The sequence below is a fragment of the Massilia luteola genome (genome assembly GCF_034420155.1).
In the GTDB taxonomy this organism is placed as follows: domain Bacteria; phylum Pseudomonadota; class Gammaproteobacteria; order Burkholderiales; family Burkholderiaceae_D; genus Telluria; species Telluria luteola.
In genome coordinates, this window is the sequence record NZ_JAXOFN010000003.1 from 173,014 (window position 1) to 230,684 (window position 57,671).

The window sequence follows — 57,671 nt, forward strand, 5'->3', positions numbered from 1 at the left end:
GGCGTCGGCTCAGGGGTAACGACCGGTGTCGGTGTCGGCGTAACGACCGGCGTCGGCGTGACAACTGGCGTAGGCTCGGGCGTGACAACCGGCGTCGGCTCAGGCGTCACCACCGGCGTCGGCGTGACAACCGGCGTCGGCTCGGGCGTAACGACCGGCGTCGGCGTGACAACCGGCGTCGGCTCGGGCGTAACGACCGGCGTCGGTGTCGGCGTAACGACCGGCGTCGGCTCAGGCGTGACCACCGGCGCCGGCGCCGGCGTCTCCGCGGCAACGATGGTGCCCGTGGTCGCCGTCCTGCCCGTGAACGCATAGTTGCCGGCGTCGGCGCCGGCCAGCGCCAGCCCGTCCACGTCGACGGCGATGCCACTGCCCGCCGCCGCCTGGGCGAATCGGGCGTGCGCCGCCGCGCCGTCGACGGCCACGGTGTCGCCGGCGATGGCGCCGGCGACCGTGCCGGGCGCCGTCAGCGTCGCCGTGGTCGAGCCGTCGGCCGTCTTGTCAGCGACGGTCGCGCCGGTCACGGTCACGGTCTTTTGCGCGATGCTCGCCGTGGCCGCGGCCTGGCCCGTGATCGCGTAATTGCCGGCGTCCACACCGCCGAACGTGTTCGCCAGCGCCACCGTCTTGGCGCTGCCCGCGTTCTTGTCGGCGAAGCTGCCGGTGGCGTCCAGGCGCACGTCGTCGCCCGCCACGAGGCCGGCCAGCCGCGCCTGCGCCGTCGAGATGGTGGCCGCGGTCGTGCCGTCGTAGACCTTGTCGGCGGCCGTGATGCCGGACACCGTCAACGCCTTCGGGGTGATGGTCGCGGCCAGGCCCGCCGGCATCGCGATCGCATAGTTCGACGCGAGACCCGTGCCGTCCGTGATGGCGCCGGACACCGCCACCGCCTTGTTCGTGCCCGCGTTCTTGTCCGCGAATGCGCCGGTCAGGCCGCCGAGATTCAGCGTCTCGCCGCCCACCATGCCGGACAGCGTACCACCCGTCAGCGCCGCCGCCGTCGTGCCGTCGTAGACCTTGTCGGCCGCCGCCAGGCCGGTCAGGATCAGTGCCTTCGGCGTGATCGCGGCCGTGGCCGTCGCCTGGTCCGTGATCGCGTAATTGCCCGCATCGGTGCCGCCGTGGGTGCTCGCCAGGGCCACGGTCTTGCCGGGCCCCGCGTTGGCGTCGGCGAACGCGCCGCTCGCGGCCACGATGACCGTATCGCCCGCCACGAGGCCCGCCAGCTGGGCGTGCGCCGTCGACACGGTGGCGGCGGTCGTGCCGTCATACGACTTGTCGGCGGCCGTGATGCCGGACACCGTCAGGGCCTTCGGCGTGATGCTGGCCGACGCCGCGGTCTGGCCGGCAAGCGTGTAGTTGCCCGCGTCCCGGCCGCTCAAGCCCGTGCTGAGCGCCACGGTCTTGCCGCTGCCCGCGTTCTTGTCGGCGAAGGCGCCGCTCGCGCTCAGGCCGACGTCGTCGCCCGCGACCGCACCGGTCAGCGTGGCGCCGCTGCCCGACACCGTCGCCGCCGTCGTGCCGTCGTAGACCTTGTCCGCCGCCGTGATGCCGGCGACGATCAACGCCTTCTGCGTGATCGTCCCGACGGCGCCGGCCGGCACGGTCAGGCTGTAGTTGGCCGCGCGGCCCGTGCCGTCGGCAAGAACGCCGCCGGAGATGGCGATCGTCTTGTTGCTGCCGGCGTCCTTGTCCGCGAAGACCCCCGTCAGGCCGGACAGGTTCAGCGTCTCGCCGCCCACGAGGCCGGACAGCGTGCCGCCCGCCAGCGTGGCCGCCGTCGTGCCGTCGTAGGTCTTGCCCGTGGCGGTGAGGCCCGCGATGGTCAAGGCCTTCGGCGTGATGGATGCGGTGGCCGTCGCCTGGTCCACGAACGCGTAGTTGCCCGCGTCCGCGCCGCCGTGCGTGCTCGCCAGGTTCACGGTCTTGCCCGTGCCCGCGTCGGCATCCGCGAACGTGCCGGTTGCGCCCACGGTCACCGTGTCGCCGGCGACGAGGCCCTGCAACACGGCGCCGCCGGCCGCTACCGTCGCCGCCGTCGTGCCGTCGTACGTCTTGCCCGACGCCGTGATGCCGGAGACGGTCAGCGATTTCTGCGTGATGGCCGCGGTCAGGCCGGCGGGCGCCGCCAGCGTGTAGTTCGACGCGAAGCCCGTGCCGTCCACGAGCAGCCCGCCGGACAGTGCGACGGCCTTGCCGGTGCCGGCCGCCTTGTCGGCGAACGCGCCGCTCAAGCCCGACACGGTCAACGTCTCGCTGCCAACGAGGCCGGTCAAGGTGCCGCCCGACAGCGCGGCGGCCGTCGTGCCGTCGTAGACCTTGTCGGCTGCCGCGAGGCCAGTGAGGGTCAGGGCCTTCGGCGCGATCGCCGCCGTGTTGGCGGGACCGGCCGCGGCAAGGCTCGGCAGGCGATAGTTGCCGGCCTGGCCCGTCGCGCCGTCGGCCAGCGTGACGGCGCCGACATAGCGCGCGTCCGCGACGTTGGCGCTGTTGGCCGCCACGCCGCCCGCGACGAGGTCTTCGCCCGCGACGAGGTTGCCGAGGCTGACGCCAGAAAAATTCGCCGAACCGTCATAGGTCTTGCTCGCGGCGAGCGTCACGGTGCGCGGCGTGATGCTGGCCGTGGCGCTGGCCGAATTGCCCGACAGCGTGTAGTTGCCGGCATCGAGCCCGCCCAGCACGATATTGCCGATGCTGACCGAATACGTGCCCACGTCCTTCGACGCGAAGCTGCCGTTGCCGCTCGCCGTCAGGTTGTCGCCCGCGATGACGCCGGCCATCGACACGGCCGCCGTCGTATTGCCGTCATAGACCTTGTCGGCCGCGCTGGGCGTCAGCGATTTCGGCGTGATCGCGTAGTTCCCGTTGTAGAAATAGCCGACGGCGTAGGTCGTGCCGCCCGCCGTGACGTCGCGCGGATTGGCGGCGCCCGGGGTCAGCGTGCCGTAGATGCCGACGTTCTTGCTGCTGGTGTTGAACACGGGCGCCGGCGCCAGGCTGCCCGCCGTGAAGCCGGCGGGTCCGCCGACCGCCGAATAGGTCATGCCCGTCGCGAGCGTGGTGCCGTCGTAGACCTTGGTGCCGCCGCTGGCGCCGAGCACGTAGATCGGCTGCGTCGACATGTCCACCGCCTGGTAGCTCGCGTACAGATAACTGTTGTTGGTGCCGCTGACGACGAGGTAGCCGCAGTTCGGATACGGATTCAGGCAACCGGACAGCTGCGGCGCCTGCGTGTACGCGGACGGCTTCGGCGCGCCATTGATGTAGACGAGCCAGGCCGCGACCGACGGTCCCTGGAACGTGATCTGCGCGCGGCTGCCGTAGTTGACCATGCCCATCGCGCCGGCGTCGCGGTCGTCGCTCGTGATGTTGTTGCCGGTGCTCGTGTTGACGGCGTTGATCAGCACCGTGCCGGCGCCGGCCGAGCTGCCGACGGTCGTCAGCGTATTCGAGTTGGCCTCGAAGCCGATGCCGAACTCCTTGACGCCGCCGTCGCTCTGGCCGGTCATCATGAGATTGCCGCTGCCGGCCAGGATCGTCGCGCCCGACTTGATGTAGATGCCGCCCTTGGTGCCGTCCACGCTGCCGCTGTTTGAACCGAGGTTCGAGCGGCCGTTGATCGTGACGTTGCCGCCCGCGGACAGGATCGACACGTTGCCCTCGACCGTGACGGCCGCGGTGGTACGCGCGGTGTTCGCGTTGCGCGCGAAGCCGATGCCGCCGGCGGCGCTGCCGCCGTTGCCGCCGATGAGGATGGTGCCGCCGTTCGATTTCAGGTTCGCGTTGACGTCCACGCCGCCCACCGTCGCGCCGGCGGCATTCGCGGCCGACAGCGTGAGGTCCAGGTTGCCGCTCGTCGACGTGATGTCGGCGTTGACGATGATGTTGCGGTCCGCGCGCAGCGTCAGGCCGGCGTTGGCGCCGCCCGTCTTGGCGATCGCGCTGGCCACCGTGATGTCGCCGCTGCCCGTCGCCGCGCCCACCGTGCCGTATGCAGTATTACTCGATTGCGTCGTCACGGTCACGCTCGTGCCCTGGTTCAGGGCATTCGAAATCGTCGTCGCGCCGGCCGCGTTGATCGTGTAGTCGTAGGGGTCGACGAGCCACTCGCCGCCCTTGCCGCCGGCCGCGCCGGCATTCACCGCCAGGCCGGGCAGCGTCGTCACGTGCGCGGCGGACGTCTCGATGGCGCCGCCGTTGCCGCCGGCCGGCGCGCTCGCGTCGAGCGTGCCGCCCACGTTGGCGCTGCCCGACTGCATGTCGCCCAGCAGCAGGATCCGGCCCTGCGCGCCCGTCGCCAGCGTGCGCGCCTGGACAATGCCGCTGTTGTTGATGACGGACCCGGAGAGTTCGCCGGCCGATTTCGCCGTCATCAGCACCGTGCCGCCGTCCGCGCGGATGGCGCCGCCATTGTCCACGAGCGCGTCCAGCGCGCCCTTGTGCACCTGCAGCTTGACGGGGCCGCCGAAGTCGACGACGACGTCGCTGCCCGCGCCGAGCAGCGCGTTGCCGCGGTCGGCCGCGATGTCGCCCGTGTTGACGACGCGCGCCGCCACCAGCGCGACGTTGCCGCCGGCCGCCGCGCGGATGGCGCCCTGGTTCTCGACCGCCTGCGCGCTCGCGCCGGACAAGCGATAGCGGCCCGCCAGGAAGTCCTCGTTGCGCATCGCCAGCGTCGACGCCAGCAGGCCGCCCACGTCGACCTGTGCCGTCGGGCTGAACAGCACACCGTTCGGATTCAGCAGGAATACGTGGCCGTTCGCGTTCAGCGCGCCCTGGATCAGCGACGGATCGGCGCCGAGCACCCGGTTCAGCGCGACGGCACCGGCCGAAGGCTGGACGAAGGTGACGGTCGCGCCCTGCCCGATCGAAAACCCGGTCCAGTCGAGGGCCGCCTTGCTGCTGCCCTGGTTGATCGTCAGCGTCTTGCCCGCATAGTTCAGCGTCGCCTGCCCGGCCGTGACCCGGCCGCCCGTCGGCAACGGCTCCGCGGCATGCGCCCACGCGCCCGCCGCGGCCAGGACCAGCAGGGCAAGCTGCCGGCGCCGGCGCGCGCGCCCGGTGGATGACCTGGTCCGCTTGGAACCCAGTTCCGATACGGCTTGCCAAATATTCTTCGACGAATTCCAGACAATGCGATAAATACGGTTCACGTGGATTCCAGGGGGCTTGATATAAGATCCTCGCAGTGTAGGATCTTTCCCACAAGAAATCCAATCGCCTCTGTAATTCGTTCGCTATTAGTCGCGCGCCCGCAACGATTCAATCCGAAGCCACCCGCTTATAAAAATGCCGGCACCGAATATAACGCTGCCCATCCAATCTGAAAAATAATATTCCCTTTATATTCAACATGTTACATTCATGCCGAAACGATTCCATATGACGATGATAATCTATGTATATACAGACAAAAACATTCCGCCAAATACATTAGAAAATATAACTAATCGCTACTCAGCCTTCAGGAACGGGAGATACAACTTGAAAAAGGTTTATCTATATTTGACCTGATACAAATAAACGAATTCGCGCGATATGTGCCGGCGGAGCACACTCGACGACGCGCGCGGCGCCATGCGCGACGTGCCGGAACGACCTGGCTCGCGCATTGCGGTACGGAATCCGCTGCGTTTGAGGTAAATCAAATAACAAACTGCGCGCGCCAAAGACACTGCTCGTCATCATCCACAAGATTGAGGCAGATCATGCACTTCCACCAACACGAAGCCGAACAAGTCGCCGCGCGCGACAGCCGCCAACGGCTACGCGCCCGTATCGCCGTCCTGCAGGCGCAACCGGACACCGTTTTCGTTCAGGATTTTCCCGCCGTCGTGGCGGCGGTCGAAGCGGCGTTCCGGCGCGAGGAAGCGCTGTGCGAGCGGCGCGGCGACGCCGCCCTGCATTCGCGCCGCGCCGACCATGCCGTGGTGCTGCGCGCGCTGCACCGCACGCTGGCGGAGATCGAGAGCGGCGACGTCATGCTGGGCCGCCGGGTCGCCGACGCGCTGGACGCCGTGCTGTCGCTGCCGTGCGACGCCGGCACGGACACCGTCGCGGCCACGCCGCGCCGCCGTCGACAAGGCGGTCGGCCACGATGCTCATGGGAAATTACGTGAATTTGGCGGCGGTAAACGGCACATTTCACGAAGTTGCCGCAAAAACTCTTTATTGATGTCGAGAATATTTACACCGGACATTATTATTGCACAAAGGTAATTTGAATTTCCTTTAAATAACATATAGTTATAATTATTGGCACAATCCTTGCGTTGACAGCCTGAGCAAAATCAAAAAGTAAAACAACAATTTGTTCTCATCGCTGTTCAACGAAAGGAAATACCATGCTGAAGAAATCCGTGCACAAGGCCGTGCTGGCCACCCTGGGCGCAATCGCCGTCATGCCGATACTGGCGCACGCGGCGCTCGTCACGACGACCTCGACGACGAGCTTTAATGTGAGCAACTCTGTCTCCGACACGCTCGGCGGCAAAACGGGGACGTCGGACGGCAGCCACAGCGGCACGCCGAACACGAACATGGATACCCAGGGCAAAGCCACGATCGCCCAGTTCGACAAAAACCTCGGCGTGCTGACAGGCGCCACCGTCAACGTGGCGTCCACCTACAAGCAGACGACCAGCGTCACCGTCGCCGCGGGCGGCACCGGCGCGAATACCGATGGCACGTTCACGGCCGCGGGTACCGGCAGCAGCTCGGTCAACCTCGTCATCCCGACGGGTGTCAGCGGTGCGAGCATGGCACTCAGCAATGTCCAGGACAGCTGCACCGTCACGGCGGGCAAGATCAAGGCGAGCTGCGACAACGGCAGCAATTCCGCGCAAATCATCAAGAGCGCGAGCGCCGACGGCAATTCGCTGAACACCTACGCCGGCAGCGGCAGCTTCCTCGTCGACCTGGTTGCCGCGTCGAACACGGCCGAGACGACGTCCAACCAGTTCGGCGGCACCGCGACGACCACGTCCACCATCGACTGGACCGGCGACCTGAGCGCGACCTACAACTACCTGCTGCACGCGGCGCAGTCGTTCGACGCGAATTCGTCGACGACGACGCTGACGCTGGACTTCGGCGACATCCACCTGGGCGACGCGGTGGCCGCGAAAAACTTCTCGATCGCCAACCTGCTCGACACCAACCGCGTCGGACTGAAGCTGACCGGCATCGCGGAAACGGGTGACATCAACAACGTGTTCTCGACGAGCCTGTCCCTGTTCAGCAACCTGGCACAGGGCGCCTCCAACGGCTACACGGCCGCGTTCCTCGCGACCACGCTCGGCAGCCAGGCGGCGTCGTATCAACTGACGCTGGCCGACGCGAACCCGGACGTCGCGTTCGCGTCCGACACCCTTGGCGCGGGCTACAACCTGACGCTGAAACTGAAGGCGAACGTGTTGGAGCGCGTGGCCGACGCCGTCGGCGGCGCCGTGCCGGAACCGGCATCGCTGATGCTGCTGGGCCTGGGCGCCGCCGCCCTGTGCTCGACGCGCAAACGCCGCCAGTCCTGATCGCGGTTCAGGCGCAGCCCGCACGGCGCGGGCTGCGCCGCCGGTCCTGCCCGGTCAGCGCAGGTTGCCCGTGTGCCCGAGCGAATAGCGGCCCGGCTGCGGCCACACGGTCAGGCCGTGCGGCTCGCCGCCGACCTTCACCTTCTGCATGTCGCCCGTCTTCGTGTCGATGCGATAGACGACGTCGTCGAAGCGACCCGACAGCCACAGCCACTTGCCGTCCGCGCTGACGTTGCCCATGTCCGGGCTGCCGCCGCCCGGCACGGGCCAGTTGGCGACGATCTTCCCGGTCGCGAAGTCGAGCACGGCCACGCTGCCCGGTCCCTTGCGCTTGCCGTGGATGCGGTGCGTGCCGCGGCTCGAGATGTACAGGTATTTGCCGTCGCGGCTAGGATACAGGCCGTGCGTGCCGATGCCGACGGGGACGAAGCCGATCTGCTTCAGGTTGTCGCCGTCGACGACGTGCACGCCGTCCGCATCCATGTCGGCCACGTAAAAGCGCTTGCCGTCGGGGGAGATGCGCACGTCCTGCGGCATGCCCTTCTTGGCCGTGCAGATCTCGCTGGCGCCGGGCGCGGTCGGGTCGACGCCTTCGCGGAAGCGCGTCGACGGCATCGACAGTTTCAGGTAGCCGAGCACCTTGCGGTTGACCAGGTCGATCTTCGCGAGGCTGCCGTCGAATTCGCACGTGAACAGCGCGTAGCGGCCGTCGATCGAGAATTCGGCGTGGTTGATGCCGCCGCACTGCGGCACCTCGATCGCGTACTGCATCGCCATCGTGTGCGGATCGCGGAAGTCGAGGCGGTGGCGCGCCTCGGCCACGACGATCGCCGACTTGCCGTCCGGCGTGAAATACATATTGTACGGGTCGTCGACGGTGACGTTCGGCCCCGGCTTGCCGGTGCGCGGATCGATCGGCGTGAGGCTGCCGTCGCCGCGCCGCTCGGCATTGTTCGCCACCCACAGCGTGCGCAGGTCCCACGACGGGATCACGTGCTGCGGGCTGCGGCCGACCTTGAACGTGTCGACGACCTTCATCGTCGCGGGATCGATGACGCTGACGTCGTTCGAACGCAGGTTCGGCACGTACACGCGTTCCAGATCGCCTTTCACGACGGGGCTCAGGTGCGTGGGGCCGATCTCGCTGTACACATTGCGCGGATCGACGACGGGCGGCATGCCCGGCACGGTCGCGACGGCGGCGGATGCCGCTGCCGGGACAGCGATCGGGGCCGGGGCGGACGCATCGACGACACGCGACGCGACGACGCCGCCGGCCAGGACGGACAGGGCCAGGACGGCACCAACGGTAGTTTTGGATGACACGATGGCTTCTTTACTTTCGATGGGAAGGATTCGGATTCTGGTCTGGCGCGCCCTGGCGGGCGGCGCGGATCGCGGCCACGGACGCGTCGACGATGCGCTCGACGCCGATGCGGCCCAGTTCCGCGGTCGCGCGGGTCGGGTCGCCGTGCACGCCCGCGCGCACGCCGCCACGGGCGCCCGCCGCCACCTGGGCCGGACGCACGAGCGCGGGGTCGACGGCCAGCGACAGCGCCGTGTCGGCCAGGCCCGCGTGCGTGCCGATCTCGGCGTCGGCAAAGCCCCGCTGCTTCAGGTCGGCGTCGAACGTCGTCGTGGCGGCCTCGTAATACGCGCCCAGGGCGTGGGCGCGGCAGCCGCCGGCCCGGTTCACGCGCGCGGCGGCCTTGCCTTCGTTGTGCTGATAGCCGCCGTGGTCGCCCAGGAAGAACACGTCGCGGATGCCGTGCCGGCACAGGCTCAGCGCGGTGGATTCGAGCAGGGATTCGAACGCGGCGTCGGGAATCGACAGCGTGCCCGCGAACCGCATGTGCGCGGCCGGGGGCGTGATCGACCCTTCCGGCACATAGGCGACGACGGGCGCGACCACGGCGTCGCCCAGCCGCGCGGCGATCCGGCCCGCCAGCACGCGGGCGCGGACATTGTGCTTGCCGAGGACGATGTGCGGGCCGCTCTGCTCGGTGCCGCCGATGGGGACGAGGGCCGTCGTGGCGCCGGCCGCGATGCGGTCGCGCAGTTCCGGCGACGTCATCTCTTCGATATACACGCCGGGGCCGGCGCGGTCGGTCGCGGCAGGTGCCGCCGACGCATGGCCCGCCGCGGCCAGGGCCACGCAGGCGACCACCAGCGCCTTGCGGCGCCACGAGTTGTGCAGGTGAAGCATTGATCCGTGTTCCTGATGCTTGCGCGCGCGTGGCACGAACGCCATTCGCCGCGCGACCGAATACCTATTGTAGAGCATAGCGGCGCGGCGGGCGGGAGGCCGGGCCGGATTTTTTTGCGTCCGGCCCCATAGTGTCGCGCCGTGGCGGCAGACGCTTGCCAGTCCGGCAAATATGCGTGCGCGGCAGGCAGGCATTCCATTTCAAATGTTCAACGTTACGTGAACGCCATGGAAGCACGGCGAGGGCCGTCGGCAGTACAATACTGACCGTCCCGGTCGCGCGTCGGTACATGAATCGCGTGCGGCACCGCGGACGGGTGAATCAGGCAATTCCTGATCCGGCAAGACGACACGGAGACGATATGGCGCGCAGCGGACTCACGAAATCACAGGTCAGGGAAGCCCGCGACCGCCTGCTGGCGGCGGGACGCCATCCGTCCGTCGACGCGCTGCGCCACGCGCTGGGCGACAGCGGCTCCAAGTCGACCATCCACAAATACCTCAAGGAGCTGCGCAGCGAAGACGGGACCGCGCAAGCCGCCCCCGGCATCGGACGCGAAGACACGGGCCGCGCCCTGCACGCCCTCGTCGAGCAGCTGGCCGACCGCCTGCACGCCGACTTCGACGAGCGCGTGCGCCTGCTGCGCGCCGCCCACGACGAGGCGCTGCGCGAGCGCGAGCGCGAACTGGCCGAGCTGCGCAGCACCGTCGCGATGCTGACGGCCCGCGTGCGGCAGCTGGAAACGGAAGCGCGGTCCGGCGGCGACGACACGCCCCTGCGCCACTGGCACGACCGGCAGCGCGCCGCGGGCGGGTTCGGCCACTTCGACAGCAGCCTGCTGAATTCGCGCTCGTCCCTGCCCGACGCCTCCCCGTTCGACATGATCCGGGCCGCCGCGCGCTCGTGACCGCCGCCGCCGCCCGCACCGCCGCGCCCGTGCGCCTGGCCGCGCGCGGCCTGCGTTCGCCGTTCGGCGGACCGTTCACGTTCGACGTGCGCGCGGGCGAATGCATCGCCATCCAGGGCCCGTCCGGCGCCGGCAAGAGCGTCCTGCTGCGCATGCTGGCCGACCTCGACCCGCACGACGGCGACGCCCTGCTCGACGGCTGCTGCGCCGCGTCGATGCCGGCCCCGGACTGGCGCGCCGCCGTCGTCTACCAGGCGGCCGAGCCGGCGTGGTGGGAGGCGACGGCCAGAGCGCATTTCACGGCCGCCGACCAGGAGGCCGTCGCCGCCGCGCTCGCGGCGCTGGCGCTGCCGGCCCGGCTGCTGGACACGGAGATCGACCGCCTGTCGACGGGCGAACGCCAGCGCCTCGCCCTCGTCCGCTCGCTGGCCCGGCGCCCGCGCGTGCTGCTGCTCGACGAACCGACCGCCGCCCTCGATCCGGACGCCGTCGCGCGCGTGGAGGCGCTGCTGCGCGACTGCCTCGCGCGCGGCATGGCCATGCTGGTCGTGACGCATGCCGACGGGCAGGCGCGCCGCCTCGCGCACCGCATCTTCCGCCTCGATCAGGGGCAGCTGGCCACGTCATGAACGCCATCCACCTCGGCGCCTGGGACCTGCTCGCGGCCGCGGCCCTGATCGTGCTGGACGCTGCGCTGTCGCTGGCGCTGCGCCTCGGCCTGCACCGCCAGATCCTCGTCGCGGCCGTGCGCATGACCGCGCAGCTGACCATCGTCGGCCTCGTGCTGCGCCACGTGTTCGCGACGGCGTCGGCGGCGGCGACCTTGGCCGTCGTCGTGTTCATGATCGCCGCCGCCGCGCGCGAGGTGGCGACGCGGCCGAGGCAACGCCTCGCGCGCCACATGAATTACCAGATCAGCGCCGCCGTCGTGTCGTGCGCCGGCTTCGCGACGGTGCTGCTGGCCCTGACGACGGCCGTGCGCCCGACGCCGTGGTATGAACCGCGCTACGCGATTCCGCTGATGGGCATCGTGCTCGGCAGCGTGCTGAACGCCGCCAGCCTCGCACTGGACGGCATCCTCGACGGCGTCGTGCGCGAGCGCGCCCGCATCGAAGCGCGACTGGTCCTCGGCACGCCGTTCCGCGACGCCATCGCACCGCTGGTCCGCAGCGCGACGCGGCGCGGCATGATCCCCGTCGCCAACCAGATGTCGGCCGCCGGGATCATCACCCTGCCCGGCATCATGACCGGCCAGCTGCTGGCCGGCATGGACCCGATGGACGCCGTCAAGTACCAGATCCTGCTGATGTTCCTGCTGGCCGGCGCGAGCGGCCTGGCGGCGAGCGGCGCCGCCCTGCTGGCCGTGCGCGCGTTGAGCGACGGCCGCCAGCGGCTGCGCGTTGACCGGCTGAACGCCTAGACCGGGCGCGCGACGATCAGGGCCGAGTCGATCGTGAAGCTGCCGTCGTCCTCGAGCGCGAAATACTCTTTCACCTCGGCCGACGCGCGCCGCTGCAGCGACCGGATCGCGGCGACGTGGACGTCGGGCGTCTGCATCCGTTCGATCCACGCGCCGAATTCGAGCCGCAGCTTGTACGTCGCCACCTCTCCGACCGCGAAGCCGAGCGACGCCAGCGCCGCCTTCCACTCGGCCAGCGTGCCGTTCCGCACGTGCGACGGATCGCGCAGCAATTCCAGCGACTGCAGCCAGGTGTCGAGCAACGGCACGCCGGGCGCGACGACGTCCATGAACAGCGCCAGGCCATCCGGCTTCAACACGCGCCGCATCTGCGCCAGGCCGTCCATGAACGCGCCCCAGTGATGCGCGCTGTAGCGGGTGGCGACGACGTCGAACGACCCGGACGGACAAGGCAGCGCCTCGGCCGCGCCGCGCTTCGTGACGATATTCCCGAGGCCCCGCTTGCGGGCCTCGGCGGCGACCGTCTCCAGCATCGCGGCCGACAGGTCGTAGGCGACGACCTTCTCGACGAGACCGGCCATGCGGAACGCGACGTGCCCGCCGCCGCAGCCCATGTCGAGCGCGACGGCGTGCGGACGGCTGCCGATCACGGCGGCCATCCGCTCCAGGTCGGCGCCGCTCGCATGCACGGCGCTCGCCAGATAGGCCTGGGCGCGGGAGTCGTATTGTTCGAGAACGGTTGCATCGTGGTTGGCGGTATCCATTTGGGCTCCTTTGAACGTGAAAAACCCATTGTGGGCCACAGCTTTTCCTGTTACAAGGAGTCTGTTTATACTGGTATTACAAACACCATGACCGATACCCACCAGCGCCGGATGCTCGGCGCCTTCATCCGGGCCCATCGCGCACGCCTGACGCCCGCCAGGCCCGGCAGCCGGCGCCGCACGCCCGGCCTGCGGCGCGAAGAGCTGGCCGACGCGGCCGGCCTGGGCGTCACGTGGATCACGTGGCTGGAACAGGGCCGCGACGTCCAGCCATCGGTGGCCGCGCTGGCGCGCCTGGCCGACGCGCTGCAGTTGTCCGCGGCCGAGCGCGCCTCGCTGTTCGACCTCGCCGGCAAGAAGGATCCCCAGGCCGGCGCCGAGCACGTCGACGCCCTGCCGCCGGCCTTGCTGGCGCTGCCGGGGCTGATGTCCGCGCCGGCCTACCTGCTCGATCACACGTGGACGGCGCGCGCCTGGAACGACGCCGCGGCCGCCTTGTTCGTCGGCTGGCTGGACCCGGGCGCCGCCGACCGCAACCTGCTCCGCTACGTCTTCCTGCATCCCGCCGCGCGCGCGCTCATCGTCGACTGGGACACGCGCGCAAGGCGGCTGGCAGCCGAGTTCCGGGCCGACTTCCACCGCCGGCCGGCGGATGCGGACATGCAGGCGCTCGTCGAACAATTGCGCCGGGACAGCGAACTCTTCGCGCAGTGCTGGGACAAGCAGGACGTGCTGCATCGCGAGGGCGGCGAACGGCAGTTCAGGCATCCCGTCAGGGGCGAACTCAGGTTCGTTCAGACCACGTTGCTGGTGGCGCTGCAGATGGAGATCAAGATGGTTTGCCTCGCCGACGGATGAGGTGACTGCCAGCGTCGTGCGTGGCCATTACCCCTGGTCGCGAATCGCATCCAGCACGACGGCCAGGGCTTCGAGCGGTTTGCCGGCGGCTTGTGTGCCACAGGCTTCGACGGTCATCGGTGCGATCCTGTCGTGACGTTGGTCGTTGCATCGGTGGTCGACGATGGTAACGGCAAACGCCGGGCGGATAACCCGGTCGGGATTGCTTGGCCTTATGAAAGCCGTTCATGAATCCAGCGCGGAATCACGTCCTCGGCATCATGAACGGGTCAGCGGCGGCGTGGTGGCGCCGGCAGCAGGGCCAGCATGGCCTTGAGCGCGTACAGGACGAGCAGCGCGCCGATCATGTCGCCGACGGCCATGACCGTGAAGCCCTGCGCCAGGTTGACGGGGTCGCCGTGGAGCCAGAACCACAGGTGGTGCATCAGCGGACTGGCCACGCCGAACAGCGGCACGAGCAGCAGCAGCCGGCGCGACGTCAGGTTCGCGAGCGACGCCTGCATGCCCAGCACGTGCAGCGCGAACAGGTAGACGAGGTAAGGGGCCAGGGCCGAGCTGATGCCGCCGGCCAGCGAGCGCACGGGGTCGTCCGGATACAGGTGGAAGAAGCACTCGCACCACGAGCCGACCAGCACGCCGATGGCGCCGGGCAGGCCCAGCAACAGCGGACACAGCAGCCGCGCGCCCGCCGGCAGATAGATCCAGCCGACGCCGCGGACGAATTCGACGTGCGGGAACACCCAGTCCTGCAGGCGCGCCAGCGCCAGGTAGAACACGGCCGAGCCGATCACGCCGGCGCACGCGATGCCGGCCCGTCCGGCCACGCCCTGCACGACATCGTTGCGTGGAGCAGTTGGGATAGGCATGGCGGGATCGTCGATGATGGATGGAGTTCGGTGGGCACTCGCATTATAATCTGCGCATGAGCAAATCTACCCGGCCCGCCGACATCTATCTGCGCTTTCTGCAACTTGCCGACGCCGTCCGCGGGCTGCCGTCCCTGCCTTCCCTCGATCCGCTGGAAGAACGCATCCTCGGCACCGTCGCGCGCGCCATGCAGGACGGTCAGCGCCTGTGCGTCCGCGACATGATGGCCAAGAAGGAGCTCGGCGCACCCGCGACCGTGCACAGCCGCCTGACGTCGATGCGCGAAAAGGGCTGGATCATGTTGACCGACACCGAAGACACGCGGCGCAAGCAGGTCACGCTCACGCAGGCCGCGCTGACCCACTTCGACAAGCTGTCGAAGTGCATGGTCAAGGCCGTGGAAAAGACGGGCTGAGGGCAAGAATACCGCCCGGCCTGGCCTTATGCAGCGGCTTCATCAATCCCCGGCCGTATAGGTGTACACGCGCTTGCGCCTGGACGCGATCGCCGGCCGGATGCGCTGCGGCGAGATCGCCACGCTGGCCCCGGAGGAACCGTTGCTGCCCTTCTGCACGGCGCCCAGCACGACCGACACCGCCTTGCCGCCGATCGGCACGCTGCTGGCCTTGACCGGCGACGGCGGCAGTCCACCCCCGACGAAGATCGACGAGCGCGTCCCGCCGCACAGGCCCGGCACGTTGATCGCGCCCGAGCCGTTCAGCAGGTTGACCCAGTAGCCGCGCGCCTCACCGAGCGACGTCGAGCAGCTCGCGCCGTCGGGCGGGATCGGACGGTTGGTGCTGAACGTGATCATGCCGCTGGCGATCAGCGCGGACGTGACCACCTGCTCGCCCTGGCCGTACTGGTTCAGGTCCATGTACCAGCCCTTCACGCCCGCGTTGGGCAGGATCTTCGCGGTCGCGCAATCGGTGGCCGTGCTGTAGTCGGTCATCGCATCGAGATTCGTGGCCGGCGTGCCGGTGGCCGCGGCCAGGTCGTCCAGGTAGACATAGAAACGGTTCGTCACGTTGCTGTAGGGGTATTGCGCCTGCAGCGGATGTTCGCGGTCGCCGCTGCCGAGCGCCACATAGACCTTGCCCTGGGCCGCCAGCAGCGCCGGCGCGAACAGGAACTTGCGGCCGCCGCCCGTCGTGTACGCGACCTTGCGCGAGGTCCAGGCGTCGGGCGCGGCGGGCACGCGTCCCGCGTAGCTGCCCACGAAGTCGATCCGGTAGATGCCGCCGCCCGTGTCGGCCGCGTAGGCGTAGTCGGGATAGCCGTCGTTGTCGACGTCGACGAGGGCCACGTCGGCCGCCACCGCGCGGTCGGTCGGGAAGGCGCGCAGGACCGTGCCCGTGTTCGCATCCAGCACGTACACGAAGCCGCCCTTGCCGCTGCCGCACGCGGGCGCCGCCGTGTCGGCGTCCTCGCAGGCGTCGTAGCCGCCGCCCACGACCAGCACCGGCGTCGTGGTCGAATAGCCCTTGACGAAGGCGACGTTCGGCGTCGACCAGGTCTGGCCGATGCCGGACATGCCGGCCGTGCAGCCGGTGTCGTCGCCCAGGTCCGGGCAGCCCGCCTTCCACTTGAACACGGGGCTGTCCGGATTGCTCACGTCCAGGCCGTACAGCATGCGTCCGCCGCGGCGCATGGCCGGGAAGATCCAGACCTTGGAGTCGTCGGCGTTCTGGTACAGGCCGATCGAGCCGTCGAAGAAATAATCCTTGGGCGCCGGCGCCGGCGTGATCGATGCGCTCAGGTTCGGATAGCTCACGAGCGGCGTATTGTCCATCAGGCGCTGCAGGCGGCCGAAGAACTCGGGCGCGACGAACGACCAGCTCTCGGTGCCGTTGCTGGCGTTCACGGCATGCAGTGCGCCGTCGTTGGCGCCGTAGAACACGCGCACGCCCGTCGTGCCGCCGAAATTCACGGGCAGCGGGCGCGAATGGATCACGTCGCCGTGGATGGACGGCCGTGTCGTCGTCGTGCTGCCGGTGCCCTTTTCGTTGTCGACGTCCGCGCCCTGGATGAAGTTCACGACGTTCGCGGCGAGGCCCGTGCTGGCCGTATTGAAGGCCGTCAGCGCCGTGCCGGACAAGGTCAGCATGGTGCGGTTGACGGCCTGGCCGCCGCTCCACGCGCCGGCGACGTTACCCTGGCGCAGGATCTCGGCGGCGCCGCCCTTCTCGACCTGCGGACCGTCCGGCAAGTCCGAATACGGGCTCGCGCCGTCCGGGGCGCAGGCGCCGGCCGGATCGGGATTGATACCGAGGCCGTTCCAGTAACTGCCCGAGTCCGACGTCCAGTAGCTTGCCGCGCACGGCGTCACGAAGCCGGTGAGCGGGTTGACGGCGACGTGGCCGTTCACGTCGCCCAGTTCGATGTCGGCGCCGCTGTTGATCAGCTGGTAGCGCTTGAGGTTGCCGAACCAGCGCGGATGGGCGTCCGGATCGGGACGGAACATCCCGATGAACACCTGGTTCTCGTTCTGCGACCGGTTCGTCGCATTGACCGGCAGGCTGGTCGACGCGAACGTCGTGTTCACGGCCTGGATCTCGATGATGATCTGGCGCAGGGCGTCGAGGATCGCCTGCTCGTTCTTGGCCGCGAAATACTTGCCGCCGCCGGCCTTCGCCATGCTCATCAAGAGTGCCGTCTGCGTGGCGTTCGGCTGGGCGTTGTAGACGTCGATCGTGTACGTCGTCACCGGCGAGCGCACGGTCGTGCCGGTGACGGGCACGCCGCGGTCGTGCAGCAGGCGCGCCCACTCGTCGGCGTTGCGCGGGCCGGTGTCGGGCGACGTGGTGCCGGTCGGGGTGTCGGTCAGCACGATGTTCGTGCCGACGATATTGTAGGCGCTCGAACCGGCCGGGCACGATGCCAGCGTGGTGCTGGTCGGCGCATTGTTGTACGTGCAGCTGATGTTGGCGCCGGTGCACGACGACGCGTAATCGGACGTCGACGCCGGCGCGCCGGCATAGCACTGCGACGTCATGCCCAGGTTCGTCGTCGTCGTATAGGGCGGCGTCGTCGCATTGCTGACCGACGTCGGCGTCACGGTCTGCGTGATCGTGTACTGGCGCTTGGCCGTGGCGGCCTGCGTCACGGTCACCTGGCGGTAGCCCGAGCCGGTGCAGCCGCTGGCATTGCCGCCCAGGGCGCCCGAATACGTGCAGCTGCTGTTGGCCGGGCAGGACAGGCCGCCGAAGTCGCTCGTCGTCGCCGGATTCCAGTTGCCCGTGGCCGTGCCGACGCCCGTGTAGCAGCCGGCGCCCTTCCCGTTCGGATCCTGGCTGGCGGTGGCGCTGTCCGTCGAGGTGCCGGCCGTGCCGACCGCGGCGCCGACCGTATAGGTGCAGCTGTAGCTCGTTGCCGTCGTCGTGGTGCCGCTGCTGGTGGTGGTCGACGACGGGCACGTGAGGTTGCCGTGGTCGCTCGCCGCCACGTCGCCGGCCGTCGCGTAATAGCCGGTCGTCGTGCCGGTCGCCGTCGTGACGGTGCCCTGCACGGGCTGCCCCGGACTCGTCGTGGCCGGGTGGTAGACGGATTGCGTCACGGTGTACGACAGGCTGCCCGCCGGGCATGCGACGGGTTGCACGTTGGCCGTCGCGGCGCCGATCGAGCAGCCTTCCGTGAAGTTGGCGCACTGCGCGGCGTACGCGCCGATCTCCGGCGCGGCGGCCGTCGGGCTGGCGTAGCAGGCGCCGGTGACGCCCAGGTTGCTGGTGGTCGTCGCGTTCTGGCTGGTAAAGTCCGGCAATCCCAGTTGCGTCGCCGGCGTGCCGTTGAGCGCGTTGAGGGCGGCCGTGTTCGCGGCGCTGTCGCTGGACGGGCCGCTGGCGTTCGGGTTGCCGATGAAGATGACGAAGCTCTTGCCGCAGGTGTTCGCGGCCGTCAGCGGCGAGCGGAACGTCGAGTACGGCGTCGTGTACCCGCCGCTGTCCGCGATGCTGGCGATGACGCCGCCCGGCGAATACGCGTCGGCGCCCGCGAAGTAGTTGTACACGTCGTACATCAGGTCGCCGTACGGCGTGTTCGAGTTGCGCTTCTCGTCCGGCGACGTGACGTTGCCGTAGATCGTCCCCAGCTGGCCCGTGAAGCTGGCCTTGGCCGTGTTGTCCAGCGGGCGGATGGCGGAGCGGATGAAGCCGCCGTCCATGTTGGCGTTGCCGCCGGTGACGAACTCCATCAGGCCCATGCTGACGGTGCTGGCCAGCGTGGGCAGCAGGTTGCTGATCGCGCGCGACTCCGACTGGCCCTGCTGCAGGCCGCCCGGCCATTGCTGGCTCTGGCGCGACCAGTTCGACGTGTTGTCGAGCACGATCAGGATGCGCGGATTGACGGCGCTGCCGCCGGACGCGCCGGTGAAGATGTCGATGTCGTCGGCGGCCGCGCGGATCGGCATGCCGGCAAGGCTCGCGGACAGCGCCAGCGCGACGGCGGCGGCGGGACGGGAACGGGTCATGGGCTTGCTCCGGGTTGCGGACAGTTGGTGGCGACGTCGTCCTTGGCGATGCGCACGGCGACGCCCTGGACGACCTTGACGGAGGCCTGCGTCGCGGTGTCGGTGGCGACGGCGCTGACGTCCCAGACACTGTTGTCGCAATCGGAATTGCCGTCGGACGCGCCGGCGACGCCGAAGTTCTGGCCGGCGCCGACGGCGCAGCCGGCGTCCTCGCTGTTGTTCAGGTCCAGGTCGGAATTCTTGATCGCCTGGACCTTCACGCAGCTGGGCGGCGGGCTGAGCGTGACCTTGACGTCGGTCTTGCCGTCGCCGTCCGTGTCGACGCAGCGCTGGTTCGGCCCGTCGCACGGATTGGACAGCGCGCTGCCGGGCGTCGTCGTGAACCGGGGCGAACTGATCGTCTCCTCCAGCACGGCGTGGGCCGCGGCGAGCGTCTGGTCGCGGCGCTGCATGTTGCCGACCACCTGCAGGTTCGAGTTGCCCAGGTTGACGCTGGCCAGCGCCAGCATCGTGAGCAGCAGCAGCATGACCAGGGCGGTCACCAGCGTGATGCCCCGCTGGCGGCGTGGGAGCGTCATGGCTGTTTCCTTCCGACTGGATTCGCCAGCGTCACGAGCGTCTGGAACACGTGGCGCTTGTAGCCGTTGTTGAACGGGCCGGCGGTGCGCGCGCTGCCGTCGGCGGCCGTGCCGAGGCTGTACGTCTTCGTATCGACATAGCCGGGCGTCGCGCTCGGGCTGCGCGCCAGCACGTGCAGGCGCACGGCCACGACGTTGCGCCAGTTGGCGGCCGCGCAGGCCGGCGCGGCGCAGCCGTTCGCTGTTGCCGGGGCGCTCGTGTACAGGCCGATCGTGCCGTCGCCATGGGTGTCGATGCCGTATTCGAACTGCAGGTTCTCGACGCCCTCGACCAGCGGCACGATCGTCCCGACGTCGAGCTGGCCGTCCGTGTAGCGCAGCTCGGCGCGTTTCAGCGTCGGGATGCCGTCGCCCGCCACGTCGTTGTTGGCGACAAAATAGATGTGGGTCTGGAAGCGGCGCGTCACCGCCAGCGTGCCGCTGCCGGCCGCGGTCGTGCAGTCGCGCTGGTGGCGCGTGAGTTGCGCCGGGTCGACGTCCAATGCATACCAGTCGGCCGGATTGGCCGACCCCAGCTCGCTCGCGTTGTCGCACAGCGAGGCCTGGAACAGCGGGCCCGCGGGATCGTTGGCGCTGCAGTTCGGGTCGCCGCTGACGCAGGCGCGCGTGTGGCGCACGACGATCAGCGCGGTGCCCGGACGCACGTCGGACACGCAGGACGGCCGCGCATCGTCGTCGTCGAACCCCTGCACGTGCAGCGGCAGCATGGCCTTGAGGGCGGCCAGTGTCGCGGCGCACGGGTCGGGCACGGCGGCCGGATCGGGCAGCAGGGTCGGATCGAATTCGCCGTAGAAGCCGGCGTTGCGCAGGTCGTTGGACAGCAGGTCGACGGCGTAGCGGCCGCTCTCGATCTGGCGGTTGGCGCGCTCGATCTCGGCCTGGGCGCGGCTGTTGTGGAAGAACAGCGTGACCATGGAAATCACGATCAACAGGCCCATCGTGACGGACACGAGCAGTTCGGGCAGGGAAAAGCCGGCGGCGCGGCGGCGAAACGGGGGTTGGGCGGCCATCATGGATCCTAACTGCAGTCGGGCAGGCCGATCGCGACCTGCACGGCGATTGCGCGCCGGTTGGCGTCCGGGCCATACAGGTTGGCGCCGCACGCCAGCGACGATGCCCGCGTCGCATGCAGTCCCTGCCATGCGACGCTGAGGCGGTAGATGCCGGGCCGGCACACGCCGGCCGTCGGGTCGGGCGCCTGCAACTCCTCGACGCAGCCGCGCGCGCCGACCATCGCGCCATTGGCCGCGCCGGCGGCGGTCTGCTCGGCGGCGCCGTTGAGTTCCTGGCTCCATTCGCACAGGTCGCGCGCGCTGCCGATGGCAAGCGTGGAGCAGTCGGCCGGCTGGCCGTCGGCGGGGCCGAGCGGCGTGGCCGTCACGTAGTCGGCCGCGTGGGCGGCGTTGCCGAGCATGCGCGCACGCAGGTCGTCCAGCAGCACGACGGCCTGGGCGCGCTGGTACGATTCGATCGAACCGACCTGCACCTTGGCCTGCAGCGCGGCGATGCCCAGCAGCCCGAAGGCGAGCACGATGACGGTGACGAGCACCTCGACGAGGCTCAGGCCCGCGCTGGCACGGCGTCGCGGCATGCGCTTCATGTCAGCACCCCGCGGCCGGCATGCGCGGACGCCCGCTGAGGTCGACCTGCAGGCAGCGGTGGCTGGACGCGCCGTCGACGGCGATGTCGAACGACGGCGCCGTATCGCTGGCGACCCGGCCGTTGGGCAGGTACACGACCGAGTCCGGTCCGGTGATGGTCGCGTCCGTCACCGGACCGTGGTTCGCGACCGGATGGCCCGTGTCGGACGGATTCGGAATGCTCCAGCCGGCCTGCCAGCCGCCGGTGGCCGGCTGCAGCGTGACCTGGGTGTCGCGCTTGATCGCTTCGCTGCGCGCGAGCACGAGGGCCGCGTACAACTCCGTGCCGGTGACGCGCGCGCGCTGCCCCGCCACCATGCTCTTGAACGCGGGCGCGGCCGTGGCCGCGAGGATTGCGGTGATGGCCACGACGGTCAGCAGCTCGATCAGCGTGAACCCGCGGCCGCGGCGCCGGCTTACCATACGGTGGACGGCGTGCGGGCGCCGCTGTTGTCGATGGTGAGCACGCTGTCGCCGGCCTGGCGCGTCCCCGTCGGCCTGGCCGTGATCGTGAACGTCGGCGGCGCGACGTCGGGCGCATCGATGGTGATGGTGTAGTTGGCCGCGACCTGGGCCGGCACCGGCAGGCTCAGCGCGTCCGGCGTGGCGGCATAGCTGTGCGCGTCGGCGAAATACTGCGCCTGCGCTTGTGCCAGGGTCAGCAGGTAACCCTGCGCGGCCGAGCGATTGCCGCGCACCAGGTAGGCTCCATAGGCGGGATAGGCGATCGCCGACAGGATGCCGACGATGGCGACGACGGCCAGCAGTTCGACCAGGGTAAAGCCGCGCGGGCGGGACTTGAGAATACGGTAAGACATGATGGACCTCGTGGCGCACATCGCCGCGGGCGGCGCATGGGCCAACACTACATGTTTCTGTACGGAAATTCTATCACAATGTATCAGACTGTAGCGTATGCACGACATTCAGCCGGGCATGACAGTGCATCCATTGTCTTTCCAGATTTTCCGCACGCCCGTCGAAGGGCGATCAGGCCATCAGGCCGGCGGCGCATCCGGCGGCGCCGTCGACGCCGGCGGCACGAGCGGCAGCCGGATCGTGAAGACGGTGCCGACGCCCGGCTTCGAGGCGACGTCGATGCGGCCGCCGTGCTTGTTGACGATGCTGTACGACAGCGACAGGCCGAGGCCGGTGCCGCTGCCGACCGGCTTGGTCGTGAAGAACGGCTCGAACACGCGCTTCAGGTTGTCCTGCGGAATGCCGCAGCCATTGTCACTGATCTTCACCCACACCCAGCCGTCCTGGGCGCCGGTGGCGATCGTGATCACGCCGCGGCTCTGGATGGCCTGGGCGGCGTTCACGAGCAGGTTCATGAACACCTGGTTCAGCTGCGATGCGAGGCACTTGATTTCCGGAAGCTTGCCGTAGTGCTTCTCGACCGTGGCCTTGTACTTGATTTCGTTGGCGACGATGTTCAGCGTCGTGTCGAGCCCCGCGTGCACGTCCGCGTACTGCCAGTCGTTCTGGCCGACGTGGGAAAAGTCCTTCAGCGCCTGGACGATATCCTTCACCCGCTTGAGCCCGTCCATCGACTCGCTCACCAGGTCGGCGATGTCGTCCTTCAGGTAGCCGAGGTCGGCCTTGCGGCTGATCGCCTCGATCTCCGCCGCCAGCGCCGAGCCGGGCGCCGCCTTCTGCACCGCCGCGCCGTAGGCGTCGACCACCGACAGCAAGGTGCCCACGTAGTGCCGCAGCGTCCCCATGTTCGAATTGACGAAGCCGATCGGATTGTTGATCTCGTGCGCCACGCCCGCCGCCAGCTGGCCGATCGACGCCATCTTTTCCGATTGCAGCAACTGGTCGTGGGCCTCGCTGAGGCGCGCGATCAGCTGCTCCTGCTTCTGTTCCATGCGCTTGCGCTGGGTGATGTCGGTCAGCGACCCGATCACCTCGACCGGCGTGCCGCGGTCGTCGCAGATCAGGCGCAGGCGGTCGTGCATCCACAGGAATTCGCCGCCCGCCGTGCGGAACCGGTATTCATAGGTTTTCTCGCCTTCCACGAACAGCTGGGCCAGGCTCGAAAAGATGCTCGGGGCGTCGTCCGGATGGATATGGTCGAACCAGAAGTTCGGATCCGCCAGCATCTCTTCCGGGCGATAGCCGAGGACGTTGTAGGCGTTGTTGCTCACGAACGTCATCTTGAAGTCGCCGCTCGGCACGGTCGCGTAGATGATGGCCGGCGTGTTGTCGATCAGGTATTGGAGCCGGACCAGCGGCGAAGTGGCGTCGCCCGGGGCGGGGCTCGACGTCAACGATTCGAAAACTTCAAATTCCATGGCGGTGGCTCGACGTATGGCGGGAGATTCCATTATCCTGAGGAAACGCCAAGAGATGGTGCTTTGTTGAAACTCTTATACGCAAGAGTGTCGGTCGCTATCGCCGGATTACAACACTTGCACCGGATCGGCGGCGGCAACCGGGCTTGTCGCCGCCCAGGCGGTCCGCGTGGCGGTCACGAACGCGTCGGACGCCTGGATGCGCCGGCGTATGAAGGCGTCGAATTCATCGTGCCGATCGTGCTGTCGTGGCATGGCTTCCTCCTCGCGATGGAAGAAGATTGTAGCCAAACCCGTGCGCGGACGCCGCATGAATGGGCGTCCGCGCACGCGCCTGCTGTTATTACGGCTGGCTGTCCAGCGTCACCTGCACCGGTGCCATGCCGTCGGCGCTGGCCGTCAGGGTCAGCTTGCCGCCCTCCCCGGCGCGCGTCTTCACGATGGCCAGCGCCAGGCCGTTGAACGCATTGCGCTCATGCGACTGGAAGGGCTCCAGGTTCGTCGCGTCGCCGTTGTCCGTCGCCACGATCTCGCCCGGCCCGGACAATTTGAAGGTGATGCGGTCGTGCGAGCGCGGCACCAGGCGGCCGTCCTTGTCGGCGACGGTGACCGTCACGAACGCCAGGTCCTTGCCGTCGGCCGCGAGCTTGGCGCGGTCGGCCGCCAGCAGCAGCCTGGCCGGCTTGCCGGTCGTCGCGACGGTGTCCTCGGCCCAGCGCTTGCCGTGATTGTAGACGACGGCTTTCAGCGTCCCCGGCTGGTACACGACGTCGTCCCAGCGCAGGCGGTAGTCGCGCGGGCCGCGCTTCTTGCGGCCGAGCGATTTACCGTTCAGGAACAGCTCCGCCTCGTCGCCGGACGTGTACAGGTGCACCGGCGTCACCTGGCCCACGCGCTCCGGCCAGTTCCAGTGCGGCAGCAGGTGCGCCATCGGCAGGTCGGGGCGCCAGCGGGCCTGGTACAGGTAGAAGCGGTCCTTCTTGAAGCCGGCCAGGTCGATGATGCCGAAGTACGAGCTGCGCGACGGCATCGCGATCTTCTTCATCGTCGCCAGTTCCTGCGCGGCCCGCGCCTGCTGGGCGGGGTCGGTGAAGTTCAGCAGGTTCGACGCGTCGTCGTTGTACGGCGTCGGCTCGCCCAGGTAGTCGAAGCCGGTCCACACGAATTCGCCGGCCACGAACGGGTTGTCGTCCTGGCCCTTGAATTCGGCGTCGGGCGTCGTGGCCCACGGCGGCGCCGTCAGGTCGTAGCTGCTGACCTGGAAGTTCGCGGCGCCTTTCGATTTGTCGTCGCTGACGGGGAAGAAGTATTCGCCGCGCGAGCTGATGGTCGATGCCGTCTCGCTGCCGAACAGCGGCAGGTAAGGGGCGGCCGCATGCACCTTGCCGTACAGGCCCGGCTTGTAGTTGTAGCCGAACAGGTCGACGACGTTCTGGAAGCCGTTATATGCCGAATCGACGTGGTTGTCCGCCATCGTGACGGGGCGCGTGCGGTCTTCGCCGCGCGCGATCTCGGCCAGCCGCGCGGCCAGCTTCCAGCCTTCCGGCTTGCCCTGCTCCGGGATCTCGTTGCCGATGCTCCAGGCGATCACGCTCGGGTGGCTGCGGTCGCGCCGGATCTGCGCGCGCAGGTCCTTCTCGTGCCAGGCGTCGAACAGCAGGTGGTAGTCGTTCGGCTTCTTGGGGATCTGCCACATGTCGAACGCTTCGTCCAGCACCACGAAGCCCATGCGGTCGGCCAGGTCGAGCAGCTCGGGCGCCGGCGGGTTGTGGCTGGTGCGGATCGCGTTGGTGCCCATCTCGCGCAGCAGTTCCAGCTGGCGTTCCAGCGCGCGCACGTTGATCGCCGTGCCCAGCGCGCCCATGTCGTGGTGCATGCACACGCCCTGCAGCGGCACGCGCTTGCCGTTCAGGATGAAGCCGCGCGCCGGATCGAACACGGCGGTGCGGATGCCGAACGGGGTCTCGACGACGTCCGTCACCTTGCCGTTGTCGGTGACGGTCGTGACGGCCACGTAGCGCTGCGGCGTCGCGATGCTCCACAGGCGCGGCTGCGGCACCGTCAAGGTCTGCGTGAGCTGGGCCTCGCGGTCCGCCACGACCTTGGCCGGCGCCGACGCCGTCTGGCGCGCGACTGGTGCGGCGCCGCGCTTGCCGGCCGCGTCGAGCAGGTAGATCTCGGTCGCGACCTGCACCTGCGCGGCCTGGCCGTCGCTCTCCACCGTCGTCTGCACGGAGACGGTGGCCGCGTCCTTCGTCACCTGCGGCGTCGTCACGAACGTGCCGTACTGCGCCACGTGCACCGGCGCCGTCTTGACGAGCCAGACGTTGCGGTAGATGCCGCCGCCCGGATACCAGCGCGACGAATCGGGCGGGTTGTCGAGCCGGATCGCCACGACGTTGTCGCTGCCGGGCTTCGCATACGGCGTCAGGTCCACGCGCCACGACGCGTAGCCGTACGGCCAGCCGCCGACGTAATGCCCGTTGACCCAGACGGCGGCGTGCGACATGGCGCCGTCGATGTCCAGGTAGACGCGGCGGCCGGCGTCGCCCGCCGGCAGGGTGAAGTGCTTGCGGTACCAGCCCACGCCCCACCACGGCAGCTTGCCCGTCTCGCCCGGGTATTCCTGCTTGAACGGTCCTTCGATGCCCCAGTCGTGCGGCAGGTCGAGCTTGCGCCAGGCGGCGTCGTCGAAGCCCGGCTGCGCGGCGGGGATGGCCGCCGCCGGGTCCTTGAGCCTGGCGTCGTCGATCTGGCCGCTGCCGGCCGGATCGCCTTTCGCGAAGCGCCAGCCGGCGTCGAACGAGAGGCGTTCGCGCACGGGCATGTCGGCCGCCTGTGCGGCGCCGCACAGCAGCGCCACGCCGCACGCGATGATGGAGAGGGAACGGGGAATGAGCGTCATGGTCACGAGATCGGTCGTTGTCGAGGATGTCGAAAGGGAAACCCCTAGTATGGGCCAGCCCTCCCGCACCCAGCTATATGAATTGGCCGGGCCGGTATCCAAAAGCGCGATAGCACGGCCCGCCGCCGTCACGAATGGGCCGGCGCCGTCCCCCGTTTCGCTTCGAATTCGGCGAAGGCCTCGCGCACCGCCTCGTCCAGCTCCTCGTCGATCCAGGGCTTGGTCAGGAACTTGAAGATCGCGCCCCGGTTCACCGCATCCGTGACCGACTGCAGGTCCGTGTACCCGGACAGCACCATGCGCACCGCGTGCGGATACATCTGCTTCACGCGCGCGAGGAATTCGGTGCCGCTCATGCCGCGCATGCGCTGGTCGCACACGATCACCCCGACCTCGGTGGTGGCGAGCAGCTCGAACGCCTCGCGCGCGCTGGCCGCCACCAGCACGCGGTAGCCGCTGTGGCGCATGGCGCGCCGGATCGCGGCCAGCAGGTTGACCTCGTCGTCCACGTACAGGAGTGTCCGCTGGTAGGGCTGCGGCTGCAGCGCATCCAGCGCGAGCGCCTTGTCCTCGCGCAGCATGCGCGCGCACTCGTCCGCGGGCGCGGGGCGTCCGAACAGGTAACCCTGGATCTCGTCGCAGCCGTTCTGCGCCAGCAGCGCCAGCTGCCCTTCCGTCTCCACCCCTTCCGCGATCACGTCGAGCCGCAGGCCGTGCCCCATGGCGACCACGGCGCGCGCGATCGCCAGGTCGTCCGGATCGGACGTCAGGTCGCGCACGAACGACTGGTCGAGCTTGAGCCGGTCGACCGGGAAGCGCTTGAGGTAATTCAGGTTCGAGTAGCCGGTGCCGAAATCGTCGATGGCCAGGCGCACGCCCATCTCCTTCAGCTTGCACAGGATGTCGACGGTCTTCTGCGGATCCTCCATCGAGGCGCTTTCGGTCAGCTCCAGTTCGAGCAGCCTGGGCTCCAGCCCCGTCTCCGCGAGGATGCGGCCGACCGTGTCCACGATCCGTTCCGAGAACTGGCGCGCCGACAGGTTGACCGAGACCGGCACCGCGCGCAGCCCGTCGCGCTGCCACGTGCGGCATTGTTCGCAGGCCTGGTGCAGCACGCGCTCGCCGATGGCCAGGATCAGGCCCGACTCTTCCGCCAGCGCGATGAAGCGGCCCGGCGGGATCAGGCCCTGTTCCGGGTGCTGCCAGCGCAGCAGCGCCTCGAAGCCGACGATCCGGCCCGTGGCGAGGCTCGCCTGCGGCTGGTAGTACACGGTCAGCTCGCCGCGCTCGAGCGCGCGGCGCAAGGCGTTTTCGAAGCGGAAGCGCTCGTACACGCCGTCGTTCAGTTCCGGACGATAGAAGGCGTAGCGCTCGTCCTTGCTGGCCAGCGCGCGCTGCAGCGCCGCCTCGGCGTCCTGGGTGAGGCCGTCGTAGTCGTCGGCGTCGTTCGGGAACAGCGCGATGCCGACGCACGGATCGAGGTGCAGCTCTTCGTCGCCGTAGACGTAGATCCCGTCCATCGTCTCCAGTACCTGGCGCGCCAGCGCGGCCAGCTCCGCCTCGTTCGCGCGCAGCGCGGCGAGCGCGAACGTGCGCTCGCCCGTGCGCGCGACCGTCAGGTCGCCGTGCGCCAGTTCGCTCAGGCGCGACGCGGCCTGGCGCAGCAGCGCCTGTTCGGCCTCGAGCCCGAGGCTGGCGCGGATCACCTGCAGGCGCGTCATCCGCACCAGCATGTAGCCGAGCAGCGGCTTGCCGTCGATGACGCGCGCCTGCATCTGGCGCACGCGGTCGCGCAGCAGCACGTCGTTCGGCAGGCCCGTCTCGCGGTCGAAATTGGAAAGGTAGCGCAGCTTTTCCTCGGCGCGGCGCAGCTCCGTCACGTCCATCCCGGTCGTGACCACGTATTGCACCGAGCCGTCGGCGCGGCGCAGCATCGTCGACGACCAGATCACGGAACGCACGCTGCCGTCGCGGGCCAGCCATTCGCCGCTCTGCTGCACGGGGACGGCGCCGGCCGGCGACGCGTTGAATTCCACCGGCGCGTTGTCGGCGCGGCGGAACAGGTCGCGGAACGGCCGGCCCAGCACCTCGTCCGCGCGCCAGCCGGAACTCTGTTCGCAGGCCGGGTTGAACAGGCGGATATTGCCGTCGCCGTCGAACACGCAGACCAGGGCTCCCGACAGGTTCACGACGGCCGACAGCAGCGCGCGCTCCGACTCCAGCGCCGCCGTGCGTTCGTCCACCAGCCGCTCCATGTTGCCGTACAGGTGAGCGCGTTCGATGGCGACGGCGATCTGGCTGCCGACCGTCTCCAGCACCTGGCGGTCGTCGTCGGCGAGCGCGCCGTCGCCGAGGGTCAGGCACATCATCCCGCGATTGCGCACGCCGGTGGTGAGCGGCACGCGCAGGCTGGGCTCCCCGCGGCACGTGGCGCGCGCCACGCCAGGCGGCTGGCCCGGCACGACCGTGCATTCGCATGGCGCCACCGCGGCGCCGGCGGCGTCGCGGGCGACGGCGAACGCGGGCCGGCCATCGAGGCCCAGCAGCCGGATCGTCGCGCCCGACACGCCCGGCAGGTCCAGCACGCGGTCGAGCGCGCGCTCGGCCACGTCCTGTTCCGACAGCACCGGGTTGATCGCTTCGGCGACGCGGTACAGCCCTTCGAGCGACTGGTAGGAATGCTTGATGCGCTCCTGCTGGGTGCGCAGCTGCTCCGTCATGTGGATCGCTTCTTCGTACGTCGAGATCAGGAGGTCGAAGATCTGCTGGCGTTCCGCGGTGATGAAATGGGTCTGCCCGCCCAGGCTGATCTTCATCCCGAGCTGCACCCGCTCGTTGGAGCGCAGCGCGCGGTTGGCCAGGATGAAGCGGATCCGGCCGAGCAGGTAGTCCGCCTCGAACGGCTTGCGGATGAAGTTGTCGGCGCCGCAGTCGAGGCCCTTGATCACATCGTACAGGCTGGAGAGGGATGTGAGCAGGATCACGGGGATGTCGCGCAGCGCCTCGTCCTTCTTGATCGCCTGGCACATCTCGAAACCGTCCATGCGCGGCATGGCGATGTCGGTCACGATCAGCGTGGGCGCACGCTCGCGCGCCGCCTCCAGGCCCGCGCGGCCGTCGACGGCGATGCGCACGCGAAAGCCCGCCGACGCGAGCAGCTGCGCCAGCTGGCGGGCCTGGGTGGCGCTGTCCTCCACCACCAGGATCTCGATGTCGTGCGCGTTGTCGGGAGACGGGTTCATGGGGGGTCTCCATTCGTTGGAAAGACGGTGGACGGAAACGGCTCGGCGGGCAGGCGCGCCAGCACCTTGCCGATTTCCGCCGGCTCGAGCACCAGCATCGCGGCGTCGAGGCGCAGGGCTTCGCCGGGCATGCCGTACACGACGGAGCTGGCGCGGTCCTGGGCGATCGTCAGCGCGCCCTGCTCGCGCAGCAGCTTGAGTTCGGCCGCGCCGTCCTTGCCCATGCCGGTCAGCAGGACGGCCGCCGTGGCCGGGCGCAGCTCGGCATCGATGTTGCGGAACAGGTAGGACACGGACGGGCACATGCCGTGTTCCGGCGGCGCCTGCAGCAGCCGGCACACGAGTCCCGGGCCGACCGCCGCCTGCCAGCTTTCGGGCACGAGGTAGGCGCGGCCGCCGGCCAGCGCCATGCCGTCCTGGATCACCTCCACCGGATAGCCGGCGGCGTCGGCCAGCCACGTGGCCAGGCCGTCCATGAAGCCGGGCGCCAGGTGCTGGACGATCACCACCGGCAGCGGGAAGCTGGCCGGCAGTTCGGCCAGGATGTCGCGCAGGACGGTCGGCCCGCCCGTCGACGCGCCGATGGCGACCAGGCGCCGCGGCGCACCCTGCAGCGGACGCGCCGCGCGCCGCGTATCGCCCCAGCGCCGCACGACGCGCACCTCGGCCATCGCCTTCACGGTGCGCACCAGCGCGCGGGCGCTGTCGGCATGCGCCGGATTGCCGATGCCGTACGGACGCCGCACGAGCACCAGCGCGCCCGCCTCGATCGCGCGGAAGCTGGCGTCGACCTCGGCCCGGTCCTCGCTGCCGCTGACCACGACGATGCGCGTGGGGCACGCCTGCATGATGCGGCGGATCGCCTCGTAGCCGTCCATGCGCGGCATCTGCAGGTCCATCGTGATCACGTCCGGACTCAGTTCGTGCGCCATCCTCAGCGCCTCCTCGCCGTCGGCGGCGCAGCCGACCACCGCCAGGCCGGGCGCCGTGCCGAGGATGTGCACGAGCAGTTCGCGCACCGCATTCGAATCGTCCACCACCAGGACCCGGATCATGGCGCCTCCATGCCCGCGACCCGGCGCACGGTCGCCAGCAGGCGGTCCTGGTCGAAGCTGCCCTTGGTGAAATAGGCGTCGGCGCCGGCGCGCAGGCCCGCCTCGCGCTGTTCCGGCGTCTGCAGCGACGTCACCAGGATCACGGGCAGTTCGGCCGTCGCCGGATTGGCCCGGATCGCGGCGGTGAGCGCCAGGCCGTCCATGTTCGGCATCTCGACGTCGCTCACGACCGCGTCGTAACGGCCCGCGCGCAGCCGCGACAACGCGTCCAGGCCGTCGACCGCCGTGTCGACGCCGCAGCCGGCGCCTTCCAGGATGTGCTTGAGCAGCAGGCGCGACGTGACGGAATCCTCGACGACGAGCACGCGCCGGGGTCCGGCCACCGGCGCCATTGCCGCGGGCGCGCCGGACGTGCCGGTCAGCCCGCGCGCGGCGACGTCGTCCAGCGCGATCACGGGCGCCAGCATGCCGTCGCCCAACTGCGCCGCGCCGCTGAAATAACGCACGCGGCGCAGCAGCGGGCCGAAGCTCTTGGGCAGCACGTCCTGCTCGGCGACGATGGCGTCGGCCAGCATGCCGAACGACTGGCCGCCCGCGCTGGCGACGATCACGACGCCGCGCGCGTCTTCCTGCCCGGGCCGGGCCGTCCCGAACAGCGCCGCGAGCCGCACGAGCGGCAGCACGCGCGTCCCCGCCAGCACGGTTTCCCTGCCCTCGACCGTGCGGATCTCGGCCTGCGCCTCGCTGCGCACCGCTTCGAGGCCCGCCAGCGGCACCGCATAGCGCGCCCCGGCGACGTCCACCACGAGCGCGCGCAGGCTCGCCACGCCCACCGGCAGCAGCAGCTCGAACGACGCGCCGGCGCCGGGCGCGGTCGCGACCACGAGCTGGCCGCCGCTGGCCGCCACCTTGTCGGCCACGATCGCCAGCCCCACGCCCCGTCCGGACACGGGCGTGACCTCGGCGCGGGTCGACACGCCGGCGCGCAGCGCCAGGTGCACGCGCTGCTGCTCGCTCATCTGCGCCAGCTCGGCGTCGGTCAGCCCCGCGCGCCGGGCCGCCGCCCGCGCGACGGCCTCGGTATCGATCCCGGCGCCGTCGTCGGCGACCCGCACCGACACCAGCCGCGCATCGCGCTGGGCGACGACGATCTCGATGCGGCCCACCGGGTCCTTGCCGGCCGCGCCGCGCTGCGCGGGCGTCTCGATCCCGTGGTCGACGGCATTGGTGACGAGATGGATCAGCGCTTCGCGCACGACGCCCAGCACGCGGCGGTCGATGTCGACGTCGGCGCCCCGCGTCTCGAGCCGGACCTCCTTGCCGTGCCCGCGCGCCAGGTTGCGCACGAGCGCCGGCAGCTCGTTCAGCGCCGCGGCGGACGGCACCAGCGCCGTTTCCAGCGCGGCGTCGAACAGGCGCGCGCGCACGCCGTGCAGCTCCTTGCCCGTGTGTTCCAGTCGCGCGGCCAGCCGGGTGCACGCGAGTTCCAGGTCCGCGCCGTCGTCGGCGCCGATGGCGGCCGGGCCTTCGCGCCGCCGGGTCGCGATCCCGGCCGCGATCCCGCGCAATTCCTCGACGTGGTGGCGCAGCTTGAGTTCGACCGGCAGCAGCGCCTCGGCGTGGGCGCGGATCGAATCGATGCAGCGGCCGTCGACGCGGATGCGTTCGCCCGGGTCTTCGTCGCTCCCGTCGCCGGGGCCGGCGTCCGGTTCGTCGTCCGCATCCTGATCCGGCGCCGCCGGCACGGACACGCCGGCGCCGGCGGCAGCGGGCAGCGGCGCGTCGCCCGGCGCCGGCGGGGCCGACGCCTGTGCCGGCAGCGCGCGCGCGACGGCGTCGACCTGCGCCGCCAGCAGGCCCGCCACCTTGCGGCTGCGCAGGCCCGGCGCATCGACCACCTGGCGCGCGGCGGCGGCGGCCTTGTGCAGCAGGTCGAACTGTTCGGCCGTCGGGTGCGCGCCCGTCTCGCGCGCCGCCGCCAGCACGCCTTCCAGCGCGTGGCACAGCCGCTCCAGTTCGAGCTCGTCGACGGTGCGCGCCGCGCCCTTGAGCGTGTGCAGCACCTTGAGGACGCGCTCGTGCAGCGCGGCGCGCTGCGGCTCGGGCGCCTGCTCGAGCGCGACCAGCCCGACGTCGATCTGGGCCAGGTGCTCGCGCGCCTCTTCGGTGAAGATGCCGCGCAACCGCTGCTGGAACTGCTCGTCGGTCATCGCGCGGTCAGAGCTGGAAACGGTCCATGGTCTGGCGCAGCGACAGCCCCAGCGCATGCAGGTTGCGGGCCGACGCCTCCGCCTGGCGCGAGCCGGCCGCGTTTTCCGCGCTGGCCTGCTGGATGTTCTCCATCGCCAGCGCCACCTGGTCCATGCCGGCCAGTTGCTGCTGGCTCGACACGGCGATCTGCACGGCCGCCTGCGCGGCCTCCGTCATGTTGTCCGCGAGCCCGCGGATCGCCTGCCCGGCCTGGGTCGTCTGCTCGACGCCCTGCGCCACCGTCTTCGCGCCCTGCTCGGTGATCATCACGGCCGCGCCGACGCTCTTCTGGATCTCGCCGAGGATCTCGCGCACCTGGCGCGTGGCCTGGCGCGACTGCTCCGCCAGGCTCTTGACTTCCTGCGCCACCACGGCGAAACCCTTGCCATGCTCGCCGGCCTTGGCGGCCTCGATCGCCGCGTTCACGGCCAGCAGGTTCGACTGCTCGGCCAGGCTGGCGACGGTCGCCGTGATTTCGCCGATCGCGTGGCTGCGTTCGGACAGGCGCACGACCGTGCCGGCGATCGCCTCCATTTTTTCCTGGATGGTCTGCATGCCCTTCATGCTCTCCTCCAGCGCGCGGCGTCCGTCGGCGGCCGTGCGCGCGGCCTGCTGCGCCGCGTCGGACACGGCGCGCGATTTTTCGGAAGCCAGCAGCGACGTCTGCTTGACCTCCTCGACCGTGGCCGTGGTCTCGCTGACGGCGGCCGCCGTCTCGGCCGTGCTGGCCGCCGCCTGCGCGCTGCTGGACATGATCTCGCTCGCGGCGCCGGTCAGCGTGGCGACGCCGCTGGTGGTCTCGGTGGCCAGGCCGCGCCACGACCGGACCATGCCGTCCAGCGCGCGCAGCAACTGTCCCACCTCGTCGCGGCTGCCGTTGGTCGGCACGTCGACACGCAGGTCGCCGGTCGCGATGCGCGCGGCCACCACCGTCGCCTGACGCAGCGGCGTCGCGATCGCGCGGTTGAGCCAGTACGCCAGGACGATCGCCAGCAGCACGGCCGCCAGGTTCACGACGATCAGCGTGGCGCCCGCGTTTTCCACGAGCGCCGCGCCGTCGCGCATGCGCTCCTGCGCCTGCGCCAGCTGCTTCGCGCCGATGTCGTCGGCGATGCCCTTGAGCCGGTCGAACGTGTTCTGGAGCCGTCCCGTCGCCGCTTCCCCGGCGGTGGCGCGCTGGCCCGTCTTGACGGCCGCCAGCACGTCGCTGTCGCGCACGGCGCCGTAGTCCTTGTACGCGCCGGCGAGGCGCGCATAGTCGGCGGCGAAACCCGGGTCCGTCTGCGTGAATGCGGCCAGCTCGCCCAGCAGGCCGCGGATCGTGGCCTCTTCCGCTTCCAGCTGGCGCCCGAAGCCCGCCTGCGTGGTGCTGCCGGCGACCAGCGTCGACAACAGGGCCACGCGCTCGCGGTTGATCGCGCTGCGCAGTTCCATCACCTTGAGCACGATCGCCAGGTCGTCATTGAACAGCTGTTGCTGCGCCGCGCGCTGGCGCGCGAGGCCGGCGTAGGACGAGGCGCTGGTCAGCGCCATCGCCAGGACGAGCAGGCCGAAACCGAGCATCAGTTTCGCGCGCGTGGACAGGTCGGCAAGCGTGGGCATGAAAAATCTCCTGTATCAGTGGTCCGCATTCACGACCAGCGTGGAATCGGCAAGCAGGCGCCGCGCGTCGAGCAGCGCGGTGCGGTCCTGGGCGACGCCCAGCAGGTAGCTGGCGTCCGGGTCGGCCAGCATCGGCAGGCTGTGTCCCATGTCTTCGGGTTCGAAGCGGCGCGCGCCGTCGATCGCGTCGGCCAGCACGGCGAACCGGTTGTCCTCGCCGCGCAGCACGATGAGCGCGCCCGGTTCGGCCAGTTCGGACAACGGCAGGGCGAGCAGCACGCGCAGGTCGAGCACGGCCAGCACCTCGCCCTCCCACATCGTGATGCCGGCCACGTGCGCCGGCACGCCGGGCAGCAGGGTCAGGGGCAGCAGCGGCAGCACGCGCGCGACCCAGGCCGTGTCGAACGCATAGCGCTCGCCGCCGCAGCGGAACGCCAGCACTTCCATGCCGCCGGCCGCCGGCTGCGCCGGCGCGGCGGCGATGGCGGCCAGCGCGGCGGCGCGGTCGGACAGCAGGCGTTCCTGGGCGGCCGGATCGGCGCGGTCGAGCGCGGCCAGCGCCGCGGCGGCCGCCTCCAGCCGGCGCGACAGGGCCGCCCAGTCGAAGGCGGGCGTATCGTTCGGCAGGTCCGTCATGACAAGCGCTCCAGCCACTGTCTGACGGCGCCGCGCAGTTCGGCGTCGGCCGCCAGCCGGCCGCAATCGCGCAGCAGGCTGCGCGCGCGCGGCCGCCGGCCCGCGGCGTCTTCGATCAGCGCCGCCAGGTAATGGCCGATCGCGCTGTCCGGTTCGAGGTACAGCAGGCGCCGCAGGCAGTGGCGCGCCAGCGTGCGGTCGCCCTGTTCGAGCGCGAACAGCGCCGCGTCCTGCTGCAGCGGGGCCGACGACGCCTCCGCCTCGACGGCGCGGCGCAGGCATTGCAATGCTTCCTCGCGCCGGCCCGCGTCGGCCAGCGCCTGCACGCGCGCCATGGCGGGATCGGGCGCCGCCGCGACCGGCGCGACCAGGGGCACGGGTGTGGGCGCGGAAGCGGATGCGGGATGCGGCCTGGGCGCGGCGGCGAGCGGTGCGGCGGGCGGCGCGAAAGCCGGTGCCGCCGGCGCTTCGACCGCGGGCGCCACGGCGGCCGGCAGCGGCGCGGGCGGCGCCGGCGCGTCCTTGCGGAAGAACACCGCGTCCTCGTGATACACCGGCGTGAAACCCGCGAACAACGGGGTCGACGCCTCGCTCGCATTGACCACGAGCCAGCCGCCGTCGACGAGGCAGTCGCGCAGGCGCGCGATCGCGCGCCTGACCTGCTCCGGCCCGAAATACATGAGCACATTGCGGCAAAAGATGACGTCCATCGCCAGCGTGCCGGTGGCGGCGGACGGATACGCGCCGGTGGCGAGGTTCAGCCAGGCGAATCGGACCTGCGCGCGCAGCTGCGGGTCGATCTCGAAGCGGCCGTCGTCGAGCGGCCGGAAAAACGCCGCCAGGTCGGCCGGGTCGCTGCGGCGGAACGACCAGCGCCGGTACTTGCCGTCGCGCGCAAAGTCGAGGAACGCCTCGTTCAGGTCGGTGGCGAGGATCGTCACGTCGGCCGGCAGGAGCCGCGGCACGCGGCGGCGCAGCGTCATCGCGATCGAATACGGTTCCTCGCCCGTGCAGCAGCCGGCGCTCCAGATGCGCAGGGGCCTGGCCTCGCCGCGCGCCAGGTGCGCCCGCGCGTAGTCGCAGACCAGGTCGAGGGCACGGGGCTCGCGGAAGAAATAGGTTTCGCCGATGGTGAGGAAGCGCGCGCACAGGGCGCTGTGCGCGTCGTCCCACGGCCCGGCCAGCAGCCACGAGGCGCACGCCGCCGCGCCGGGCAGGCCGAGCGCATCCGCCATCCGGCCCAGGGCGGCGTCGAACTGCCTGCGCTTGGCGCCGGCGAAGGCCAGGCCGGTCTCGGCCTCGACCCGCTGCGCGGCCAGGTCCAGCACGGCCGCCGCGGGGAGGCCTGCCGCGGGGACGGTGTGTTCAGTGGCGGTCACCGGCGGCTCCTGCCAGCGCCTGGGCCAGTTGCTCCCGTTCGTGGTCGAACAGGAAGCGCGCCGGTTCGATCACCAGGCACAGGCCGTCGGGCAAGTGGAGCGCGCCGTCGACGAAGCCGGCCGAACCCGCGGCGGCCGGCCAGGCCGCCTCCGGTGGCGCCGTGCCCGGGCCGACGATGCTGTCGACGACGAGCGCGCACGGGAAACCGTTCGACTCGACGATGAGGAATTGCTGGGTGGGAGTGATGGCCGTCGGGCGGCCGCAGGCGCGGCGCGCGAAGTCGAGGACGGTCACGGTCTCGCCGCCCACGTCGAGCACCCCGAGCACGATGTCCGCCGCCCCCGGCAGCGGCACCGGTCGCGCGCTGAGCACGGCCCGCCGCACGGACGCCAGCGGCACGGCGAAGCGCTGTCCCCGGCAAATGAATTCGAGGACCTGCAGTCCTGCCGGGGCGGCGTCCGGTTGCCGGGCCGCTTCGGGCGCAAAAGCGGAGGAAATCATGGTGCACTCCTGTCGACGTGAGGGCCATGCGACCGATGGCACTGTCTCACCTGAGTCTGATCGTAGCGGAGCTTGGCGCCCGCGTCTCATCGGGTCCGTGCGCGCCGCGGACGTACGTACGGCCGCCGCGCGCCCGGCGGTGGCCCGAATCCGCTGAATTCATGGGATTTCTGACAATAAATTGCGGATGAGCGCGTGGAGGCGCGTCAAAACCGGCGTTTGTGTCGTAAATTAAACGACAAACGTTATCGTTATATTGTTGCGAAAAATTGACATTCCTGACCGCAACTGCGGTTATCGGTGCAATCCGGACTCAGCCTTCCACGTGGCTCAGCTTGCCCAGGCAACGGCGCTGGAAACTGTCCAGGCCCTCCGTCACGAGCGCGTCGTCCTCGGCCACGACGCCGGCGTCGAGCAGGAGGCGCAGCTTGGCGATGCGGTCGCCCAGGCTGAGCGCCCGCGCGAGGTGCGGCCCGTCCGGGTCGCCCGCCTGCGCGATCGCATCCGTGACCTCTTGCGGAAATTCCCAGTGGCGCGCGATCCCGGCCGACATCTGGCGCCCGCAAGCGAGCAATTCGATGCCGAAGTCGGTGGAGCCGGGGATGCTGCCGTTCTCGCACAGGCGGTCGGCCAGGCGGAATGCGACGATCAGCCCGACGTTCTGCATCAGGCCGGCCAGGTAGGCTTCGAACACGCCGGCGGTGAGGCCGGGCGCGACGAGGCTCGCGGCCAGCGCGCAGCGCTCGGACTGGCCCCACACGTGCGGCGCCGCCCGCTTCGAGAATCCCTCGGCCTGCATCTTGATGACGGGCCGGAACGCGACACGGGCCAGCAGCATGCGCAAGCCGTTCTGGCCGAGCATCATGATCGCGGCCTCGACCGTTTTCACCGGCGTCATCGGACGGTAATAGGCGCTGTTGGCTTCGCGGATCACTTCCGCCACGAGCACGACGTCCTGCATGACGAGGCGCGACAGTTCCGACGTCGACACGTCGTCTTCCGCCAGGCTCTGCAACAGTTGGGGAATCACTTCCGGCACGCGCGGCACCAGTTCGGCCGCATCGCCCGGACGCGCGGCCAGCGCGCGGACCGAGTCGAGGATCGCGGTCTCCACCTCGGCGGGCGCGTTGAACTTGGCGGACCCGGTCAGCCAGCGGTAATAGGCGGCGTCGATGTCATGACTGATGCGTTCCGCCTGCCGCTCCTGATCCTGGGCGCTGGCGGCCGCCGCAGCCTGGTTCGCGCCGCCATCCGATCCGCCCACTAAACGAGAAAAAAAACCCATGAGATGTCACTCCGCGGCATTTAAACAAAATTCCCTGATGCAACTCATATTACCCCGGAAACATTGATATGCCAATGCCCGGGTAACAGTCCGGCGCGGCCGGACACCGTCGGGTCAGAACAGGCGGATGTTACCGTGCTCGTCCCAGTCGACCCGGGTGATGCCCGGCTCATCCTGTTCGAGCTGGCGCAGCGCGTCGTCGTGCGCGCGGGCCGGTGCCGCCGGCGCCGGCACACCGGCCGCCGGCTGCTTCGCCCGCAGTTGCCCGTCGCGGCGCGCGAACGCTTCGGTGACCGTGGCGACCAGCTCTTCCTGCAGCCATGGCTTGGCCAGGTAGCGGAACACTTCGGCGCGGTTCACGGCGTTGAGGACGTCGACGACTTCGGTGGTGGCGCTGACGACGATGCGGATCGCGTCCGGCTGCAGTCCCTTGACCAGCTGGAGCACGTCGGCGCCGTTGAGCCCCGGCATGCGGTAGTCGGAGATGACGACGTCGAAGTCCTGCTCGCCGGCGCGGTGGACGGCCGCTTCCGGCTCGTCGAAGGCTTCGATGACGACGTCCTCCGGAAATGCCACGCGCAGGGTACGGCGCAGGGCATTCAGCACGGCGGGTTCGTCGTCAAGGATGAGAATGCGGCGCATCGGCGGTTCCTGATTTCACGAAGAGTTGCAATGGAGTGCCCGACCGGCGCTCGAACTCGGCGAGCTGTTTCAGCATCCGGTCGGAGAGGACGTGGTCGGCCGACAGCAGCAGCGCGCCGTCCGCCGACAGCAGGTCGCGGCTGAGCACCATGCCCGGCTTGAGCTGCGCCACGCCCATGACGACGTCGGCGATTTCCTCGGCGACGCTGCGTCCGGTCCGGATGTCGTAGAACGCTTCGACGACCGCGGGATCGTAGCGCTTGCCGCGGCTTTCCGCCACGAGTTCGGTGGCCGCCGCGGCGTCCGTGCGCCGCTGCACGAGCACGCCCTGCTGCAGCGCTTCGAAATCGTGGGCCACGGCCAGGATGCGGGCGCCGAGCGGAATGTCGAAACCGGCCACGCCTTCCGGAAAGCCGGCGCCGTCGAAGCGCTCGCGGTGGGCCCGGATGATGCGCGCCGGTTCGCGCAATTCCTCGAGCGGCATGAGCAATTGCTCGCCGAGGTGGGGATATTTGCGGTACTGCCCCAGGTGATCCCCTTTCAGCACCGATTCCGGCACGCCGATCAGCGTGTCGGGAAACCCGGTCTTGCCGATTTCATGCAGCAGGCCGGCCACGAACACGTCCTGCGCCTCGCGCGCGGACAAGCCCATGCGCAAGGCGATGCGGCGTCCCAGGTCGGCGATCCGGCGGCCGTGGCCGGGCACGGCGCCGCCGCGCGTCTCGACCAGGCCGGACAGCACCTTGATGAGCGTGAGGAAGTTGGTCTTGAGCCGCTCGTGCGATGCCTGCAGCGATTTCTGGGCCGAGCTCAGCTCCGCCGTGCGGTCGCGCACGCGCTGCTCGAGCGTCGCGTTCAGGTCGCGCAGCTGGTCGTTCTGCTGCTTGGTCAGTTCTTCCAGCCGCTCTTTTTCGCGCTGCAGTGCCTGCCGTTCCAGCGCGTCGCGCACGACCAGCAGGATCGCTTCCTCGTTCCACGGCTTGGTGATGTAGCGGTAGACCTCGCCGCGGTTGATCGCGCCGATGGTGGCCTCGTGGTCGGCGTGGCCCGTCAGCAGCAGGCGCAGGGTGCCGGGCCAGCGCTGGCGCACGCGCTCGAGGAATTCGGTGCCGTTCACTTCCGGCATCTGCATGTCGGAGATCACGATGTCGACGTGTTCCTCTTCTAGCACGGCCCAGCCGGCCGCCGCGCTGCCCGCGCACAGGACCTTGTAATTCTCCCGGCGGAACAGGCGCCGCAGCGACGCCAGGATGTTCGGTTCGTCGTCGACGCACAGGATCGTGCCCGCGGGTTCGTCCGACCTCATGGTGGCGGTCATGTTCATGCCTGCGCCTCCGTCGCGCCGTCGTCCTCGACATGCCGGATCGGCAGCTCGATGCGGAAGACCGTACCGGCGCCTTCCTCGCTCTGCACGTCGATGCGGCCGCGGTGTTTTTGTATGATGCCGTACGACAGCGAGAGCCCGAGGCCCGTTCCCGTGCCGATGGGCTTGGTCGTGAAGAACGGATCGAAGATGCGCGACCGGATGGCCGGCGGGATGCCGCAGCCGTTGTCGGCGATCTCGATCCACACGTGGTCTTCGACGGTGCCGGTGCGGATCGTGATGCGCCCGCGCGGCCCGTCGATGGCCTGGGCGCCGTTGACGACGATGTTCATGATGACCTGGTTGATCTGGGACGGCAGACACTCGACCTCGGGGATGGCCCCGTATTCCTTGACGATGTCGGCCTTGTACTTGACTTCATTATTGACGATGTTGAGCGTCGAGTCGATGCCGTGATGGAGATCGGCCCATTGCCATTCCTGGTGCGCGTCCACGCGCGAGAAATCCTTGAGGTCCTGGACGATCTTGCGGACCCGCTCGATGCCCTCGCGCGACTCGGACATCAGGACCAGGATGTCGTCCTGCAGGAAACCGAGGTCGACCTGCTCGCGCAGGGCGGCGATGTCCTTGAGCACGCCCGGATCGGCGATGAAGCGCTCGGCCTGCTCGTAGCGGACCAGCACCCGCAACAGGCTGTCGACATAGGTTTCCAGCGTACCGAAGTTGGAAAACACGAAGCTGATCGGGTTGTTGATCTCGTGCGCGACGCCGGCCGCGAGCTGGCCGATGGACGCCAGCTTTTCCGATTGCAGCAGCTGCGCCTGCGCCATCGAGAGCTTCTCGTTCAGCTCGGTGAGTTCCTGGTTGCGGCGCAGCAGTTCGGCCTCGACCGACTCGGGGTTCAGCGCCACCATATCGACGTTGTCGTTCATGATCTGGTCCTACATTAAAAGCCGGCACGCTTCTTCGAACTGCCCTTCCGTCTCGCGGCAGACGGCCAGCAGGTGCTCCGGCGTCAGGCCGAGGCTGTCCCAGGCCGCGTCGAGCAGGCGCGGCACGGCGACGTGCCGTCCCCCGCCCAGCTCCAGCGCGTGGACCATCGCGTCGGCCGCATGCACGACGCCGGGCAGGTCGCCGACGTCGGCGCCGGCCGGCGCATGGTGCTGGCCGATCGCACGCTGGATCAGGGGCGGGAACTTCCACGCCTCGGCCAGCATCTGCCCGGCGCGCTGGTGGTCCAGGCCGAACACGCGCAGCTCGGCCGCGTACATGGTCGCGTCGTTGCGCTCGCAGTCCTCGAGCACTTCCGCATACCGATCAGGGAAATTGATCGCCAGCACCAGCCGGCCGATGTCGTGCAACAGGCCGGCGATGAACGCGGCGTCCTGGTCGAGGCCGGCCTGGCGCGCGAGGTTTTTCGCGCACAGCGCGGTCGCGATCGAATGGCGCCAGAAATCGGCCACGTCGACCCGCGTGCAGCCGCTGCCGCTGAAGCCGTCGATGACGTGGCTGGCCACGGCCAGCGCCCGCGCGCTGTCGAAGCCGAGCACGACGATCGCCTGCTTGACCGTCTTGACCTTCGCGGCCAGGCCGTAGAACGACGAATTCGCCAGCCGCAGCAGCTTCGCGGCCAGGGCCTGGTCGCGCGACATCTTTTCCGCCAGGGTGGTCACGTCGACGTCGTCGCGCCCGAGGGAATGGATCAGGTCGAGGACGATGGACGGCAGCACCGGCAGGTCGCGCAGGCTCGTCACCACCGGGGCGAGGTCGACCACCGTCATGCCAGCCCCGCCATCCGGTGTTGCTCGACCACGGTGCGCAACAGGCCGATCGCCCGGCCGTCGCCCGCGTGGCGGCACAGCCAGGAAAGCCGCGCCTGCACGCGCAGGCGCTCGGCGCCCAGCTGCTCTTCCGTCAGCGCTTCGTCGACGATCCGCACCGACCCGATGCCGCGCCGCGCCAGGGTCCGGATCATCGCGCCGCTCAGTGCCGTCGCCCGGGGCAGCACGACGTTGCCGTCGTCGTCGCGGACGTCATCGGACAGCAGGACGCCCTCGCGGGCCTCGTCGATGGGAACTACACGGAAACGTTTCATGGATTCTGACGCTCTCTGTTCGATGGATGGATCGGATGTTCACGCCGCCGGCGCGGCGGCGCCGGCGCTCTCGGGGGCGGCGAAGGCGATCAGCCAGCCGCGCGACTGGCTGCCGCTGCCCATCGGCCGCAGGTCGGCCGCGCACCGCTTGCCGCCCACATGGTGCTCGAACGACAACACCTCGCCAACCGGCAACTGGTCCGGCAGGCCGGGGAACAGTTGCCGGACGTCGCAGCCCAGCACCTGTCCGCGGCCGGCGAACAGGGTGAGCGCGGCCCGGTTGGCCAGCACGATCATGCCGAGGTCGTCGCTCGCCAGCACCGGCACGGGCACGTTGTCGAGTGCCTCATGCACGATGTCCAGGCTGATCTCGCCCCGTTCGATTTCGCTTTGCTGGCGCGCCAGCACCGACTCGAGCTGGCGGTTCACGGCCGCGAGCTTCTGGTTCGCCGTGCGCACCTCCAGCGTCAGCAGGTGGTTTTCGTTGGCCATCGCGCCGTACGCGACGGCTTCCTGGATGTGGCTGCGCAGCTGTTCGTCGTCCCAGGGCTTGGTCAGGAACTTGTAGATCGCCCCGGCGTTCACGGCGTCCGTCACCGTCTGGAGTTCGGTGAAGCCGGACAGGACGATGCGCACGGTATCCGGATACGACTGGCGCACGGTGCGCAGGAATTCAACGCCGGTCATCTCCGGCATGCGCTGGTCGGACACGATCACGTCGACGGTATGTTCGGACAGCACCTGCAAGCCCTCCTTGCCGCTGTTCGCCGTCAGGATCCGGTAGCCTTCGCCGCGCAACAGGCGGCGCAGCGACGACAGGATGCTCGGCTCGTCGTCCACCAGCAGCAGCGTGGGCTGCGTGCGGTTGAAGCGCAGCAGCCGCGGCGCCAGGCCCGGGCCCGCCTGCAGCAGGGCGGCCATGGCCTCGAACGGGACCGGCTTCGACACGAAGTCGCCCTGCACCTCGTCGCACATGTGGCGCGCCAGGAATTCGCACTGGCCCTCGCGCTCGACGCCGTCGCCGACGACGCGCATGCCCAGGCTGTGTCCCATCGTGACGATCGCGTCGACGACCGCCGCGGCGCCATCGTCGTCGGGCACGCGGCGCAGGAACGAACCGTCGATCTTGAGCACGTCGACCGGCAGGCGCTGCAGGTTGACGAGGCTGGAGGCGCCGGTCCCGAAATCGTCGAGGCACAGGCGGATGCCGAGATGCCGCAGCGCGTGCAGGCCTTCGACCACGCGGTCGACGTCTTCCACCAGCAGGTTCTCGGTCAGCCCGAGATCCAGGCAGGACGCCGGCAGGCCCCCATCCGCCAGTGCGCGCACGATCGCCCCTTCGAGGTCGCGCATCCCGAACTGGCGCGCCGACAGGTTGACGGCGATCCGCAATCCGGTATAGCCCATCGCGTGCCAGCGCGCGCCCTGCGCGGCGGCGGCGCGCAACACCCAGTCGCCCAGTTCCGCGCTCAGGCCGCATTCTTCCGCGATGCCGTTCAACATGGCGGACGATACCGCCCCGCCCTCCCCGTTCAGGCACACCGACGCCTCGACGGCGCAGATCTCGCCGCTGACGAGGTCCACCCGGGGCTGGTAATGCAGGAACAGGCCGCCGCCCGCCAGCGCTTCGCGCAGCGCAAAGCCCAGCTGGAGCCGCGTGAGCCCGGCGTCGTCGGGCAAGGTATCGTCCCAGCGCTGCATGCCGGCGCCCGCTTCCTGCGCGCAGGCCAGCGCGCGGTCGGCCGCCAGCAGCAGGCTGTCGGCCGTCTGCCCGCTCAGGGGGAATGCCGCGCCGCCCACGCAGCAGGTCACGTAGATGGCGTGCTCGGCATGCTCGAACGGTTCCGCCACGGCCCGGACCACGTCCTGGATCCTGGCCGCCGCGTTCGGCTGCAGGTCGCCTTCCAGCAGCAACAGGAACTTGTCGCCGCTGTCGCGCGCGACCGTCGCGTCCGGCCCGGCGGCGCGCTCGATGCGTGCCGCGATCTCACGCAGGATGCGCTCGCCGCCCTCGTGGCCGACCAGCGCGTTGACGCGCTTGAACAGGTCGAGCTGAAGGGCCGCCACCTGCAGCGGGCGCTGCGCGCGCGCGGCGCGCCGCAGCAAGTGTTCGAGCCGGTCGCGAAACAGCGCGTGGTTCGGCAGCCCCGTCAGCACGTCATGCGTCAGGCTGAACTGCAGGTCGCGCTGGGATACCGTTTCCATCGTCACGTCGCTGCCCAGGATCAGCAAGCCGCCACCGCCCTCGAGGTGCGGAATCGGCTGGGCCACGAAATCGACGTAACGCAATTGCGTGCCGCCGCCGAAACTGGCCAGGCGCACCGGGCTGGCGGACTGGATCAGCCGGTCGCCCGTCGCCAGCGCCGACTTCAGCAGCGGCAACACGCCCTGCTCGGCCACCTCCGGCAGCGCGACGTCGAACGGCAGGCCGATCAGTTCCTCGCGCCCCACCAGGCGCTTGTAGGCATCGTTCGCATGGGCGAACACGAGATCCGGACCGACGAGGCAGGCGACGAAGCCTGGCGCATGCTCGAGCCACTCGAGTGCGACGTAACCCTCGGGACAAGGCGGCACGGCATGCGCGTCGGACCTGGCCGATCTGCACGCGCTACCGTGGTCCGCGGACGCGGAGTGTTGTGATTTGGCTGCATTCATGGCAGTGGCTCGAAATACTCGACGGGAGCTTTAGATACATCAAGCTCTACACCTTAGACTATAAAACATTGCCGCATGGAATGTTCGTCTAATTTGCGGGAACTGTGTCGTAACAAAGACACTTGGCGCCCCCGGCGCCCGGCGGGCGATGTCACATTTGTCACGACCGGCCGTTCCCGCGCCCCCGCGGCTGGCGTCACAGGCTCGAAAAGAACTGTCCCGGCTGCGGGCGCACCCGGCCCGCTTTCGTGTTCGTGGCCGTGCCGAAGCCGACGAAGCATACGGCCTGCTCGTGCGCGTCGAGACGCAGCAGGTCGCGCATGCCCGGCGTGGCGAGCGCCGCGCCGCTCGCGAGGCCGCTGCCAAAGCCCAGCGCCTGCGCGGCCAGCAGCATGTTCTGGACGGCGCAGCCCAGCGACACGAGTTTTTCGGCGGTCGGGATGGGCGTGGCGGGCGCGTCGACGAGGATCGCCACCAGCAGGCACGGCGCGTGCTGCGCCTTCTCGCGGGCGGTGGCGCGCGCGGCCGCGTCGGCGCCGGGATCGCGCCGCGCCAGCGCTTCCTCGAAGACGGCGCCGAGGTCGGCGCGCCTGGCCTGCGGGACCAGCACGAAGCGCCACGGCCGCAGCAGGCCATGGTCGGGCGCCTGCGCGGCCGCGTGCAGGATGCGCTCGAGGGCGGCGGCGTCCGGGCCCGGCGCCGCGAGGCGGCGCAACCCGCTATGCCGGCGCGCCGGCAACAGTTCCCATAGATCGTCTGTCATTGCCGAATTATAGGCGCCCATGCGCGCCGGCACGCCGTTCCGGACGGGAGACTCACCAGTCCACGGCGCCGAAGCCGCGCGTGGGCTGGTACGAGTAGTAGAGGCCGACCGTATCGCGCCGCTGCTGCCGTTCCGGGACGTTCGTGAACGCGAACGTCCGGCGCGACGTGATGTATTTGAGCGTGACCGCATGGTGGGGGGCCAGCCGGTACGTCAGCGAGGCGTCGCCGCGGAATACGCGGTCGGTGCCGGCCGTCTCGGGACTGGTCAGCCTGCCGTCGAAGAATTCGCGCGCGGCCAGGTCGAGCGCGATCCTGTCACCGCCGGTCAGGCGCAGCGTCGCCATCGCCTGCGGCGCGAAGCCGTAGTTGTATTGCCCGGTCGTGCTGGCGCGGACGGTGCCGGTCGACGTATAGCCGACACCGGCCGACGCATGCCCCAGCAGCGCCACGCCGTCGGCCAGCCACATCTGCGCGTTGCTGCCCAGCGACAGGCCCGTGCTGGCGACCCGGAACACCTGCGGCGCCAGATAGTCGTAACTGCCGTACAACCCGACGATGCCGCGCAGGTCGCGGCCGGCCGCATACGGGGCGCCGAACAGCAGGCCGCGCGACGCCAGGCTTTCGACGCCCTGGATGTTCGACAGCCTGAGGCGGAACAGGAAATAATCGAAAGGCCGGCGATAGGTATAGCCGGGCTTGCCGGGCAGGCCGTAGTCGAGCGCGAAGTCGACCGCGACCTCGTTGCGCCGCGCGGCCAGCGACGGCCCGACGATGCGGCGCGAGATGCCGCCCAGGCCCAGCTGCAGCCGCGCGTACACGGCCGGGCTGTTGCTGTTCCAGATGCCGGACCCGCGGCCGGGGCGGACGTAGCGGTTGAATCCGAGCGGCGGCGACACCACCGCCGCCGCCGCTTCGCGCCATGGCGGCGCCAGGCCGTAACCCTGCTCCAGCACCAGGTTCGCCATGCGATACAGCGATTCGCCCAGGAAGCTGCCGCCGAAGCTGGTAGTGATCTGGTCGTTGCGCGACGGCGGCGTCGTCTCGCCGGCAAGCTCCCAGACGGCACTGCCGGCAAACGCGGCACCCATCGATTCCCAGAACGTGAGCCCGTTGCTGCGGCCCAGGCCGAAATACACGGAACCCTGGTACGGATGGCCCAGCTGGTTGATCTCGAAGGGGTCGCGGTCGACCGCCCAGCTGCTGCGCAGGTTGCGGCGGACCGAGCCCACGCTCACCCCGTAATCGTCCGGGCGGACAAACGCATGGTCGACGCGGTTCAACGCGGCCTGGAACGCGACGATCTCCAGCGCGGCCGCGCCATAGCTCTTGTACGGGCGGTCGTCGTCGCCGGTCCTGGCCGGCACGGCGGCGCCCGGTGGATCGTCGTCGATGGCCGGCGCGGCCGTGGCCGCGCCGGCGGCCAGCAGCAGCGGCAGCAGCGCCGCGTGCATGCGCCCGCGCACGCACCAGTCGTTCGATGCCCTCATGTCCTCGCGATATTCAATCAATCATTCGTCCGGCGGCTGCCGGTTGTTGAATTAAATATAACGAATACGCACGACGGATGGCGCACGGGACCGGTTCCGGCGCCCGCTGACGCGCGCTGTGGGGCGGCCGCGGGCGAACCGCCGCCGTCACTGCGGCTGAACGGCCTTCGCCCGCGCCTTGAGCAATTTCTTGTAGCTGTCGAGCAGGCGCTGGTGCCGGTCGAGTCCCTCCAGTGCCATGCCGGTCGGCGTCAGCCCGTGGAAGCGTACGCTGCCGTCCGCCGATCCCAGCACGGCGTCCATGCGCGCGTCGCCATACATCCGGCGGAAATTGACCACGTAGTCGTCCAGTTCCAGGTCGTCCGCGAGCAGCACCTCCAGCACCACGTTCAGCGCCTGGTAGAACAGGCGGCGCTCGACGGTGTTGTCGTTGTACTGCAGGAACGCCCCCACCAGCTCGTGCGCCTCCTCCAGTTGCTGGAGGGCGAGGTGGATCAAGAGCTTCAGCTCGAGCACCGTCAGCTGGCCCCACTCCGTGTTCTCGTCGAATTCGATGCCGATCAGCGTGGCGATGTCCGAGTACTCGTCCAGCTCATTGTTCTCCAGGCGTTCGAGCAGCGCGGCGAGGGCGGCATCGTCCAGGTCGTGCAGGTTCAGGATGTCGGCGCGGAACAGCAACGCCTTGTTCGTGTTGTCCCAGACCAGGTCCTCGACCGGGTAGATCTCGGAATAACCGGGCACCAGGATCCGGCACGCGACGGCGCCCAGCTGGTCGTACTCCGCCATGTACACCTCCTTGCCCAGCTCTTCGAGGATGCCGAGCAAGGTCGCGGCTTCCTCGGCATTGGCGTTCTCGCCCTGCGCGGAAAAATCCCACTCGACGAAATCGTGGTCCGCCCTGGCGCTGAAGAAGCGCCACGACACGATGCCGCTCGAGTCGATGAAGTGCTCGACGAAGTTGTTGGGCTCGGTCACCGCATGGCTCGCGAACGTGGGTTGCGGCAAATCGTTCAAGCCTTCGAAACTGCGCCCCTGCAGCAATTCCGTCAGGCTGCGTTCCAGCGCCACCTCGAAGCTCGGGTGCGCGCCGAACGAGGCGAAGACGCCGCCGGTGTGCGGATTCATCAACGTCACGCACATCACCGGATACATCCCGCCCAGCGACGCATCCTTGACCAGCACCGGGAAGCCCTGCTTTTCCAGGCCCTGGATGCCGGCCACGATGCCCGGGTATTTCGCCAGCACCTCCTGCGGCACGTCCGGCAAGGCGAGTTCGCCTTCCAGGATTTCGCGCTTGACCGCCCGCTCGAAGATCTCGGACAGGCATTGCACCTGCGCCTCGGCCAGCGTATTGCCGGCACTCATGCCATTGCTGGCATAGAGGTTTTCGATGAGGTTGGACGGGAAATACACGGTTTCACCGTCGGATTGCCGCACGAACGGCAGCGCACAGATGCCGCGCGCCACGTTGCCGGAGTTGGTGTCGTAGAGGTGAGAACCCTGCAGCTCGCCGTCCGGGTCGTAGATCGCCAGGCAGTCATCGTCGAGGATGCTGGCCGGCAGCGCGCCGTCGGGGCCGGGCTGGAACCAGCGCTCGTTCGGGTAATGCACGAACGGGCCGTTGGCGATCTCCTCGCCCCAGTACGCGCCGGCATAGAAGTGATTGCAGCTCAGGCGCTCGATGTATTCCCCCAGCGCGGACGCCAGCGCGCTTTCCTTGGTCGCGCCCTTGCCGTTCGTAAAACACATCGGCGAGTGCGCGTCGCGGATATGCAGCGACCACACATTGGGCACGATATTGCGCCAGGACGCGATCTCGATCTTGATGCCGAGCCCCGCCAGCAGGCCCGACATGTTCGCGATGGTCTGCTCCAGCGGCAGGTCCTTGCCCGGGATATAGGTGCGCGCGCCGTCGGCGGGCTGCAGCGCCAGCAGCGCCTGGGCATCCGCATCCAGGTTCTCGACCTCTTCGATCACGAACTCCGGCCCGGCCTGCACGACTTTTTTCACGGTGCAGCGGTCGATCGAGCGCAGGATGCCCTGGCGATCCTTGTCCGAGATATCCGGCGGCAGCTCGACCTGGATCTTGAAAATCTGCTGGTACCGGTTTTCCGGGTCGACGATATTGTTCTGGGATAGCCGGATATTTTCGGTCGGAATGTTCCGGGTCGAGCAGTACAACTTCACGAAGTACGCCGCGCACAGGGCCGACGAGGCCAGAAAATAATCGAACGGACCGGGCGCCGAGCCATCGCCTTTGTAGCGGATGGGCTGGTCGGCGATCACCGTGAAGTCGTCGAACCTGGCTTCGAGACGCAGCTTGTCGAGAAAGTTGACCTTGATTTCCATGGGGACCTCTACATACCAATTCAAAAATAGAAAGCCCTGCGGGAACAGGGCTTTGCGGGCCGCGACCGAAGGGCGGATCGCAACGCGCCTCGCGCACGGCCGCCGGCGGTGATCGGCAACTATCGGGCGAGGTGTCGACATGCACGATGCACCGGCTATCGAGCCGGCCATTATAAGGCACCGCGCCCCGTTTTCCCGCCCGCTCTCCGGCCAACGATGTTATCCGTGGCCTGGACACGACGAGAGGCCGGTTCGACGGCGGCCACGTCGTCGTGCACGGACGGCGCGACGCGGTCCCGGCGGCCTGGCGCGCCGACCCGGCGTTACCGTGAACGCAGCGCGCGACGATTCACACCGTCCGCGAATACTGCATCCGCTGCAGCGGCACGGCCGCGGGCTTGCCGAGGTAATCGTCGAAGACCATGCACACGTTGCGGATCAATAACCGTCCTTTGGCGCTGACCCGGATGCCGTCCGGCGTCGCCGTCAGCAGGCCGTCCCGTTCCAGTTCGGCCAGCCGGGCCAGTTCCGGCGCGAAGCGGGCCGCGACGTCGACCTGCCAGTGCGCGGACAGCGCGCGCAGGTCGAGCGCGAAATCGCACATCAGGCGCTGGATCAAGTCACGGCGCAACAGGTCGTCGGCCGACAGCACGAGGCCGCGCGCGACGGGCAGCTCGCCGCGGTCGATGCGGGCGTAATACGGGTCGAGCCGCTTCTCGTTCTGCGCATAGGTGCCGTTGACGGCGCTGATGGCCGAGACGCCGCAGGCGACCATGTCGACGTCCGCGTGCGTGGAATAACCCTGGAAATTGCGATGCAGCGTGCCGTCGCGCTGGGCCCGCGCCAGTTCGTCGTCGGGCTTTGCGAAATGGTCCATGCCGATGTACACGTAGCCGGCCGCGCCGAGCCGCTCGATGCACAGGCCGAGCATGGCGAGCTTCGTCGCGGCGTCGGGCAGGTCCTCGTCGCGGATCAGCTTTTGCGACTTGAACAGCTGCGGCATGTGGGCGTAGTTGTAGACCGAGATGCGGTCCGGCGCGGCGGCGACCACCTTGTCGAGCGTGACGGCCATCGTCTCCGGGTTCTGCAGCGGCAGGCCGTAGATCAGGTCGATGCTGACCGAGCGGAAGCCGGCGTCGCGCGCGGCCGCGATGGCGTCGCGCGTCAGGGCTTCCGGCTGGATGCGATTGACGGCGCGCTGCACGTTCTCGTCGAAATCCTGCACGCCCAGCGACAGCCGGTTGAAGCCCTGGCGCCGCAGCGCGGCGATGCGCCCGGCGTCGACCGTGCGCGGGTCGATCTCGATCGAATATTCGCCGGCGTCGTCGGGCGCGAACGCGAAGCGGCTGCGCAGATGGCCCAGCAGGTCGGCCATCTGGGCGTTGTCCAGGTAGGTGGGCGTGCCGCCGCCGAAATGCAGCTGTTCGACGACGCCGCCGGCGAACAGGCGGGCCTGCATCTCGATCTCGCGCATCAGGTAGCCCAGGTAGGTCACGGTCTTCGTGCGGTCGCGCGTGATGATCTTGTTGCAGGCGCAGTAGTAGCACAGCGACTCGCAGAACGGGATGTGCACGTACAGCGACAACGGCCGGCCCGGCCGCGCCGCGGCCGCCAGGCCGGCGGCGCCGAACGACGGGGTGAAGCGGTCGGCGGTCGGGTAGGACGTGTAGCGCGGCCCGCGCTGGCTCATGCGGGCGATCAGGTCGGGGTCGAATTCGATGGTGGGGTGCATGGTGGTTCCTGGAACGGGTCAGCCTTCGCGGCCGTCGGCGCGCGCGGCCACGAGGTAGGGCGCGTACACCGCGAGATAGGTGAGGAAGGCGGCGCTCCAGCAAGCGGTGGCGAGCGCCAGGCCGGCGTCGCGCCACGCCGGGAGCACGGCGGCACCGAAGCGGAGCACGACGGCCGCCTGCACGAGCGCGAACATCAGCACTTCGGCGCGGCCCGCCTTGAGCGGACGGCCCGTGTGGCCCAGCGCCGTGCGGGTGATCATGCCCATGATCAGGCCGGCGAGCGCGCCGACGGTGAGCACGTGCAGCGCGGCGCTGGCGCCGACGAGGCCCAGCTGGGACAGCGCCAGCAGCATGAAGCCGAGCGGGATCCACGCGTACGACACGTGCAGGATCCACAGCAGCGGATTGCGCCAGGTGCGCCACGGCTCCCACCCGATCAGGCGCGCGCCCTGGCCGGCGCCGGCGAGCAGCGCCAGCGCGGCGGTGAGCGGCGCCGGCAGCCCGAACGTCCAGGCCACGCCGGCGAGCACGGTCAGCACCAGCGCCCACTTGTCGCGCCGTTCGTCCTGCACGGGCCGGGCGCCCGGCGCCGCGCTGCGGGTGAACATGGGGATCACGCGGCCGCCGATCACGACCTCGATCACGACGATCAATATGATGGCCGCGTGCACCGGCGTCAGCGGATCGATGCGCGCCCAGCCCAGCGCCGCCGCGTGGTAGCACGCATTGGCCAGGGTCAGGAGGCCGAGCAGGACGACGAGGAACATGTTGCGCCGGTTGCCCGACCGCTTCAGCACGCGGTACAGCGGCCAGGCGGCGACGGGCAGGAACGCGACGTCGACGGCCGCCGCCAGCACGGGCGGCGCGGCCAGCATCGCCACCCTGCCCGCGACCCACACGCCGGCGATCGCCGCGAGCTGGCCGCCGCGCGGCGTCCACAGCTTGGTCCAGTTGTAGCCGGCCGTGTACAGGAAGCCGACGACGATCGCCAGCACGAAGCCGAACACCATCTCGTGCATGTGCCACAGCACGTCGACGCGCACCGGCAGCCGCCACCCGGCCTGCGCCGCGATCCACAGCGGCACCGCGAGCGCGGCGAAGGCGGCGCCCAGCAGGTAGAACGGGCGGAACCCCAGCGCGAACAGGGGCATGCCGCGCGCCGGGGCCGGCTCCGGCCGGGCTTCTTCGATGGTCATGAGTGCCATGCTGGCCTCCTTGAAAGTGGTATTTCATCCGCATGTTAAGTGCGCGCTCCGCGCCGGACAATCGGCCAAAGTGACTAGCCCGCGCGGCCGATAGGCAGTACCGGCGAGCTTTCCTAAACTGGGTCAAGGTTTTCAAATTAAGCTGCATTTCATATGCAACTAATAAGGAATTCCCAGCACAATGCGGACCAGGCGCTCCTTCGCGCCGCCGCTCAACCACCAGAAAAGGAAACAAGCCATGCATGCGACACGTAGACTATGGACCTGGCTGGCGATCATTTGCGTACTCTCCTTTGCCACTCTGCTGATGGTGGGCAGGGAGATCTACCTGAAGGCGCCGCCGATCCCCGGACATGTCCTCGACAACCAGGGACACATCATCTACACCGGCGAGCAGATCAAGCGCGGGCAGCAGGCCTGGCTCGCCGCCGGCGGCCAGCAGCTCGGCACCGTCTGGGGCCACGGCAGCTACGTCGCCCCCGACTGGTCGGCCGACTGGCTGCACCGCGAAGCCGTCACCCTGCAGGACCTGCTGGCCCGGCGCGACCACGGCCTGCCCTACGCCCGGCTCGATGCCGGCGCGCGCGGCGCCGTCGACGCCCTCGTCCACGACACGCTGAGGCGCAACACGTACGACCCCGCCGGCGACACGCTGACGCTGTCGGCCGACCGCAGCGCGGCCGTCCGGGCCGTCGCCGCCCATTACGCCGGGCTGTTCGGCACCGATCCCGCGCTCGACAAGCTGCGCGAACAGTACGCGATGAATGCCGGCTCGCTGCCGGACGCCGCCGACCGCCAGGCCCTGACCGGGTTCTTCTTCTGGTCCGCCTGGTCCGCCGCCACCGACCGTCCGGGCGAGACCGGCCTGTCGTACACGAGCAACTGGCCGCACGAGCCGCTGGTCGGCAACACGCCGACCGCCGGCGCCGGCATCTGGTCGATCGCCAGCATCATCGTCATGATCGGCGCCATCGCGGGCATGGTGCTGTTCCATTCCGCCCAGCCGGAAGAAGCCGATCCGCAGCCGCCGAAGGACGACCCGCTGTTCAAGCTGAAACCCACGCCGTCGATGAAGGCGACGCGCAAATACTTCGCCGTCGTCGTCGCGCTGATCCTGGCCCAGGTGGGCATGGGCGTCGTCACGGCGCACTACTCGGTGGAAGGCCACAGCTTCTTCGGCTTCCCGCTGGCGGACATCCTGCCGTTCACGATCAGCCGCACGATCCACACCCAGTTCGCCGTGCTGTGGATCGCCACCGCGTGGCTCGCCACCGGCCTGTACATCGCGCCCGCCATCTCGGGCCACGAACCGAAGTACCAGGCGCTCGGCGCGAACGTGCTGTTCTACGCGCTGCTGTTCATCGTCGCCGGTTCCACCGCCTGCGGCTGGCTCGGCACCCTGCAGCACCGCGGCGTCGACTTCAGCTTCTGGCTCGGCAACCAGGGCCTGGAATTCACCAGCATGGGCCGCATCTGGCAATACCTGCTGTTCGTCGGCCTGCTGTTCTGGGCCTTCCTGCTCGGCCGCGGCCTGTGGCCCGCATTGCGCCGTCCTTCCGAGAGCCGCGGCCTGATCGCCATGGTGTTCCTCGCGGCCGTCTGCATCGGCGGGTTCTACGCCACGTCGCTGGCCTGGGGCCAGCACACGCACTACGCGATGGTCGAGTACTGGAGATGGTGGCTCGTGCACCTGTGGGTCGAAGGCTTCTTCGAGGTGTTCGCCACGGCCGTCATCGCCCTGCTGTTCTCCCGCCTGGGCCTGATCCGCGCGGCCAGCGCCAACGCCGCCATCGTGCTCGAGACCATCGTGTTCCTGTTCGGCGGCATCCTGGGCACGCTGCACCACCTGTATTTCACCGGTACGCCGACGGCCGTGATCGCGCTCGGCGCCATGTTCTCGGCGCTGGAAGTGGTGCCGCTGTCGATGATCGGCGTCGAAGCCTACCGCAACTACCGGCGCACCAAGGCCGCGCCGTGGGTCGCGAGCTACCGCTGGGCGATCCTGTGCTTCATCGCCGTCGGCTTCTGGAACACCGTGGGCGCGGGCCTGCTGGGCTTCTCGATCAACACCCCGATCGCGCTGTACTACATGCAGGGCCTGAACCTGACGGCCGCCCACGGCCACGCCGCCCTGTTCGGCGTGTACGGCATGCTGGGCATCGGCCTGATGCTGTTCTGCCTGCGCGGCCTGACGGATCGCCTGGCCTGGTCGGACGCGCTGCTCAAGCCGATGTTCTGGCTGCTGAACATCGGCCTGGCGATGATGGTGTTCATGGCACTCGTCCCGGCCGGCATCTACCAGGCCTGGGCCAGCGTTTCGCGCGGCATGTGGTTCGCCCGCTCGCCGGAAGTGATCCACTCCGCGTTCATGGAAGACATGGTGTGGCTGCGCGTTCCGGGCGACGTCGTGTTCGCGGCGGGCACGCTGTTCCTCGCGCTGTTCGTGCTGCGCGTGATGCGCAGGCCGGCCCGGCCCGTCGAGGTGCCGATCGAGATCGGCGGCCGCCCCGCCGCCCGCGCCGCCCGCGCCACCACCAAGGCCTGAAACGGCCCGCGCCGCAGGGAGTGATCATGCGTCTCACCGAACATACCGATTACGCCCTGCGCGTCCTGATGTACCTGGGCGCCAACGGCGGCCGCCTCGCCACCACCCGCGAGGTGGCGCTCCTGCACGGCATCTCGCACCACCACCTCACGAAGGTCGTCAACCAGCTCGGGCACGCCGGCTTCGTCGAGACCGTGCGGGGCCGCCGCGGCGGCATCCGGCTGGCCCGCGCGCCCGCCGACATCATGGTCGGCGACGTCGTGCGCCACACGGAACCCGACTTCAACCTCGTCGCCTGCCTGGACGGCCGCGCGCGCCCCTGTCCGCTGGCGCCGGCCTGCGTGCTGAAGGGCGCGCTGTGCCGTGCGGCGGCCGGCTTCCTCGAATCCCTGGACCGCGTTCCGCTGTCCAGCCTCGTCCCGCCATCATGACCATCCTGCCCCTGCTCGACCTGCGCGACCTGCCCGCGCCGGAGCCCATGGAGCGCGTCCTCGACGCGCTCGACCTGCTTCCCGCCGGCGCCGAACTGCCGGTGCTGCTGGCGCGCGAACCGCATCCGCTGTACGGCATCCTGGCGCGCATGGGCTGCCGCTGGCGTGCGGAATGGCGCGACGACGGCTGCCTCGTCACGATCGCGCGGGCGACCTGATGCGGCGCGCGCTCGACTACGGCCGCGCGCCGCCGCCCGCCGCGCCGCTCGCCTACCTGCTCACGGCGCCGTGGTTCGGCGTGGCGGCCGGCCTGGTGGCCGCGTGGCAAGGCGCGGCCGTGTTCGCGTCGCGCTGGAACCCGGCCACGCTCGCGGTCGTCCACCTCGTCACGCTGGGCTTCCTCACGATGGCGATGACCGGTTCGCTGCTGCAGATGGTGCCCGCCGTGACCGGCCTGCCGCCGCGCGGCACGCGGCGCGCGGCCGCCTGGAGCTGTCCCCTGCTGGGCGCCGGCGGCGCGCTGCTGGCCGCCGCCTTCCTGTCCGGCCGCCCGCGCCTGTTCGCGCTGGCCGCCGCGCTGCTGGCGTGCGCGTTCGTCCCCGTCCTCGCCTGGCTGCTGCCCACGCTGTGGCAGCGCGGCGCGCGGGCCGCCGCCGGCGCCGCCGACATCGCCGGCGGCATGCGCGGCGCCTGCGCGGCCCTGGCGGCCTGCGTCGCGGCCGGGCTGGCGCTCGCGGGCTGGCTCGCCGGCGGTCTTGCCGTCCCGGTCGTCCCGCTCGTCGACGTCCATGCGGCGCTGGGCCTGGCCGGCTGGGTGACGGCGCTCGTGCTGGCCGTGTCGTTCCAGGTGATCCCGATGTTCCAGGCGACCGATCCGTTCCCGGCCGCCGTGGCGCGCGGGGCGGTGCCCGTGCTGCTGCTCGCGCTGGCCGGCTGGCTCGCGGGCCGCTGGCTGGACGCCGGCTGGCGGCAACTGCCCGCGCTGGCCGGGGCCCTGGTCGTCACGGCGTACGCGGGCGCGGCCGCCGTCCTGCTGCTGCGCCGCGCACGCACGCGGGGCGCCGCCGGCACGGACTACTGGCTGCTGTCGCTGGCGTCGCTGACCGGCGCCGCCTGGCTGTTCGCCTGGCCGGGCGCGGCGCCGGACGTCCGCCCCGTCCTCGCCGGCGTGTGCTTCCTGGCGGGCTTCGCCATGTCGGCCGTGAACGGCATGCTGTACCGGATCGTTCCCTTCATCCTGTGGTACCACCTGCGCCGGCACGCGCGCGCCGGCGACCCCGTACCGAAGATCGCCGACATCGTCGAACCGTGGCGCATGCGCGCGCAATGCCGCTGGCACGCCGCGGCCGTGGCGGCGGCACTCGGCGCCTGCGCCGTCGCGCCGCTGGCGCCGGCCGCCGGCGTATTGCTGGCCGCGGCCTCCCTGCGCCTCGGGCTCGACCTGGCGGCGCCCGTGCTGCGCCACCGGCATGCATTGGGACTATTTTGCAAGGCGGCGTGCCCTGTGCGCCGCGGATAGCGATGGGCTCGACGGGCAACCGGCGCAGGCGCCGCGCGCCGATCGGCCGCCAGGTGCCTCACCAGCGGCGGCCACAACGCCGGCATCGCCCGCGGGCCGGGTCACCCCTCGTAGGCGCCGAGGCCGGCCGCGTCGAGGATCTCGATCTCGCGCCCGTCCACCCGGATGAGCGCGCGCGCGGCCAGGTCGTGCAGCACGCGCGAAAAATACTCGGGCGTGATGTTCAGGCGCGACGCGACGAGGCGCTTGCTGACGGCCAGCCGCACGGTCTCGCCCGACGCCGGCGCGTCCTTGAGCAAGTAGCCGACGACGCGCTGGCCGCCCGTGTGCAGCGTGTACGCCTCGACGTCGGTCACGAGGCCGTGCAGGCGCCGGCTCATCCCGGCCAGCATGCGCCGCGCGAGCGCCGGGCTGCGTTCCAGTTCGGCGAAGACAGCGTCCTTGGCCACGTGCAGCAACAGGCAATCCTCCAG

45 protein-coding genes (2 of these 45 only partly in view) are annotated in these 57,671 nt (G+C 69.7%); 11 read left to right on the forward strand and 34 right to left on the reverse strand.

Annotation, left to right across the window (positions count from 1 at the left end):
* A protein-coding gene (locus tag U9J41_RS06185; RefSeq protein WP_322400910.1) for a YDG domain-containing protein crosses the window boundary here: on the reverse strand, positions 1-5,153 show its 5' portion. It extends 784 nt beyond the left edge of the window; only the first 5,153 of its 5,937 coding nucleotides appear in the window; its start codon is at positions 5,151-5,153; the stop codon falls past the left edge of the window.
* A 555-nt stretch (positions 5,154-5,708) separates the two neighbouring features.
* Between U9J41_RS06185 and U9J41_RS06190 the strand changes: the two genes are divergently transcribed.
* Positions 5,709-6,119, forward strand: a complete 411-nt coding sequence (locus tag U9J41_RS06190) for a hypothetical protein (protein WP_322400911.1) — start codon at positions 5,709-5,711, stop codon at positions 6,117-6,119.
* A 225-nt stretch (positions 6,120-6,344) separates the two neighbouring features.
* Entirely contained in the window at positions 6,345-7,529 is a 1,185-nt protein-coding gene (locus U9J41_RS06195; protein WP_322400912.1) for a choice-of-anchor E domain-containing protein, read from the forward strand.
* A gap of 54 nt (positions 7,530-7,583) precedes the next feature.
* Here U9J41_RS06195 and U9J41_RS06200 read toward each other — a convergent pair whose 3' ends face one another.
* On the reverse strand, positions 7,584-8,708 hold the full coding sequence (locus tag U9J41_RS06200) for a YncE family protein (RefSeq protein ID WP_322401105.1): 1,125 nt from the start codon (positions 8,706-8,708) through the stop codon (positions 7,584-7,586).
* Positions 8,709-8,865: 157 nt separating this feature from the next.
* Complete coding sequence (locus tag U9J41_RS06205; RefSeq protein WP_322400914.1) at positions 8,866-9,735, reverse strand: creatininase family protein; 870 nt, start codon at positions 9,733-9,735, stop codon at positions 8,866-8,868.
* A 362-nt stretch (positions 9,736-10,097) separates the two neighbouring features.
* Between U9J41_RS06205 and U9J41_RS06210 the strand changes: the two genes are divergently transcribed.
* Genes U9J41_RS06210 through U9J41_RS06220 form a run of 3 tightly spaced genes read left to right on the forward strand, consistent with a single transcriptional unit; the run spans position 10,098 to position 12,063 of the window.
* The gene (locus U9J41_RS06210; protein ID WP_322400915.1) at positions 10,098-10,643 is read left to right on the forward strand and encodes a DNA-binding protein; all 546 of its coding nucleotides are present in this window, start codon (positions 10,098-10,100) and stop codon (positions 10,641-10,643) included.
* Entirely contained in the window at positions 10,640-11,272 is a 633-nt protein-coding gene (locus tag U9J41_RS06215; RefSeq protein ID WP_322400917.1) for an ABC transporter ATP-binding protein, read from the forward strand. The genes U9J41_RS06210 and U9J41_RS06215 overlap by 4 nt, the downstream gene beginning before the upstream one ends.
* The gene (locus tag U9J41_RS06220) at positions 11,269-12,063 is read left to right on the forward strand and encodes an ABC transporter permease (protein ID WP_322400918.1); all 795 of its coding nucleotides are present in this window, start codon (positions 11,269-11,271) and stop codon (positions 12,061-12,063) included. The genes U9J41_RS06215 and U9J41_RS06220 overlap by 4 nt, the downstream gene beginning before the upstream one ends.
* On the opposite strand, the gene U9J41_RS06225 is transcribed toward U9J41_RS06220, so the two are convergent.
* Positions 12,060-12,827, reverse strand: coding sequence for a class I SAM-dependent methyltransferase (locus U9J41_RS06225; protein WP_322400920.1), 768 nt, complete (start codon positions 12,825-12,827; stop codon positions 12,060-12,062). The two genes, U9J41_RS06220 and U9J41_RS06225, sit on opposite strands and share 4 nt — an antisense overlap.
* Positions 12,828-12,914: 87 nt before the next feature.
* Here U9J41_RS06225 and U9J41_RS06230 point away from each other — a divergent pair, with 87 nt between their 5' ends.
* On the forward strand, positions 12,915-13,685 hold the full coding sequence (locus U9J41_RS06230; RefSeq protein ID WP_322400921.1) for an MmyB family transcriptional regulator: 771 nt from the start codon (positions 12,915-12,917) through the stop codon (positions 13,683-13,685).
* 269 nt (positions 13,686-13,954) lie between these two features.
* Here U9J41_RS06230 and U9J41_RS06235 read toward each other — a convergent pair whose 3' ends face one another.
* Complete coding sequence (locus tag U9J41_RS06235) at positions 13,955-14,551, reverse strand: hypothetical protein (RefSeq protein WP_322400922.1); 597 nt, start codon at positions 14,549-14,551, stop codon at positions 13,955-13,957.
* Between the two features lie 56 nt (positions 14,552-14,607).
* Between U9J41_RS06235 and U9J41_RS06240 the strand changes: the two genes are divergently transcribed.
* Positions 14,608-14,967: a winged helix-turn-helix domain-containing protein gene (locus U9J41_RS06240; RefSeq protein WP_322400924.1), complete on the forward strand. Its 360-nt coding sequence runs from the start codon at positions 14,608-14,610 to the stop codon at positions 14,965-14,967.
* A gap of 42 nt (positions 14,968-15,009) precedes the next feature.
* Here the strand turns inward: U9J41_RS06240 and U9J41_RS06245 are convergent, their stop codons facing one another.
* The 28 genes from U9J41_RS06245 to U9J41_RS06380 form a co-directional block, all read right to left on the reverse strand.
* The gene (locus U9J41_RS06245; RefSeq protein ID WP_322400925.1) at positions 15,010-19,017 is read right to left on the reverse strand and encodes a pilus assembly protein; all 4,008 of its coding nucleotides are present in this window, start codon (positions 19,015-19,017) and stop codon (positions 15,010-15,012) included.
* Entirely contained in the window at positions 19,014-19,595 is a 582-nt protein-coding gene (locus U9J41_RS06250; protein WP_322400927.1) for a PilX N-terminal domain-containing pilus assembly protein, read from the reverse strand. The genes U9J41_RS06245 and U9J41_RS06250 overlap by 4 nt, the downstream gene beginning before the upstream one ends.
* On the reverse strand, positions 19,592-20,665 hold the full coding sequence (locus tag U9J41_RS06255; RefSeq protein ID WP_322400929.1) for a PilW family protein: 1,074 nt from the start codon (positions 20,663-20,665) through the stop codon (positions 19,592-19,594). The genes U9J41_RS06250 and U9J41_RS06255 overlap by 4 nt, the downstream gene beginning before the upstream one ends.
* Before the next feature lie 8 nt (positions 20,666-20,673).
* A complete protein-coding gene (locus U9J41_RS06260) occupies positions 20,674-21,246 on the reverse strand; it encodes a type IV pilus modification PilV family protein (RefSeq protein ID WP_322400930.1) in 573 nt (190 codons plus the stop codon).
* Between the two features lie 10 nt (positions 21,247-21,256).
* Entirely contained in the window at positions 21,257-21,718 is a 462-nt protein-coding gene (locus U9J41_RS06265; protein WP_322400932.1) for a GspH/FimT family pseudopilin, read from the reverse strand.
* Positions 21,712-22,113: a type IV pilin protein gene (locus tag U9J41_RS06270; protein WP_322400933.1), complete on the reverse strand. Its 402-nt coding sequence runs from the start codon at positions 22,111-22,113 to the stop codon at positions 21,712-21,714. Before U9J41_RS06270 ends, U9J41_RS06265 begins: the two co-directional genes overlap by 7 nt.
* A 180-nt stretch (positions 22,114-22,293) precedes the next feature.
* Positions 22,294-23,592, reverse strand: a complete 1,299-nt coding sequence (locus U9J41_RS06275; RefSeq protein WP_322400934.1) for an ATP-binding protein — start codon at positions 23,590-23,592, stop codon at positions 22,294-22,296.
* A 108-nt stretch (positions 23,593-23,700) separates the two neighbouring features.
* Positions 23,701-23,847 (reverse strand): hypothetical protein, encoded by a 147-nt coding sequence (locus U9J41_RS06280; protein WP_322400936.1) that lies wholly within the window; start codon positions 23,845-23,847, stop codon positions 23,701-23,703.
* An 88-nt stretch (positions 23,848-23,935) separates the two neighbouring features.
* Positions 23,936-26,497 carry a beta-galactosidase GalB gene (gene galB / locus U9J41_RS06285; protein WP_322400938.1) on the reverse strand — a complete coding sequence of 854 codons (2,562 nt, stop codon included), beginning with the start codon at positions 26,495-26,497 and terminating at the stop codon, positions 23,936-23,938.
* A gap of 128 nt (positions 26,498-26,625) precedes the next feature.
* Entirely contained in the window at positions 26,626-29,739 is a 3,114-nt protein-coding gene (locus tag U9J41_RS06290) for an EAL domain-containing protein (RefSeq protein WP_322400940.1), read from the reverse strand.
* The gene (locus tag U9J41_RS06295; protein WP_322400942.1) at positions 29,736-30,794 is read right to left on the reverse strand and encodes a chemotaxis protein CheB; all 1,059 of its coding nucleotides are present in this window, start codon (positions 30,792-30,794) and stop codon (positions 29,736-29,738) included. Before U9J41_RS06295 ends, U9J41_RS06290 begins: the two co-directional genes overlap by 4 nt.
* Complete coding sequence (locus U9J41_RS06300) at positions 30,791-33,004, reverse strand: hybrid sensor histidine kinase/response regulator (RefSeq protein ID WP_322400944.1); 2,214 nt, start codon at positions 33,002-33,004, stop codon at positions 30,791-30,793. Before U9J41_RS06300 ends, U9J41_RS06295 begins: the two co-directional genes overlap by 4 nt.
* A gap of 7 nt (positions 33,005-33,011) precedes the next feature.
* A complete protein-coding gene (locus U9J41_RS06305; RefSeq protein WP_322400946.1) occupies positions 33,012-34,646 on the reverse strand; it encodes a methyl-accepting chemotaxis protein in 1,635 nt (544 codons plus the stop codon).
* A gap of 15 nt (positions 34,647-34,661) precedes the next feature.
* Complete coding sequence (locus U9J41_RS06310; RefSeq protein WP_322400948.1) at positions 34,662-35,282, reverse strand: chemotaxis protein CheW; 621 nt, start codon at positions 35,280-35,282, stop codon at positions 34,662-34,664.
* Complete coding sequence (locus tag U9J41_RS06315) at positions 35,279-36,661, reverse strand: CheR family methyltransferase (protein ID WP_322400950.1); 1,383 nt, start codon at positions 36,659-36,661, stop codon at positions 35,279-35,281. The genes U9J41_RS06310 and U9J41_RS06315 overlap by 4 nt, the downstream gene beginning before the upstream one ends.
* On the reverse strand, positions 36,648-37,163 hold the full coding sequence (locus U9J41_RS06320; RefSeq protein ID WP_322400952.1) for a chemotaxis protein CheW: 516 nt from the start codon (positions 37,161-37,163) through the stop codon (positions 36,648-36,650). The genes U9J41_RS06315 and U9J41_RS06320 overlap by 14 nt, the downstream gene beginning before the upstream one ends.
* Positions 37,164-37,476: 313 nt before the next feature.
* Complete coding sequence (locus tag U9J41_RS06325; RefSeq protein ID WP_322400954.1) at positions 37,477-38,448, reverse strand: HDOD domain-containing protein; 972 nt, start codon at positions 38,446-38,448, stop codon at positions 37,477-37,479.
* 114 nt (positions 38,449-38,562) lie between these two features.
* Entirely contained in the window at positions 38,563-39,090 is a 528-nt protein-coding gene (locus tag U9J41_RS06330) for a response regulator (RefSeq protein WP_322400956.1), read from the reverse strand.
* Positions 39,068-40,408 carry a response regulator c-di-GMP phosphodiesterase, NosR family gene (nosR, locus tag U9J41_RS06335; protein WP_322400958.1) on the reverse strand — a complete coding sequence of 447 codons (1,341 nt, stop codon included), beginning with the start codon at positions 40,406-40,408 and terminating at the stop codon, positions 39,068-39,070. Before nosR ends, U9J41_RS06330 begins: the two co-directional genes overlap by 23 nt.
* A 2-nt stretch (positions 40,409-40,410) precedes the next feature.
* Positions 40,411-41,346 carry an ATP-binding protein gene (locus U9J41_RS06340; protein ID WP_322400960.1) on the reverse strand — a complete coding sequence of 312 codons (936 nt, stop codon included), beginning with the start codon at positions 41,344-41,346 and terminating at the stop codon, positions 40,411-40,413.
* A 9-nt stretch (positions 41,347-41,355) separates the two neighbouring features.
* A complete protein-coding gene (locus U9J41_RS06345; RefSeq protein WP_322400962.1) occupies positions 41,356-42,195 on the reverse strand; it encodes an HDOD domain-containing protein in 840 nt (279 codons plus the stop codon).
* The gene (locus U9J41_RS06350) at positions 42,192-42,509 is read right to left on the reverse strand and encodes a hypothetical protein (protein WP_322400964.1); all 318 of its coding nucleotides are present in this window, start codon (positions 42,507-42,509) and stop codon (positions 42,192-42,194) included. Before U9J41_RS06350 ends, U9J41_RS06345 begins: the two co-directional genes overlap by 4 nt.
* 39 nt (positions 42,510-42,548) lie before the next feature.
* The gene (locus tag U9J41_RS06355) at positions 42,549-45,083 is read right to left on the reverse strand and encodes an EAL domain-containing protein (protein ID WP_322400966.1); all 2,535 of its coding nucleotides are present in this window, start codon (positions 45,081-45,083) and stop codon (positions 42,549-42,551) included.
* Positions 45,084-45,360: 277 nt separating this feature from the next.
* Entirely contained in the window at positions 45,361-45,927 is a 567-nt protein-coding gene (locus U9J41_RS06360) for a nitroreductase family protein (RefSeq protein ID WP_322400968.1), read from the reverse strand.
* 52 nt (positions 45,928-45,979) lie between these two features.
* Positions 45,980-47,416 (reverse strand): DUF3943 domain-containing protein, encoded by a 1,437-nt coding sequence (locus tag U9J41_RS06365; RefSeq protein WP_322400970.1) that lies wholly within the window; start codon positions 47,414-47,416, stop codon positions 45,980-45,982.
* A gap of 147 nt (positions 47,417-47,563) precedes the next feature.
* Positions 47,564-49,765, reverse strand: a complete 2,202-nt coding sequence (locus U9J41_RS06370) for an OsmC domain/YcaO domain-containing protein (RefSeq protein WP_322400972.1) — start codon at positions 49,763-49,765, stop codon at positions 47,564-47,566.
* Positions 49,766-50,114: 349 nt separating this feature from the next.
* Positions 50,115-51,497 carry an oxygen-independent coproporphyrinogen III oxidase gene (hemN, locus tag U9J41_RS06375; protein ID WP_322400974.1) on the reverse strand — a complete coding sequence of 461 codons (1,383 nt, stop codon included), beginning with the start codon at positions 51,495-51,497 and terminating at the stop codon, positions 50,115-50,117.
* An 18-nt stretch (positions 51,498-51,515) separates the two neighbouring features.
* The gene (locus tag U9J41_RS06380) at positions 51,516-52,703 is read right to left on the reverse strand and encodes an NnrS family protein (RefSeq protein WP_322400975.1); all 1,188 of its coding nucleotides are present in this window, start codon (positions 52,701-52,703) and stop codon (positions 51,516-51,518) included.
* 238 nt (positions 52,704-52,941) lie between these two features.
* Between U9J41_RS06380 and U9J41_RS06385 the strand changes: the two genes are divergently transcribed.
* The 4 genes from U9J41_RS06385 to U9J41_RS06400 are packed head-to-tail and all read left to right on the forward strand — an operon-like array spanning position 52,942 to position 57,198.
* Positions 52,942-55,248 carry a nitric-oxide reductase large subunit gene (locus tag U9J41_RS06385; protein ID WP_322400977.1) on the forward strand — a complete coding sequence of 769 codons (2,307 nt, stop codon included), beginning with the start codon at positions 52,942-52,944 and terminating at the stop codon, positions 55,246-55,248.
* 26 nt (positions 55,249-55,274) lie between these two features.
* Positions 55,275-55,679, forward strand: coding sequence for an RrF2 family transcriptional regulator (locus tag U9J41_RS06390; protein ID WP_322400979.1), 405 nt, complete (start codon positions 55,275-55,277; stop codon positions 55,677-55,679).
* Positions 55,676-55,897: a DUF2249 domain-containing protein gene (locus U9J41_RS06395; RefSeq protein WP_322400981.1), complete on the forward strand. Its 222-nt coding sequence runs from the start codon at positions 55,676-55,678 to the stop codon at positions 55,895-55,897. Before U9J41_RS06390 ends, U9J41_RS06395 begins: the two co-directional genes overlap by 4 nt.
* A complete protein-coding gene (locus tag U9J41_RS06400; RefSeq protein ID WP_322400983.1) occupies positions 55,852-57,198 on the forward strand; it encodes a hypothetical protein in 1,347 nt (448 codons plus the stop codon). The genes U9J41_RS06395 and U9J41_RS06400 overlap by 46 nt, the downstream gene beginning before the upstream one ends.
* 101 nt (positions 57,199-57,299) lie before the next feature.
* Here the strand turns inward: U9J41_RS06400 and U9J41_RS06405 are convergent, their stop codons facing one another.
* A protein-coding gene (locus U9J41_RS06405) for a Crp/Fnr family transcriptional regulator (RefSeq protein WP_425260085.1) crosses the window boundary here: on the reverse strand, positions 57,300-57,671 show its 3' portion. 306 nt of this gene lie beyond the right edge of the window; the window shows 372 of its 678 coding nt (coding positions 307-678); its start codon lies off the right edge, out of view; its stop codon occupies positions 57,300-57,302.

Excerpts from the sequence above, each read along its gene's own strand:
- U9J41_RS06260 (WP_322400930.1), bottom strand. The coding sequence starts at position 21,246 with ATGCCGCGACGCCGTGCCAGCGCGGGCCTGAGCCTCGTCGAGGTGCTC.
- U9J41_RS06200 (WP_322401105.1), bottom strand. The coding sequence starts at position 8,708 with ATGCCGCCCGTCGTCGATCCGCGCAATGTGTACAGCGAGATCGGCCCC.
- U9J41_RS06250 (WP_322400927.1), bottom strand. The coding sequence starts at position 19,595 with ATGACGCTCCCACGCCGCCAGCGGGGCATCACGCTGGTGACCGCCCTG.
- U9J41_RS06195 (WP_322400912.1), top strand. The coding sequence starts at position 6,345 with ATGCTGAAGAAATCCGTGCACAAGGCCGTGCTGGCCACCCTGGGCGCA.
- U9J41_RS06280 (WP_322400936.1), bottom strand. The coding sequence starts at position 23,847 with ATGCCACGACAGCACGATCGGCACGATGAATTCGACGCCTTCATACGC.
- U9J41_RS06360 (WP_322400968.1), bottom strand. The coding sequence starts at position 45,927 with ATGACAGACGATCTATGGGAACTGTTGCCGGCGCGCCGGCATAGCGGG.
- U9J41_RS06210 (WP_322400915.1), top strand. The coding sequence starts at position 10,098 with ATGGCGCGCAGCGGACTCACGAAATCACAGGTCAGGGAAGCCCGCGAC.
- U9J41_RS06305 (WP_322400946.1), bottom strand. The coding sequence starts at position 34,646 with ATGCCCACGCTTGCCGACCTGTCCACGCGCGCGAAACTGATGCTCGGT.
- U9J41_RS06325 (WP_322400954.1), bottom strand. The coding sequence starts at position 38,448 with ATGGGTTTTTTTTCTCGTTTAGTGGGCGGATCGGATGGCGGCGCGAAC.
- U9J41_RS06370 (WP_322400972.1), bottom strand. The coding sequence starts at position 49,765 with ATGGAAATCAAGGTCAACTTTCTCGACAAGCTGCGTCTCGAAGCCAGG.
- U9J41_RS06245 (WP_322400925.1), bottom strand. The coding sequence starts at position 19,017 with ATGACCCGTTCCCGTCCCGCCGCCGCCGTCGCGCTGGCGCTGTCCGCG.
- U9J41_RS06400 (WP_322400983.1), top strand. The coding sequence starts at position 55,852 with ATGGCGCGACGACGGCTGCCTCGTCACGATCGCGCGGGCGACCTGATG.
- U9J41_RS06300 (WP_322400944.1), bottom strand. The coding sequence starts at position 33,004 with ATGACCGACGAGCAGTTCCAGCAGCGGTTGCGCGGCATCTTCACCGAA.
- U9J41_RS06385 (WP_322400977.1), top strand. The coding sequence starts at position 52,942 with ATGCATGCGACACGTAGACTATGGACCTGGCTGGCGATCATTTGCGTA.
- U9J41_RS06275 (WP_322400934.1), bottom strand. The coding sequence starts at position 23,592 with ATGGAATTTGAAGTTTTCGAATCGTTGACGTCGAGCCCCGCCCCGGGC.
- U9J41_RS06255 (WP_322400929.1), bottom strand. The coding sequence starts at position 20,665 with ATGGCCGCCCAACCCCCGTTTCGCCGCCGCGCCGCCGGCTTTTCCCTG.
- U9J41_RS06320 (WP_322400952.1), bottom strand. The coding sequence starts at position 37,163 with ATGATTTCCTCCGCTTTTGCGCCCGAAGCGGCCCGGCAACCGGACGCC.
- U9J41_RS06340 (WP_322400960.1), bottom strand. The coding sequence starts at position 41,346 with ATGAACGACAACGTCGATATGGTGGCGCTGAACCCCGAGTCGGTCGAG.
- U9J41_RS06265 (WP_322400932.1), bottom strand. The coding sequence starts at position 21,718 with ATGGTAAGCCGGCGCCGCGGCCGCGGGTTCACGCTGATCGAGCTGCTG.
- U9J41_RS06330 (WP_322400956.1), bottom strand. The coding sequence starts at position 39,090 with ATGCGCCGCATTCTCATCCTTGACGACGAACCCGCCGTGCTGAATGCC.
- U9J41_RS06220 (WP_322400918.1), top strand. The coding sequence starts at position 11,269 with ATGAACGCCATCCACCTCGGCGCCTGGGACCTGCTCGCGGCCGCGGCC.
- nosR (WP_322400958.1), bottom strand. The coding sequence starts at position 40,408 with ATGACCGCCACCATGAGGTCGGACGAACCCGCGGGCACGATCCTGTGC.
- U9J41_RS06365 (WP_322400970.1), bottom strand. The coding sequence starts at position 47,416 with ATGAGGGCATCGAACGACTGGTGCGTGCGCGGGCGCATGCACGCGGCG.
- U9J41_RS06240 (WP_322400924.1), top strand. The coding sequence starts at position 14,608 with ATGAGCAAATCTACCCGGCCCGCCGACATCTATCTGCGCTTTCTGCAA.
- hemN (WP_322400974.1), bottom strand. The coding sequence starts at position 51,497 with ATGCACCCCACCATCGAATTCGACCCCGACCTGATCGCCCGCATGAGC.
- U9J41_RS06345 (WP_322400962.1), bottom strand. The coding sequence starts at position 42,195 with ATGACGGTGGTCGACCTCGCCCCGGTGGTGACGAGCCTGCGCGACCTG.
- U9J41_RS06350 (WP_322400964.1), bottom strand. The coding sequence starts at position 42,509 with ATGAAACGTTTCCGTGTAGTTCCCATCGACGAGGCCCGCGAGGGCGTC.
- U9J41_RS06395 (WP_322400981.1), top strand. The coding sequence starts at position 55,676 with ATGACCATCCTGCCCCTGCTCGACCTGCGCGACCTGCCCGCGCCGGAG.
- U9J41_RS06380 (WP_322400975.1), bottom strand. The coding sequence starts at position 52,703 with ATGGCACTCATGACCATCGAAGAAGCCCGGCCGGAGCCGGCCCCGGCG.
- U9J41_RS06205 (WP_322400914.1), bottom strand. The coding sequence starts at position 9,735 with ATGCTTCACCTGCACAACTCGTGGCGCCGCAAGGCGCTGGTGGTCGCC.
- U9J41_RS06230 (WP_322400921.1), top strand. The coding sequence starts at position 12,915 with ATGACCGATACCCACCAGCGCCGGATGCTCGGCGCCTTCATCCGGGCC.
- U9J41_RS06190 (WP_322400911.1), top strand. The coding sequence starts at position 5,709 with ATGCACTTCCACCAACACGAAGCCGAACAAGTCGCCGCGCGCGACAGC.
- U9J41_RS06390 (WP_322400979.1), top strand. The coding sequence starts at position 55,275 with ATGCGTCTCACCGAACATACCGATTACGCCCTGCGCGTCCTGATGTAC.
- U9J41_RS06225 (WP_322400920.1), bottom strand. The coding sequence starts at position 12,827 with ATGGATACCGCCAACCACGATGCAACCGTTCTCGAACAATACGACTCC.
- U9J41_RS06270 (WP_322400933.1), bottom strand. The coding sequence starts at position 22,113 with ATGTCTTACCGTATTCTCAAGTCCCGCCCGCGCGGCTTTACCCTGGTC.
- U9J41_RS06310 (WP_322400948.1), bottom strand. The coding sequence starts at position 35,282 with ATGACGGACCTGCCGAACGATACGCCCGCCTTCGACTGGGCGGCCCTG.
- U9J41_RS06235 (WP_322400922.1), bottom strand. The coding sequence starts at position 14,551 with ATGCCTATCCCAACTGCTCCACGCAACGATGTCGTGCAGGGCGTGGCC.
- galB (WP_322400938.1), bottom strand. The coding sequence starts at position 26,497 with ATGACGCTCATTCCCCGTTCCCTCTCCATCATCGCGTGCGGCGTGGCG.
- U9J41_RS06295 (WP_322400942.1), bottom strand. The coding sequence starts at position 30,794 with ATGATCCGGGTCCTGGTGGTGGACGATTCGAATGCGGTGCGCGAACTG.
- U9J41_RS06290 (WP_322400940.1), bottom strand. The coding sequence starts at position 29,739 with ATGAACCCGTCTCCCGACAACGCGCACGACATCGAGATCCTGGTGGTG.